The sequence below is a fragment of the Allosphingosinicella sp. genome, assembly GCF_046295735.1.
Lineage (GTDB): Bacteria > Pseudomonadota > Alphaproteobacteria > Sphingomonadales > Sphingomonadaceae > Allosphingosinicella.
Window position 1 is genome coordinate 334,871 of sequence record NZ_JBKBMQ010000001.1, and the last position, 52,948, is coordinate 387,818.

Annotated in this window: 60 protein-coding genes and 1 riboswitch (1 of these 61 only partly in view); of the genes, 36 read left to right on the forward strand and 24 right to left on the reverse strand. The window is 70.2% G+C overall.

Translation table 11 applies throughout. The features are described from left to right. Positions 1–302 (reverse strand): lyase family protein (locus ACK4K7_RS01660; protein WP_431863403.1); only part of this gene is annotated, 302 nt, incomplete at its 3' end. A 16-nt stretch (positions 303–318) separates the two neighbouring features. Between ACK4K7_RS01660 and ACK4K7_RS01665 the strand changes: the two genes are divergently transcribed. Further along, positions 319–876, forward strand: coding sequence for a TlpA family protein disulfide reductase (locus ACK4K7_RS01665; RefSeq protein WP_431863404.1), 558 nt, complete (start codon positions 319–321; stop codon positions 874–876). A gap of 1 nt (position 877) precedes the next feature. Here the strand turns inward: ACK4K7_RS01665 and ACK4K7_RS01670 are convergent, their stop codons facing one another. Then, positions 878–2,695, reverse strand: a complete 1,818-nt coding sequence (locus tag ACK4K7_RS01670; protein ID WP_431863405.1) for an ABCB family ABC transporter ATP-binding protein/permease — start codon at positions 2,693–2,695, stop codon at positions 878–880. A gap of 102 nt (positions 2,696–2,797) precedes the next feature. Between ACK4K7_RS01670 and ACK4K7_RS01675 the strand changes: the two genes are divergently transcribed. The 4 genes from ACK4K7_RS01675 (at position 2,798) to ACK4K7_RS01690 (ending at position 4,263) form a co-directional block, all read left to right on the forward strand. After that, entirely contained in the window at positions 2,798–3,094 is a 297-nt protein-coding gene (locus tag ACK4K7_RS01675) for a hypothetical protein (RefSeq protein ID WP_431863406.1), read from the forward strand. A gap of 87 nt (positions 3,095–3,181) precedes the next feature. Further along, complete coding sequence (locus tag ACK4K7_RS01680) at positions 3,182–3,409, forward strand: hypothetical protein (RefSeq protein ID WP_431863407.1); 228 nt, start codon at positions 3,182–3,184, stop codon at positions 3,407–3,409. Positions 3,410–3,482: 73 nt separating this feature from the next. Further along, entirely contained in the window at positions 3,483–3,929 is a 447-nt protein-coding gene (locus ACK4K7_RS01685) for a hypothetical protein (RefSeq protein ID WP_431863408.1), read from the forward strand. Beyond that, entirely contained in the window at positions 3,922–4,263 is a 342-nt protein-coding gene (locus ACK4K7_RS01690; RefSeq protein ID WP_431863409.1) for an Mpo1-like protein, read from the forward strand. The genes ACK4K7_RS01685 and ACK4K7_RS01690 overlap by 8 nt, the downstream gene beginning before the upstream one ends. Positions 4,264–4,278: 15 nt before the next feature. Here the strand turns inward: ACK4K7_RS01690 and ACK4K7_RS01695 are convergent, their stop codons facing one another. The 3 genes from ACK4K7_RS01695 to pdxH are packed head-to-tail and all read right to left on the reverse strand — an operon-like array spanning position 4,279 to position 6,601. Next, positions 4,279–5,064 carry a PhzF family phenazine biosynthesis protein gene (locus ACK4K7_RS01695; RefSeq protein ID WP_431863410.1) on the reverse strand — a complete coding sequence of 262 codons (786 nt, stop codon included), beginning with the start codon at positions 5,062–5,064 and terminating at the stop codon, positions 4,279–4,281. Then, positions 5,061–6,029, reverse strand: a complete 969-nt coding sequence (locus tag ACK4K7_RS01700; RefSeq protein ID WP_431863411.1) for a cation diffusion facilitator family transporter — start codon at positions 6,027–6,029, stop codon at positions 5,061–5,063. The genes ACK4K7_RS01695 and ACK4K7_RS01700 overlap by 4 nt, the downstream gene beginning before the upstream one ends. After that, on the reverse strand, positions 6,026–6,601 hold the full coding sequence (gene pdxH, locus ACK4K7_RS01705; protein ID WP_431863412.1) for a pyridoxamine 5'-phosphate oxidase: 576 nt from the start codon (positions 6,599–6,601) through the stop codon (positions 6,026–6,028). Before pdxH ends, ACK4K7_RS01700 begins: the two co-directional genes overlap by 4 nt. Before the next feature lie 142 nt (positions 6,602–6,743). Here pdxH and ACK4K7_RS01710 point away from each other — a divergent pair, with 142 nt between their 5' ends. The 3 genes from ACK4K7_RS01710 to fabI are packed head-to-tail and all read left to right on the forward strand — an operon-like array spanning position 6,744 to position 9,568. After that, positions 6,744–7,709: a DnaJ C-terminal domain-containing protein gene (locus ACK4K7_RS01710; protein ID WP_431863413.1), complete on the forward strand. Its 966-nt coding sequence runs from the start codon at positions 6,744–6,746 to the stop codon at positions 7,707–7,709. Positions 7,710–7,715: 6 nt separating this feature from the next. Next, positions 7,716–8,768 carry a YihY/virulence factor BrkB family protein gene (locus ACK4K7_RS01715; RefSeq protein ID WP_431863415.1) on the forward strand — a complete coding sequence of 351 codons (1,053 nt, stop codon included), beginning with the start codon at positions 7,716–7,718 and terminating at the stop codon, positions 8,766–8,768. After that, the gene (gene fabI / locus ACK4K7_RS01720) at positions 8,765–9,568 is read left to right on the forward strand and encodes an enoyl-ACP reductase FabI (RefSeq protein WP_431863416.1); all 804 of its coding nucleotides are present in this window, start codon (positions 8,765–8,767) and stop codon (positions 9,566–9,568) included. The genes ACK4K7_RS01715 and fabI overlap by 4 nt, the downstream gene beginning before the upstream one ends. A 22-nt stretch (positions 9,569–9,590) precedes the next feature. Here fabI and ACK4K7_RS01725 read toward each other — a convergent pair whose 3' ends face one another. From ACK4K7_RS01725 to ACK4K7_RS01755, 7 genes are all read right to left on the reverse strand, one after another. Beyond that, entirely contained in the window at positions 9,591–9,947 is a 357-nt protein-coding gene (locus ACK4K7_RS01725; RefSeq protein WP_431863417.1) for a HesB/IscA family protein, read from the reverse strand. After that, positions 9,944–10,405, reverse strand: a complete 462-nt coding sequence (locus ACK4K7_RS01730) for an SUF system Fe-S cluster assembly protein (RefSeq protein ID WP_431863418.1) — start codon at positions 10,403–10,405, stop codon at positions 9,944–9,946. The genes ACK4K7_RS01725 and ACK4K7_RS01730 overlap by 4 nt, the downstream gene beginning before the upstream one ends. After that, entirely contained in the window at positions 10,402–11,625 is a 1,224-nt protein-coding gene (locus ACK4K7_RS01735) for a cysteine desulfurase (RefSeq protein ID WP_431863624.1), read from the reverse strand. The genes ACK4K7_RS01730 and ACK4K7_RS01735 overlap by 4 nt, the downstream gene beginning before the upstream one ends. Before the next feature lie 94 nt (positions 11,626–11,719). Further along, on the reverse strand, positions 11,720–12,817 hold the full coding sequence (locus ACK4K7_RS01740; RefSeq protein ID WP_431863419.1) for a SufB/SufD family protein: 1,098 nt from the start codon (positions 12,815–12,817) through the stop codon (positions 11,720–11,722). Between the two features lie 151 nt (positions 12,818–12,968). Next, positions 12,969–13,712 (reverse strand): Fe-S cluster assembly ATPase SufC, encoded by a 744-nt coding sequence (gene sufC, locus ACK4K7_RS01745; protein WP_431863420.1) that lies wholly within the window; start codon positions 13,710–13,712, stop codon positions 12,969–12,971. Positions 13,713–14,025: 313 nt separating this feature from the next. Beyond that, positions 14,026–15,510 carry a Fe-S cluster assembly protein SufB gene (gene sufB / locus ACK4K7_RS01750; protein ID WP_431863625.1) on the reverse strand — a complete coding sequence of 495 codons (1,485 nt, stop codon included), beginning with the start codon at positions 15,508–15,510 and terminating at the stop codon, positions 14,026–14,028. A 10-nt stretch (positions 15,511–15,520) separates the two neighbouring features. Further along, complete coding sequence (locus ACK4K7_RS01755) at positions 15,521–15,928, reverse strand: RrF2 family transcriptional regulator (protein WP_431863626.1); 408 nt, start codon at positions 15,926–15,928, stop codon at positions 15,521–15,523. Between the two features lie 96 nt (positions 15,929–16,024). Here ACK4K7_RS01755 and ACK4K7_RS01760 point away from each other — a divergent pair, with 96 nt between their 5' ends. Then, entirely contained in the window at positions 16,025–16,480 is a 456-nt protein-coding gene (locus tag ACK4K7_RS01760) for a hypothetical protein (RefSeq protein ID WP_431863421.1), read from the forward strand. 30 nt (positions 16,481–16,510) lie between these two features. Here ACK4K7_RS01760 and ACK4K7_RS01765 read toward each other — a convergent pair whose 3' ends face one another. Then, on the reverse strand, positions 16,511–18,337 hold the full coding sequence (locus ACK4K7_RS01765; protein ID WP_431863422.1) for a DUF885 domain-containing protein: 1,827 nt from the start codon (positions 18,335–18,337) through the stop codon (positions 16,511–16,513). 186 nt (positions 18,338–18,523) lie between these two features. Here ACK4K7_RS01765 and ACK4K7_RS01770 point away from each other — a divergent pair, with 186 nt between their 5' ends. Genes ACK4K7_RS01770 through ACK4K7_RS01780 form a run of 3 tightly spaced genes read left to right on the forward strand, consistent with a single transcriptional unit; the run spans position 18,524 to position 21,105 of the window. Next, complete coding sequence (locus ACK4K7_RS01770) at positions 18,524–18,901, forward strand: BlaI/MecI/CopY family transcriptional regulator (protein WP_431863423.1); 378 nt, start codon at positions 18,524–18,526, stop codon at positions 18,899–18,901. Beyond that, entirely contained in the window at positions 18,898–20,607 is a 1,710-nt protein-coding gene (locus tag ACK4K7_RS01775; protein ID WP_431863424.1) for a M56 family metallopeptidase, read from the forward strand. The genes ACK4K7_RS01770 and ACK4K7_RS01775 overlap by 4 nt, the downstream gene beginning before the upstream one ends. A gap of 60 nt (positions 20,608–20,667) precedes the next feature. Then, a complete protein-coding gene (locus ACK4K7_RS01780) occupies positions 20,668–21,105 on the forward strand; it encodes a hypothetical protein (protein ID WP_431863425.1) in 438 nt (145 codons plus the stop codon). A gap of 34 nt (positions 21,106–21,139) precedes the next feature. Here the strand turns inward: ACK4K7_RS01780 and ACK4K7_RS01785 are convergent, their stop codons facing one another. Continuing rightward, positions 21,140–21,814 (reverse strand): HAD family hydrolase, encoded by a 675-nt coding sequence (locus ACK4K7_RS01785; RefSeq protein WP_431863426.1) that lies wholly within the window; start codon positions 21,812–21,814, stop codon positions 21,140–21,142. Next, positions 21,811–22,470: a YggS family pyridoxal phosphate-dependent enzyme gene (locus tag ACK4K7_RS01790; protein WP_431863428.1), complete on the reverse strand. Its 660-nt coding sequence runs from the start codon at positions 22,468–22,470 to the stop codon at positions 21,811–21,813. The genes ACK4K7_RS01785 and ACK4K7_RS01790 overlap by 4 nt, the downstream gene beginning before the upstream one ends. Before the next feature lie 22 nt (positions 22,471–22,492). Between ACK4K7_RS01790 and ACK4K7_RS01795 the strand changes: the two genes are divergently transcribed. Continuing rightward, positions 22,493–23,002 carry a thiamine phosphate synthase gene (locus ACK4K7_RS01795; RefSeq protein ID WP_431863429.1) on the forward strand — a complete coding sequence of 170 codons (510 nt, stop codon included), beginning with the start codon at positions 22,493–22,495 and terminating at the stop codon, positions 23,000–23,002. A 16-nt stretch (positions 23,003–23,018) separates the two neighbouring features. Here the strand turns inward: ACK4K7_RS01795 and ACK4K7_RS01800 are convergent, their stop codons facing one another. Beyond that, positions 23,019–23,738, reverse strand: coding sequence for a hypothetical protein (locus tag ACK4K7_RS01800; protein ID WP_431863430.1), 720 nt, complete (start codon positions 23,736–23,738; stop codon positions 23,019–23,021). A 234-nt stretch (positions 23,739–23,972) separates the two neighbouring features. Between ACK4K7_RS01800 and ACK4K7_RS01805 the strand changes: the two genes are divergently transcribed. The 7 genes from ACK4K7_RS01805 (at position 23,973) to ACK4K7_RS01835 (ending at position 30,478) form a co-directional block, all read left to right on the forward strand. Then, positions 23,973–24,434, forward strand: a complete 462-nt coding sequence (locus ACK4K7_RS01805) for a DUF3576 domain-containing protein (protein ID WP_431863431.1) — start codon at positions 23,973–23,975, stop codon at positions 24,432–24,434. 26 nt (positions 24,435–24,460) lie between these two features. Beyond that, positions 24,461–26,956 (forward strand): leucine--tRNA ligase, encoded by a 2,496-nt coding sequence (gene leuS / locus ACK4K7_RS01810; protein ID WP_431863432.1) that lies wholly within the window; start codon positions 24,461–24,463, stop codon positions 26,954–26,956. Beyond that, positions 26,953–27,480 (forward strand): LPS assembly lipoprotein LptE, encoded by a 528-nt coding sequence (lptE, locus tag ACK4K7_RS01815; RefSeq protein ID WP_431863433.1) that lies wholly within the window; start codon positions 26,953–26,955, stop codon positions 27,478–27,480. The genes leuS and lptE overlap by 4 nt, the downstream gene beginning before the upstream one ends. After that, positions 27,477–28,499: a DNA polymerase III subunit delta gene (gene holA / locus ACK4K7_RS01820; RefSeq protein WP_431863434.1), complete on the forward strand. Its 1,023-nt coding sequence runs from the start codon at positions 27,477–27,479 to the stop codon at positions 28,497–28,499. Before lptE ends, holA begins: the two co-directional genes overlap by 4 nt. 87 nt (positions 28,500–28,586) lie before the next feature. Then, positions 28,587–28,883 carry a YggT family protein gene (locus tag ACK4K7_RS01825; protein WP_431863435.1) on the forward strand — a complete coding sequence of 99 codons (297 nt, stop codon included), beginning with the start codon at positions 28,587–28,589 and terminating at the stop codon, positions 28,881–28,883. Between the two features lie 11 nt (positions 28,884–28,894). After that, positions 28,895–29,767 (forward strand): bifunctional methylenetetrahydrofolate dehydrogenase/methenyltetrahydrofolate cyclohydrolase FolD, encoded by an 873-nt coding sequence (folD, locus tag ACK4K7_RS01830; RefSeq protein ID WP_431863436.1) that lies wholly within the window; start codon positions 28,895–28,897, stop codon positions 29,765–29,767. An 87-nt stretch (positions 29,768–29,854) separates the two neighbouring features. Continuing rightward, the gene (locus tag ACK4K7_RS01835; RefSeq protein WP_431863437.1) at positions 29,855–30,478 is read left to right on the forward strand and encodes a MarC family protein; all 624 of its coding nucleotides are present in this window, start codon (positions 29,855–29,857) and stop codon (positions 30,476–30,478) included. 10 nt (positions 30,479–30,488) lie between these two features. Here the strand turns inward: ACK4K7_RS01835 and ACK4K7_RS01840 are convergent, their stop codons facing one another. Beyond that, entirely contained in the window at positions 30,489–32,261 is a 1,773-nt protein-coding gene (locus ACK4K7_RS01840; RefSeq protein WP_431863438.1) for an AcrB/AcrD/AcrF family protein, read from the reverse strand. A 94-nt stretch (positions 32,262–32,355) separates the two neighbouring features. Here ACK4K7_RS01840 and ACK4K7_RS01845 point away from each other — a divergent pair, with 94 nt between their 5' ends. From ACK4K7_RS01845 to ACK4K7_RS01855, 3 genes are read left to right on the forward strand one after another with little or no spacing between them, the layout of a single operon-like run. Further along, positions 32,356–32,760, forward strand: coding sequence for a GtrA family protein (locus ACK4K7_RS01845; protein WP_431863439.1), 405 nt, complete (start codon positions 32,356–32,358; stop codon positions 32,758–32,760). Further along, the gene (locus ACK4K7_RS01850) at positions 32,760–33,755 is read left to right on the forward strand and encodes a glycosyltransferase family 2 protein (protein WP_431863440.1); all 996 of its coding nucleotides are present in this window, start codon (positions 32,760–32,762) and stop codon (positions 33,753–33,755) included. The genes ACK4K7_RS01845 and ACK4K7_RS01850 overlap by 1 nt, the downstream gene beginning before the upstream one ends. Continuing rightward, positions 33,755–34,483, forward strand: coding sequence for a class I SAM-dependent methyltransferase (locus ACK4K7_RS01855; RefSeq protein WP_431863442.1), 729 nt, complete (start codon positions 33,755–33,757; stop codon positions 34,481–34,483). Before ACK4K7_RS01850 ends, ACK4K7_RS01855 begins: the two co-directional genes overlap by 1 nt. Positions 34,484–34,489: 6 nt before the next feature. Here the strand turns inward: ACK4K7_RS01855 and ACK4K7_RS01860 are convergent, their stop codons facing one another. The 4 genes from ACK4K7_RS01860 to ACK4K7_RS01875 form a co-directional block, all read right to left on the reverse strand. Next, positions 34,490–34,891 (reverse strand): hypothetical protein, encoded by a 402-nt coding sequence (locus ACK4K7_RS01860; protein WP_431863443.1) that lies wholly within the window; start codon positions 34,889–34,891, stop codon positions 34,490–34,492. A 38-nt stretch (positions 34,892–34,929) separates the two neighbouring features. Further along, positions 34,930–35,658, reverse strand: a complete 729-nt coding sequence (gene gloB, locus ACK4K7_RS01865) for a hydroxyacylglutathione hydrolase (protein WP_431863444.1) — start codon at positions 35,656–35,658, stop codon at positions 34,930–34,932. Next, positions 35,658–36,074, reverse strand: coding sequence for a VOC family protein (locus ACK4K7_RS01870; protein ID WP_431863445.1), 417 nt, complete (start codon positions 36,072–36,074; stop codon positions 35,658–35,660). Before ACK4K7_RS01870 ends, gloB begins: the two co-directional genes overlap by 1 nt. Before the next feature lie 214 nt (positions 36,075–36,288). Then, a complete protein-coding gene (locus ACK4K7_RS01875; protein WP_431863627.1) occupies positions 36,289–38,355 on the reverse strand; it encodes a S9 family peptidase in 2,067 nt (688 codons plus the stop codon). 522 nt (positions 38,356–38,877) lie between these two features. On the opposite strand from ACK4K7_RS01875, the gene ACK4K7_RS01880 reads away from it, so the two are divergent. Both ACK4K7_RS01880 and ACK4K7_RS01885 read left to right on the forward strand, forming a co-directional pair. Beyond that, the gene (locus tag ACK4K7_RS01880) at positions 38,878–40,680 is read left to right on the forward strand and encodes an aminopeptidase P family protein (RefSeq protein WP_431863446.1); all 1,803 of its coding nucleotides are present in this window, start codon (positions 38,878–38,880) and stop codon (positions 40,678–40,680) included. Continuing rightward, positions 40,677–41,111 (forward strand): acyl-CoA thioesterase, encoded by a 435-nt coding sequence (locus ACK4K7_RS01885; protein WP_431863447.1) that lies wholly within the window; start codon positions 40,677–40,679, stop codon positions 41,109–41,111. The genes ACK4K7_RS01880 and ACK4K7_RS01885 overlap by 4 nt, the downstream gene beginning before the upstream one ends. Here the strand turns inward: ACK4K7_RS01885 and ACK4K7_RS01890 are convergent. Continuing rightward, on the reverse strand, positions 41,081–41,929 hold the full coding sequence (locus ACK4K7_RS01890) for an LD-carboxypeptidase (protein WP_431863628.1): 849 nt from the start codon (positions 41,927–41,929) through the stop codon (positions 41,081–41,083). The two genes, ACK4K7_RS01885 and ACK4K7_RS01890, sit on opposite strands and share 31 nt — an antisense overlap. 52 nt (positions 41,930–41,981) lie before the next feature. On the opposite strand from ACK4K7_RS01890, the gene ACK4K7_RS01895 reads away from it, so the two are divergent. The 7 genes from ACK4K7_RS01895 to ACK4K7_RS01925 all read left to right on the forward strand — a co-directional run bounded on the left by ACK4K7_RS01895 (position 41,982) and on the right by ACK4K7_RS01925 (position 47,010). Beyond that, positions 41,982–43,391 carry a UDP-N-acetylmuramate--L-alanine ligase gene (locus ACK4K7_RS01895; RefSeq protein WP_431863448.1) on the forward strand — a complete coding sequence of 470 codons (1,410 nt, stop codon included), beginning with the start codon at positions 41,982–41,984 and terminating at the stop codon, positions 43,389–43,391. Positions 43,392–43,540: 149 nt separating this feature from the next. Further along, on the forward strand, positions 43,541–44,110 hold the full coding sequence (locus ACK4K7_RS01900; protein ID WP_431863629.1) for a NifU family protein: 570 nt from the start codon (positions 43,541–43,543) through the stop codon (positions 44,108–44,110). A 6-nt stretch (positions 44,111–44,116) separates the two neighbouring features. Next, a complete protein-coding gene (gene tsaB, locus ACK4K7_RS01905; RefSeq protein WP_431863449.1) occupies positions 44,117–44,722 on the forward strand; it encodes a tRNA (adenosine(37)-N6)-threonylcarbamoyltransferase complex dimerization subunit type 1 TsaB in 606 nt (201 codons plus the stop codon). Next, positions 44,719–45,201 carry a GNAT family N-acetyltransferase gene (locus ACK4K7_RS01910; protein ID WP_431863450.1) on the forward strand — a complete coding sequence of 161 codons (483 nt, stop codon included), beginning with the start codon at positions 44,719–44,721 and terminating at the stop codon, positions 45,199–45,201. The genes tsaB and ACK4K7_RS01910 overlap by 4 nt, the downstream gene beginning before the upstream one ends. A 97-nt stretch (positions 45,202–45,298) precedes the next feature. Beyond that, positions 45,299–45,727: a MucR family transcriptional regulator gene (locus tag ACK4K7_RS01915; protein ID WP_431863451.1), complete on the forward strand. Its 429-nt coding sequence runs from the start codon at positions 45,299–45,301 to the stop codon at positions 45,725–45,727. Between the two features lie 108 nt (positions 45,728–45,835). After that, positions 45,836–46,258: a Fur family transcriptional regulator gene (locus tag ACK4K7_RS01920; RefSeq protein WP_431863452.1), complete on the forward strand. Its 423-nt coding sequence runs from the start codon at positions 45,836–45,838 to the stop codon at positions 46,256–46,258. Positions 46,259–46,275: 17 nt separating this feature from the next. Continuing rightward, entirely contained in the window at positions 46,276–47,010 is a 735-nt protein-coding gene (locus tag ACK4K7_RS01925) for a lysophospholipid acyltransferase family protein (protein WP_431863453.1), read from the forward strand. Here ACK4K7_RS01925 and ACK4K7_RS01930 read toward each other — a convergent pair. Both ACK4K7_RS01930 and pyk read right to left on the reverse strand, forming a co-directional pair. Beyond that, positions 46,998–47,720: an SIMPL domain-containing protein gene (locus tag ACK4K7_RS01930; protein WP_431863454.1), complete on the reverse strand. Its 723-nt coding sequence runs from the start codon at positions 47,718–47,720 to the stop codon at positions 46,998–47,000. The genes ACK4K7_RS01925 and ACK4K7_RS01930 overlap by 13 nt on opposite strands. 132 nt (positions 47,721–47,852) lie before the next feature. Continuing rightward, positions 47,853–49,316, reverse strand: a complete 1,464-nt coding sequence (gene pyk, locus ACK4K7_RS01935) for a pyruvate kinase (RefSeq protein ID WP_431863455.1) — start codon at positions 49,314–49,316, stop codon at positions 47,853–47,855. A gap of 177 nt (positions 49,317–49,493) precedes the next feature. On the opposite strand from pyk, the gene ACK4K7_RS01940 reads away from it, so the two are divergent. The 4 genes from ACK4K7_RS01940 to ACK4K7_RS01955 form a co-directional block, all read left to right on the forward strand. Next, positions 49,494–49,760, forward strand: a complete 267-nt coding sequence (locus ACK4K7_RS01940) for a DUF2312 domain-containing protein (RefSeq protein WP_431863456.1) — start codon at positions 49,494–49,496, stop codon at positions 49,758–49,760. A gap of 125 nt (positions 49,761–49,885) precedes the next feature. Then, positions 49,886–49,992: riboswitch (SAM-I-IV-variant riboswitch) on the forward strand. Between the two features lie 38 nt (positions 49,993–50,030). After that, positions 50,031–51,023 carry a hypothetical protein gene (locus ACK4K7_RS01945; protein WP_431863457.1) on the forward strand — a complete coding sequence of 331 codons (993 nt, stop codon included), beginning with the start codon at positions 50,031–50,033 and terminating at the stop codon, positions 51,021–51,023. After that, positions 51,020–51,970, forward strand: a complete 951-nt coding sequence (gene metX / locus ACK4K7_RS01950; protein WP_431863458.1) for a homoserine O-succinyltransferase MetX — start codon at positions 51,020–51,022, stop codon at positions 51,968–51,970. The genes ACK4K7_RS01945 and metX overlap by 4 nt, the downstream gene beginning before the upstream one ends. Further along, on the forward strand, positions 51,967–52,948 hold the 5' portion of the coding sequence (locus ACK4K7_RS01955; RefSeq protein ID WP_431863459.1) for a trans-sulfuration enzyme family protein. 179 nt of this gene lie beyond the right edge of the window; only the first 982 of its 1,161 coding nucleotides appear in the window; its start codon is at positions 51,967–51,969; the stop codon falls past the right edge of the window. Before metX ends, ACK4K7_RS01955 begins: the two co-directional genes overlap by 4 nt.

Below are 52,948 nucleotides of genomic sequence, written 5' to 3' on the forward strand. Positions count from 1 at the left end.
GGGGGGCGTCCTCCCCCCGGCCCGATCAGCTCCGCCAGGCGATGCTCGACATGCATGTGGATGTCCTCGAGCGCGATGTCCTCGGGCACGCCGCCCTCGCGATATTCGTCCGCGATCCGGTCGAGCCCTTCCTCGATCGCATCGGCATCGGCCTGATCCAGGATGTCGCGCGCGGCGAGCATGGCGACATGAGCGCGGCTCGCCTCGATGTCCTGACGCCAAAGTCGCTTGTCGAAGGAGATGGAGGCATTTATCTCGCGCATCAGCGCCGAGGGGCCCTCGGCGAACCGCCCGCCCCACATGCTGTTGGAGTTGCCGTTGCGGCTTGTAATCGCCTGTCTCCTCGCCTCGCTGGCGCTTGCCGGCTGCGATAGGCAAAAGGCCGGTGAGCCGCAAGCTGGCGCGCCGGGCGCCGCCACGCCTGCGCCACAGGGCAAGGGGCTCGACCGCTCGCGCGCCGGCACGGCGGCGCCCGACGCGACCTTCCAGGATCCGGACGGCGCGCCGGCGAGCCTCGCCGATTTCCGCGGCAAGCCGGTGCTGGTCAATCTGTGGGCCACCTGGTGCGCGCCCTGCGTCGTCGAGATGCCGGAGCTCGATGCGCTCGCCCGGCGCGAAGGGGAGCGGCTACAGGTGCTGACGCTCAGCCAGGATCTCGAAGGCCGCGAGAAGGTGAGCGAATTCTTCGCGGCGCGCGATTTCAAGGCGATCGAGCCCTATCTCGACCAGGACATGGCGTTCATGACGTCGCTCGGCGTCTCGATCCTGCCCACCACCATCCTCTACGATTCGCAAGGGCGCGAGGTGTGGCGGATGACGGGGATCGAGGAATGGACCGGCGACACCGCGCGCGCGCTGATCGCCGAGGCACGCTGAGCTATTCCGCCGCCTCGGCCGCTTCGGCCTCGCGCTCGCTCTGCTGGCGGGTCCACATTTCGGCATAGAGGCCGCCGCGGCGCAGCAGGTCGGCATGGGTGCCCTGTTCCGCCACCCGGCCGGCGTCCAGCACCACGATGCGGTCGGCGTCCACCACCGTCGACAGGCGGTGCGCGATGACGATGGCGGTGCGCCGCCGGGTCACGCTGGACAGGGTCTCCTGGATCGCCGCCTCGGTGCGGCTGTCGAGCGCGCTGGTCGCTTCGTCGAGGATCAGGATCGGCGGGTTCTTGAGCAGGGTGCGGGCGATCGCCACCCGTTGCTTCTCGCCGCCCGAAAGCTTCAGGCCCCGCTCCCCGACCGGCGTGTCGTAGCCGAGCGGCAGCCCGGCGACGAAGTCGTGGATCGCCGCTCCGCGCGCCGCCGCCTCGATCTCCGCCTGGCCGGCGCCTTCGCGGCCATAGCCGATATTGTAGCCGATCGTGTCGTTGAACAGCACCGTGTCCTGCGGGACGATGCCCAGCGCCGCGCGCAGGCTCTCCTGCGTCACCGCGGCGATGTCCTGCCCGTCGATGGTGATGCGGCCCGCGGTCGGCTCGTAGAAGCGGAACAGCAGGCGCGACAGGGTGCTCTTGCCCGCGCCCGACGCGCCGACCACGGCCACGACCTTGCCGGGCGGCACGTCGATGTCGATGCCGTGCAGGATCGGCCGCTCCGGATCATAGGCGAAGCGGACCTGCTCGAAGCGGACGTGGCCGGCGGTGACGGCGAGCGCGGGCGCGCCGGGCGCGTCCCTCACCTCGGCCGGCGTGTCCACCACCGCGAACATCTGTTCCATGTCGATCAGGCCCTGGCGGACCGTGCGGTAGACGGTGCCGAGCATGTCGAGCGGCCGGAAGAGCTGGGCGAGCAGGGCGTTCACCAGCACGACGTCGCCGGTGGTGAACATGCCCCGGCTCCAGCCCCAGACGGTGTAGCCCATCGCCCCGGCCATCATCACGTTGGTGATCACCGCCTGGCCGATGTTCAGCCAGGCGAGCGAGGTTTCGTTGCGGATCGCCGCTTCCTGATAGCTGCGCATCGCCGCGCCGTAGCGGCGGGCCTCGCGCTCCTCGGCTCCGAAATATTTCACCGTCTCGTAATTGAGGAGCGAATCCACCGCGCGGCCGATCGCCTGGTTGTCGACCTCGTTCATCTCGCGGCGCAGGCGGGCGCGCCACTCGGTGACCATGCGGGTCCACCAGATGTAGAGCACCACCATCGCCACCGTCGCGGCGACGAGACCGGCGCCGAACTTGACGCCGAAGATGATGCAAACGGCGGCGAGCTCGATCACCGTCGGCGCGAGATTGAACAGCAGGAAATAGAGCATCATGTCGATGCTCTTGGTGCCGCGCTCCACGATCTTGGTGAGCGAACCGGTCCGCCGCTCCAGATGGTAGCGCAGCGACAGCCGGTGGATGTGGCGGAAGGCATGTTCGGCGAGCCGCCGCGCCGCGTCCTGGCCGACCCGTTCGAACAGGGCGTTGCGCAGATTGTCGAACAGGACGCCGGCGAAGCGGGCGAGCGCATAGGCGCCGACGAGGGCGATCACCAGCCCCGCCGCGGCTTCCATGCCGGGCGCCATGCGGTCGATCGCCGCCTTGTAGGCGAACGGCATGGTGAGCGTCGCCGCCTTGGCGATGAGGACGAGCAGAAGGGCGCAGATCACCCGCGCGCGAAGGCCGGTCTCGCCGCTGGGCCACAGATAGGGGAGGAAGCGCCGCAGCGCCGCCCAGCCCTGCGGCTCCGGAACATCACTGATGGGATCGGGGGACATCGACCCATAGATAGTGTGCCATTCCGCACCACCCAAATTCTGCCGCCGAAACGATGGGAACGGCCGCAGCTTCAAGGGGTTATGTGGATAGAAGGAGCGGATATGGGACCGGCACTCTACGTCATCGCGATACTCGGCTGCGGCGAGGGCACCGCCACGTGCGAACAATTGCGCGTGGCCGACCAGCGCTATGAGAGCCGTGCCGAATGCGTCGCGCAGACCGAGGCCCAGCTGCTCCGCTTCGGCGACGAGGCGCCTTATCCGGTGATCGTCGCGGAATGCCGGGCCGCCGACGCCCCGCCCCGGCTGCTGACGGCCGACGAGGTCGATCTGCCGGAGCCGGAGGCGCAACACCCTTTTCGCCCGGCCGCGGTGACGCGGATCGCCAGCCGCGACTGAACCGCCCGCGTTGAGCGGCGGGCGGCGGAACGGCCCGCGCCCGGGGCCGTTCGATCCGATGACACCACAAACCCGAGGAGAACCGCGATGTCGGTCAGCCAGCACCGCCACTACGACCCGCAGATGACCCAGAATCAGAAGAACCAGATGTCGGACGATCCGCGCGACGGCGCGCGCGGGTCCGACACGCTCGGCGGCGACGCGCCGGGCGGCTCGCCCGAACAGGACGCGCAGGACCAGGCGAAGATCGAGGAGTTCGGACGGCGCGGGGCGGGCAACCCCTCGGCCTCGTCCGACGGCGGCGGCGAGGACTAGGGCCTCGGCCGCGCGGGCCTTAACCGCGGCGCGAAACATGTTATGATCCGCGCTCCCAACAGGGGCGCGGATCATGCTGAAGACGATCGGCGGCATCATTGCCGGCCTGCTTGTGGGTTTTGCCGTCATCATGGCGGTCGAGACCCTGTCGCAATCCCTCTTTCCCCGCCCGGCGGCGGTCGACCCGCGCGACCGGGACGCGGTGTCGGCATTGATCCGGGATCTTCCGGCCGGCGCGCTCGGCCTGGTCGCCTTCGCCTGGTTCGCGGGCGCTCTGGCGGGAGGGCTGGTCGCCGGGCGCATCGTGCGGCGGCGCTGGGCGGCTTGGACGATCGCCGCGCTGGTGGCGCTTGCGGCCGTCGCCAACATCATGCTGTTCGAACATCCCGACTGGATGCAGGTGATGGCGCTGATCGCCCCAGCGCTGGGCGGCCTGATCGCCGGCCATTTCAGCCCGCGCGCCGTGCCGGCCGCCGCCGCCGCCGGGGAGACGACGCGGGAGCCGACCGACGATGCGTGACTATCGCACCTTCCAGGAATTCTGGCCCTTCTATCTTCGCGAGCACAGCCGCCCGAAGACCCGCGCCTTCCATTATGCCGGAACGACGCTCGTCGTGCTGATCGCCGTCGCGGCGGTCGCGACCGGCAATTGGTGGCTGCTGCTGGCGATGCCGGTCGCCGGCTATGCCTTCGCCTGGGCCAGCCACGCCGCGATCGAGCGCAACCGGCCGGCCACCTTCACCTATCCCGCCTGGTCGCTGCGCGCCGATTTCAAGATGTGGTGGTACTGGCTCACCGGCCGGATCGGCCGCGAACTGGACGCGGCGGGCGTGAAGCAGGAAGCCCAAAAATAGGGACAGTCCCTGTTTTCAGAGGCGCATCGTGCCTTCGATGACGGTGACGCAGCTGCCGCCGAGCAAGGCGCGGTCGCCGGCCAGGCGGCAGGCGACGCGGCCGCCGCGGCGGCTCGCCTGAAAGGCGCCGAAGCGGTCGCGGCCGAGCCGTTCGCACCAGAAGGGGGTGAGCGCGGCATGGGCGGACCCCGTCACCGGATCCTCGTCCACGCCCCAGGCGGGCACGAACACCCGGCTCGCGACGTCCGTCTCGTCGCCCGGCGCGGTCGCGATCACCATCAGCTCGACCGCGGCCAGGCGGCGCATGTCGGGCGCGAGCGCGCGCACCGCGGCCTCGTCCGGCAGCAGCACGATCGCCGTCGCCTGCGATCCCTCCTCCGACAGGAAGACGTCCGCCGCCGGCGTTCCCAGCAGGTCGAGCAAGGCGTCGTTCCGGCCGGGCCGCGTCCGGATCACCGGCAGGTCGAGCGTCAGCGCGTCGCCGTCGCGCCGGACCTTGAGGATGCCGGCCTTGCGGGTGCGAAAGCGCACCTCGTCGCCCTCGATCAGCAGATGGCCGCTGGCGAGGGTCGCATGGCCGCACATCGCGACCTCGACGGTCGGCGTGAACCAGCGCAGCTCGTAATCGGCGTCGCCCGCGGTCGGCACGGTGAAGGCGGTCTCGCTCAGATTGTTCTCGAGCGCGATCGCCTGCATCATCTCGTCCGGCAGCCAGCTTTCGAGCGGGATCACGGCGGCGGGATTGCCCTCGAACGGCCGGCCGGCGAAGGCGTCGATCTGATAGAAACGAAGCTGGGTCATCGGGGCTTCCTGTAGGGCGCGGCGAGATCGGTCTCGACGAGCTGGTCGCCCGGGCGGTCAACCTGCCCCTCGGGATCGAGGTGGATGAAGATTTCGACGCCGGGAAACTCCTCCGCCAGTGCCGCCTCGATCTCGTCCATGACGTCATGGCCTTGCGCCACCGTCATCGCGGCCGGAACCCAGATGTGGAACTGGGCGAACTCGCGCGCGCCGCTGGTGCGGGTGCGCAGATCGTGGAGGTTGCGGACGCTGGGATGGCGCGACACGATCTCGACGAAGCGGTCGCGCCGTTCCTCGGGCCATTCCTTGTCCATCAGCTGGTCGACGGCGTGCACCGCGGCCTTCCAGGCGCCCCAGCCGATCCACAAGGCGATCGCGATTCCGAACAGGGCGTCGGCGCCGGTGAGGCCGGCATATTGATCGAGGGCCAGCGCGACGATCACCGACAGGTTGAGGAGGAGGTCGTTCTGATAGTTGAGGAGGTTGGACCGGATCGCGACCGAGCGGGTGCGGCGGATGACGCTGCGCTGGTAGAGGATGACGGCGAAGGTGGCGACGATCGAGACGATCGAGACGGCGATGCCATATTCGGCGTTGGCGGGTCCCGCGCCGGCGACCAGCCGCTCGCCGGCCCGCCACAGGATGAACACCGCCGAAAAGGTGATGAGCCCGACCTGGAACAGGGCGACCAGCGCCTCCGCCTTGCCGTGGCCGAAGCGGTGGTCGTGGTCCGCCGGCAGCGCCGCCAGCCGCACGCCGAGCAGGATGACGAAGGCCGCGATGACGTCGAGCGCGGTGTCGGTGAGCGAGCCCAGCATCGCCATCGACCCGGTCTCGAGCGCGGCCCAGGCCTTGAGGACCAGCAGGAACAGCGCCATCGCCACGCTGGCGAGCGCCGCCCGCCGGGTCAGCCGCGAATAGAGACCGGCGGCGTCCGACTGCTGCTGGTCGCGGGCATAGGTCATGGATAGAGCAGGATCTCGTCCCAGCCGTCGCCGGCGCGGGTGAACAGCCGCCGTTCGTGCAGGCGGAAGGCGCGGTCGTTCCAGAATTCGATCCGCTCCGGCCGCACGCGGTAGCCGGTCCAGTGCGGCGGCCGCGGCACGTCGCCCCCTTCGAACCGCGCCTTCATCTCCTGGTAGCGCGCCTCGAACGTCGCGCGGCTGTCGAGCGGCGCCGACTGGTCCGACGCCCAGGCGCCGAGCTGGGAATCGCGGGCGCGGGTGGCGAAATAGGCGTCCGCCTCCGCCGCGCTCACCCCTTCCACCGCGCCTTCCACCCGCACCTGCCGGCGCAGCGACTTCCAGTGGAAGAGGAGCGCGGCCTGCGGGTTGGCCGCGAGATCCGCGCCCTTCCGGCTGCGGCCGTTGGTGTAGAAGACGAAGCCGCGGTCGTCATGGCCCTTCAGCAGCACCATCCGCACCGCCGGACGGCCGTCGGCGTCGGCGGTGGCGAGCGCCATCGCGGTCGGGTCGTTCGGCTCGGACAGGCGCGCCTCAGCGAGCCATTCCTCGAACAGGGCATGCGGATCGGTCATGGCCGCCGTTTAAAGGAGGGGGCGGGGGAAGGCCATATCCCCCGGGGCGCGGGCGACGGGGTTGCGGCGGACGCGCCGCCCACCCACATGTGACCCGATTGCAACAGTAGACTTTTCGGCACGGGTGGAGAACGAAGTTCGCATGGCGGATCTGTATTCAGAACTGGGTGTGCAGCGCGGCGCGGACGAGGCCGAGATCAAGAAGGCCTATCGCAAGCTCGCCAAGGAGCTGCATCCGGACCGGAACAAGGACAATCCCAAAGCCTCGGAACGCTTCTCCAAGGTGACCCAGGCCTATGACATCCTGACCGACAAGGACAAGCGCGCCCGCTACGACCGGGGCGAGATCGACGATCAGGGCAATCCGCGGGCGCCGTTCGGCTTCGGAACCGGCGGGCCGCGGCCGGGCGGCGGCGCCTATCGCCGCACCGGGCCGGGACCCGGGTCGGAATTCGACTTCGGCGGCGACACGGCCGACCTTTCCGACCTGTTCGACGGCCTGTTCGGCGGCGGGCGGCGAAGCGGCGCCGGCGGCGGCGGAGGCCCGTTCGGCGGCTTCGGGCGGCGGACGGCCCCGCCGCCGCGCGGACAGGACGTCGCCTATCGCCTGCCGGTCGCGTTCGAGGACGCGGCGACGCTCAAGCAGCAGCGGGTGGCGCTGTCGACCGGCAAGACGGTCGACATCAAGCTGCCCAAGGGCGTCGAGGAAGGCACCAAGATCCGGCTGGCCGGCCAGGGCATGGCCGGGCCGGGCGGCACCGGCGACGCCATCGTCACCATCGCGATCCAGCCGCACCGTTTCTTCAAGCGCGACGGCGACGACGTCCGGCTCGACCTACCCGTCTCGCTCGACGAGGCGGTGCTGGGGGCGAAGATCAAGGTGCCGACCGTCGACGGGCCGGTGATGGTGATGGTGCCCAAGAGCGCGAGCTCCGGCAAAGTGCTGCGCCTCAAGGGCCGCGGCTTCACCCGCAAGGACGGATCGCGCGGGGACCAATTGTGCACGCTGATGATCCAGCTGCCGGCCGACGACGCGGAACTCGCCCGCTTCGTCGAAGGCTGGAGCGGCAGGAGCAGAGGAAACCCAAGGGCGTCGCTGGGCGTCTAGAAGGTCGTGCACGACGTTTCGCCCGAATCCCCCGAAGCAAGGCGGAAGAGACTCGCCAAGGCGAAGGCGCGCTTCGGCAAGGTGAAGAGCCGGGTCGAACCCGGAACCAAGCCGTTCGAGGTCGCCAAGCGTGTCGTCGTCGGCGTCTATACCGACGGCTTCATCCATGCCGGCAATCTCGCCTATCTGGCGCTGCTGTCGCTGTTCCCCTTCGTCATCGTGGCGGCCGCCGTCACCCGGCTGTTCGGCCAGACCGAGCAGGGGCTGGCCACCGTCCAGGCGATCCTGCAGACGATGCCGCCCAACATCGCCGACGTCCTGGAAACGCCGATCCGCGACGTGCTGGAGGCGCGGACCGGCGGGCTGCTGTGGCTCGGCGCGCTGGTGGGGCTATGGACCACCGGCAGCTTCATCGAAACCATCCGCGACATCATCCGCCGGGCCTATGGCGTCACCTATAGCCGGCCCTTCTGGGAATATCGGCTGGGCTCAATCGGGCTCATCATCTCCGCCGTGCTGCTGGCGATGCTGGCGTTCAGCCTCACCGTGATGATGTCGGGCATCCAGCAGTTCGTGGTGCGCATGATCCCCGGCGCGGACGATCTGGTCGGGCTGCTGACGCTGCTCCGGGTGGCGCCGGCGCTTGCCTTGTTCGCCTCGCTCTACCTCCTCTTCTACTGGCTCACCCCCAAGCGCTACCGCGGCAAGGCCTGCCCGAAATGGCCGGGGGCCGCCTTCGTCACCGGCTGGTGGGTGAGCACCACCGCTCTGCTCCCGGTCGTGCTCGCGAACCTCGGCAGCTACGACCTCACTTATGGCAGCCTGGCCGGGGTCATCATCGCCTTGTTTTTCTTCTTCATCATTGGACTCGGTCTCGTTATCGGCGCAGAATTGAACGCGGCGCTGGCGGAGACCCCGGACCCGAGCCACGAGGACGTCGTGGCCGCGGTCAAGGAGGAGGCCGCCGAGCAGGCGGGGGAAGTCGCGGAGCGCAAGGCGGAGGCGGAAACCGAAGCCGCGGAAGCCGCTCGCGAGGAGGCCGAACAGGAGGAAAGATGACCGGCTTGATGGAAGGCAAGAGGGGGCTCATCATGGGCCTGGCGAACGACAAGTCGCTCGCCTGGGGCATCGCCAAGGCGCTGTCCGCCCATGGCGCGGAGCTCGCTTTCTCCTACCAGGGCGAGGCGATGGAGAAGCGGGTGCGCCCGCTCGCCGGGCAACTCGGCTCCGATCTGCTGATCGATTGCGACGTGTCCGACATGGCCAATCTCGACCGCGCCTTCGAGGCGCTGAAGGCGCGCTGGGAGACGCTCGACTTCCTCGTCCACGCGATCGGCTTTTCCGACAAGAACGAGCTGCGCGGCAAGTTCGTCGACACCAGCCTCGACAATTTCCTGCTCACCATGAACATCTCCGCCTACAGCTTCGTCGCGGTGACGCGGCGGGCGCGGGAGATGATGCCGGAGGGCGGCGCGGTGCTGACCCTGTCCTATTACGGCGCGGAGAAGGTGATCCCGCATTACAACGTGATGGGCGTCGCCAAGGCGGCGCTGGAGACCAGCGTCAAATATCTCGCCATGGACCTGGGGCCGGAGAAGATCCGGGTGAACGCCATCTCCGCCGGGCCGATCAAGACGCTGGCGGCGAGCGGGATCGGCGACTTCCGCTACATCCTCAAGTGGAACGAATATAATTCGCCGATGCGCCGCAACGTGACGATCGACGATGTCGGCGGCGCGGCGCTCTATCTGCTGTCCGACCTCGCGAGCGGGGTCACCGGCGAGATCCACCATGTCGACGCCGGCTACAACGTCATCGGCATGAAGGCGGAGGACGCGCCCGACATCAGCGTCGCCTGACCGGGAGGCGCCGGCGGCGCGTTCAGACGGTGAAGCTTTCGCCGCAGCCGCACATCCCCTTCGCGTTGGGATTTTCGAAGGTGAAGCCGGCGGTGAAATCGTCTTCCTTCCAATCCATCCGGCTGCCGATCAGGTAGAGGATCGAGGCGCCGTCCACGTAGAAGGTGCCGCCCGGCGTCTCGATCTTCTCGTCGAACGCCTTCTCCTCGGTCACATAGTCCACAGAATAAGCAAGACCCGAGCAGCCGCGGCGCGGCGTCGACAGCCTGACTCCGATCGCCCCTTCCGGCGCGCGCGCCATCAGGTCCGCGATCCGCTGCTCGGCCGCGGGGGTGAGGGTGAGGGCGGCGGGCCTGGTGCGGGTCGTTCCCTCGGTCATAGCATTCCCAGCTCCAGCTTGGCCTCGTCGCTCATCTTCTGGGGGTCCCAGGGCGGGTCCCAGACGAGCTCGACCTCGGCATGGCCGACGCCCGGCACCGATCCCACACGAAGTTCCACCTCGCCCGGCATCGATTCCGCTACGGGGCAGTGCGGCGTCGTCAGCGTCATCTTCACCATCGCATGGTTTTCGGGCGTGATCTCGACATCGTAGATGAGGCCGAGATCGTAGATGTTGACCGGGATCTCCGGGTCGTAAATCTCCTTCAGCGCCTCGATCACGGCCTCGTAGAGGTCGCCGCCCGGCTCGACCGGGGCGGGCTCGGCGGGACGCGGCTGTTCGGCCAGGAAGCCGGCGAGATAGTCGCGCTTGCGCTCGAACCTGTCGGCGACGCGCGCCTTGGGGGGCTTGGCGACCGCCTCCACTTCCTCGACCTCGATCCTGCGTTCCTCGTTCATCCGAAGATCCTCGATACCCTTTCCAGGCCGCGCGCCAGCGCCTCGACGTCGCGGCGGCCGTTATACACGCCGAAGCTGGCCCGGGCGGTGGCGTCGATCCCGAGATGCGCCATCAGCGGCTGCGCGCAATGATGGCCGGCGCGGATCGCCACCTTTCCCTCGTCCAATATGGTGCCGATGTCGTGGGGATGCACCCCTTCCATCGTGAAGCTGACGATGCCGGCGGCGTCTTCCGGGCCGTGGAGGCGGACGCTGTTGACGCTGCGCAGCGCGTCGCGCGTCTCCCGGACCAGGGCCGCCTCGTGCGCGGCGATCGCGTCCAGCCCGATCGCCTCGACATAGTCGATGGCGGCATGAAGGCCGAGCACGCCGACGATGTGCGGCGTCCCCGCCTCGAACCGGCCGGGCGGCGGGGCGTAGCTGGTGCCATCGAAGCTCACCTTGTCGATCATCGCGCCCCCGCCCTGCCAGGGCGGCATCGCGGCGAGCAGTTCGGAGCGGCCCCACAGCACGCCGATGCCGGTCGGCCCGTAGAGCTTGTGGGCGGAAAAGACGTAGAAGTCGCAGCCGAGCGCGGCGACGTCGACCGGCATGCGCGGCACCGCCTGGCAGCCGTCGAGCAGCAGCAGCGCGCCGACGCCATGGGCGAGATCGGCCGCGCGGCGGGCGTCGAGCACGGAGCCGAGCACGTTCGAGACATGGGCGAGCGCGACGATCCGGTGCCGCTCCGTCAGCATGCCGGCCATGGCGTCGAGATCGATGCGGCCGTCCCCGGTAAGCGGGGCGACGTCGATCTCGGCGCCGGTCCGCTCGGCGATCATCTGCCAGGGGACGATGTTCGAATGATGTTCGAGCATCGACAGCATGATGCGGTCGCCGGGCCGCAGAAAATAGGGACTGTCCCCATTTCCGAAGGCGCCGTGGGCGACGAGGTTGATGCCTTCGGTCGCGCCGCGGACGAACACCACTTCGTCGGCCGAGGGGGCGCCGATGAAGGCGGCGGCGCGCGCGCGGCCCGCCTCATAGGCGCGGGTCATGTCGGCCGAGCGCTGGTAGACGCCGCGATGGACGGTCGCATAGGTCTCGCCATAGCCGCGCGCGATCGCGTCGATCACCGGCCGCGGCTTCTGGGCGGTGGCGGCCGTGTCGAGATAGGCCCAGCCCTCCGGGATCGCCGGAAAGTCCGACAGCCGGTCGAGCGGGCGGGTGGACACGGGCATGTCCATCAGCGGCGCGCCCCGCCCCGAGTACGTGTCCGGAAGAAAGGCGCGGCCTTTGACAGGCTCAGGCGGAACGGCGTGGGGGCGCGGGCCGTCATGCCTTGCCTCCGAACCAGGCCGCCACGTCCGCGGCGAAGGCTTCGCGCACCCGTTCCTCGCCGATCCGTTCGATCGCGTCGGCGACGAACACGCGGGTGAGCAGCGCCTCCGCCTCCGCCGGCGGCACGCCGCGGCTCTGGAGGTAGAAGAGAGCGGCGCGGTCGAGTTCGCCGACGGTGGCGCCATGGGCGCATTTGACGTCGTCGGCGAAGATTTCGAGCTCGGGCTTGGCGTTGATCGTGGCGGTGCGCGACAGGAGCAGGCCCTTCAGCGACTGTTCGCCGTCGGTCTTCTGCGCGCCGCGCGCCACCTCCACCCGCGCCGCGACCGAGCAGACCGCGCGCTCGTCGGCGACGGAGCGCCAGATCTGGCGGCTGACCCCGTTCGGCTGTTCGTGGCGGAGGACGAGATTGGCGTCGTGGCGCTGGCGACCGCCGGCGAGCAGGGCGCCGCCCACTTCCGCGTAGGCGGCCTCGCCCGCGAGCAGCACTTCGCCGTCGAGCCGGCTGTCGGTGCCGCCGGCGGCGAGCGTCGCGGCGACGAGGCTCGCGCCCTCGCCCACCGCCGCGCGGTCGGTGAGGCTGACGAAACCGGCGCGGCCGAGCAGCCGGCGGTTCAGCATCAGCCGCGCGCCCTTGAAGAGGGTGATGTGGGTGAAGCGGTTGGTCCAGCCCTCGCCGACATAGGTTTCGACCACCGAGGCCTGGGCGTCGACGTCGAGCTCGATCCGGGCGGCGAGATGGTCGGCCGCGCCGGTCGAGACGTGGACGATCTGGATCAGGCCGGCGGGCGCATGGTGGCGGCCGAGTCGCAGCGACCAGCCCGTGTCGCCGGCATGGCGGGCGAGCTGGTGGTCGGCGACGCCCGAACCCGTTTGTCCGACCGAAACCGGCCCCAAAAAGCTCGATTCCGGCACCAATTCGCCGTCCAGGAACAGCAAGCGGGGTCCGTTCTCCTCACAGGGCAGCCACGGAAGTTCTCGAAGTTCCCCGGGAATCGCGCCTTGCGGCGTCCCCGACGCGAGTTCGGGCAGGGCCGACAGGTCGCTCCAGCGCCAGCCTTCGGTGCGGGGGGAGGGGAGATCGAGGATCACAGCAAATCCTCCCCGGAACGGGGAGGGGGACCGGCCGGCGCAGCCGGACGGTGGAGGGGGCCCGGCGTCGGCGCAGCGGAGAGGCGGGCCCCCTCCACCATGCTCCGCATGGTCCCCCTCCCCGTCCCGGGGAGGATAAGATTCACCCCCCTCATGCCGCGACGGCTCCATAGCCTTCGCGCTCGAGCTCGTGGGCGAGTTCGGCGCCGCCGGAGCGGACGATGCGGCCGCCGGCGAGAACATGGACGAAGTCCGGCTGCACGATGTCGAGCAGGCGCTGATAATGGGTGATAAGCAGCACCGCCTTGTCGGGCTTGCGCATGATCCGGTTGATGCCGTCGCCGACGATGCGGAGCGCGTCGATATCGAGGCCGCTGTCGGTCTCGTCCAGGATGGCGAGGCGGGGGTCGATGATCCCCATCTGCACCATCTCGTTGCGCTTCTTCTCGCCGCCGGAAAAGCCGACGTTCACCGGCCGCTTCATCATGTCCATCGACATGTCGAGCGCGCCGGCCTGCTCGCGCGACAGGCGCAGGAAATCGCCCGCCGACAGCTCGGCCTCGCCGCGCGCGCGGCGCTGGGCGTTGACCGCGGTGCGCAGGAACTGGACGTTGGACACGCCGGGGATCTCGACCGGATATTGGAAGCCAAGGAACAGGCCGGCGGCGGCGCGCTCGTGCGGCCCGAGGGCGAGGAGGTCCGAGCCGTCGAGCGTGGCGGAGCCCTGAGTCACCTCGTAGCCCGGCCGTCCGGCGAGCACGTAGGACAAGGTCGACTTGCCCGAGCCGTTCGGCCCCATGATGGCGTGGATCTCGCCCGCGCCGATGGCGAGATCGATCCCCTTGAGGATCGCCTTGCCATCGACGGCGGCGTGGAGGTTTTCGATGTTCAGCATTGGTTGTCCGTCGTTCCAGCGGCTGCGCGTACCGTCATTCCGGCGAAAGCCGGAATCTCGTCGCGTGTGAAAGAAGAAGAAGGGAGATCCCGGCCTTCGCCGGGATGACGGAGAGGGGTCATCCGACACTCCCTTCCAGCGAAATCCCCAGAAAGCTTCTGCGCTTCTAGCCCTCTCCCCAGGGGGGAGAGGGTTGGGTGAGGGGGTTCGGCGGTCTGAACTCGCTTCGAAGGCCGGACGCTCGCTAACGCTCGCTCCCCCTCACCCCAGCCCTCTCCCCGCCGGGGAGAGGGAGCTTTCCGACGGCCCCTCATCATCCGACGCTCCCTTCGAGGCTGATGCCCAGCAGCTTCTGCGCTTCGACGGCGAATTCCATCGGGAGCTGCTGCAGCACTTCCTTGGCGAAGCCGTTGACGATCAGCGCCACCGCATCCTCCTGGTCGAGGCCGCGGCTCATCGCGTAGAAGAGCTGGTCGTCCGAGATCTTGGACGTGGTCGCCTCGTGCTCGATCGTGGCGGTGGGGTTGCGCACCTCGATGTAGGGCACGGTGTGGGCGCCGCATCTGTCGCCGAGCAGCAGCGAGTCGCACTGGGTGAAGTTGCGGACATTGTCGGCATTTGCCAGCACCCGTACCAGGCCGCGATAGGTGTTGTTGCTGCGGCCGGCGCTGATGCCCTTGGAAACGATCGTCGAGCGGCTGCCCTTGCCGATATGGACCATCTTAGTGCCGGTATCGGCCTGCTGCAGATTGTTGGTGAGCGCGACCGAATAGAATTCGCCGACGCTGTCCTCGCCCTGGAGGATGCAGCTCGGATATTTCCAGGTGATGGCGGAGCCGGTCTCGACCTGCGTCCAGCTGATCTTCGAGCGGGCGCCGCGGCAGGCGCCGCGCTTGGTGACGAAATTGTAGATGCCGCCCTTGCCCTCGGCGTCGCCGGGATACCAGTTCTGGACGGTCGAATATTTGATCTCGGCATCGTCCAATGCCACCAGCTCGACCACCGCGGCGTGGAGCTGGTTCTCGTCGCGCATCGGCGCGGTGCAGCCTTCGAGATAGGAGACGTACGACCCCTTGTCGGCGACGATCAGGGTGCGCTCGAACTGGCCGGTATTGGCGGCGTTGATGCGGAAATAGGTGCTCAGCTCCATCGGGCAGCGCACGCCTTCGGGGATGTAGACGAAGGTGCCGTCGGAGAAGACCGCGCTGTTGAGGCAGGCGTAGAAATTGTCGCGCTGCGGCACCACGGAGCCCAGATATTTGCGCACCAGCTCGGGATGCTCGCGGATCGCCTCGGAGATGGAGAGGAAGATGACGCCCGCCTTCTTCAGCTCCTCGCGGAAGGTGGTCGCAACGCTGACGGAGTCGAACACCGCGTCGACCGCGACCTTGCGCGCGCCCTCGACGCCGGCGAGCACCTTCTGCTCCTCGATCGGGATGCCGAGCTTCTCGTAGGTGCGGCGGATTTCGGGATCGAGCTCGTCGAGCGACTTCAAGGTCGGCTTCTGCTTCGGCTCGGCGTAATAATAAGCGTCCTGGAAATCGATGGCGGGGATGTCGAGCTTCGCCCAAGTGACCTCCTCCATGCCGAGCCAGGCGCGATAGGCCTTGAGGCGCCATTCCAGCATCCATTCCGGCTCGCCCTTCTTGGCCGAGATGTAGCGGACGGTGTCCTCGTCGAGGCCCTTGGGCGCGAATTCCTGCTCAATGTCGGAGGTGAAGCCCCATTCGTAATTGGAGACGCGCTCCACCGCCTCGTGCGCTTCGGCGTTCTTCACGGCCTCGTTCTTGTCCCTCACGTCACTCACGTCACTTCACCTCTGCAAGGCTGTCGAGGGTCACCCCCGCCAGCGCGCCGCGCACGGCGCCGTTCACCACCGACATGTGCGGCCGGATCGCGCAGCTGCCCTCGAGCGCGCAATCGTGGCGCTTCTCGTCGACGCAGCTCGTCATCGCGATCGGCCCTTCCACGGCTTCGACGATGTCGGCAAGGCTGATCCCGTCCGCCGGCCGCGCCAGCCGGAAACCGCCGCCCGCGCCGCGCGCCGACACCAGCAGGCCGGCGGCGGCGAGCCGGCCCATCAGTTTCTGCGCGGTCGCGACCGGCACCCCGGTCTCCGCCGCCAAGGCCGCCGCCGACAGCCGCGCCTCCGCCCCGTGGCGGGCGGCCGCGGCCATCATCACGACGGCATAATCGGCGAGGGAGGTGAGGCGCATGTTCAATCGGACCGTTTCGTTCCGATTTGCATCTGGTCGCGCGCGGCCCGGAAATCAAGCCTGTCGCGGCGGGCGGGAGCCGCTATAGGGCGGCCGATGCGCTATTTCCTCGACACCGAATTCAACGGCTTCGGCGGCGAGCTTCTGAGCCTGGCGCTGGTGCCCGAACATGGCGACCAGGAATTCTACGCGGTGCTCGCGGCCGAGGCGCCGCTCCATCCCTGGGTGGCGCGCAACGTCATGCCCTATCTGGCGACGGTGCCGCCCTGCATCGAGGCGGCGCCGATGACGCGCGGCGAGGCGGCGATGGCGCTCGCCCGCTATCTGGCGCCGGACCGCGCGCCGGTGATCGTCGCCGACTGGCCGGAGGACATCGCCTATTTCTGCAACCTCCTCGTCACCTCGCCGGGCGAGATGGTGGCGGTGGGCAGCCTCGGCTTCGAATTTCTGTCCAGCCCCGGCTTCAGCACCGCCCGCAACAGCGCCGTCCCGCACAACGCCCTCCACGACGCCCGCGCGCTGCGCGACTTCGTGCTGGGGTGGGAGGATTAACGGCGCGCCTGTTCGGGGAGGAGCCGAGCCTCAACCGCCCTGGCGGGCGATCCACTGGTCGACATTGGCTTCGAGCACGTCGAGCGGGACCGGGCCGGACAGCAGCACCGCGTCGTGGAAGCCGCGAATGTCGAAGCGGTCGCCGAGCCGGGTGCGGGCGCGTTCGCGCAGCTCCATGATCTTGAGCTTGCCGATCGTATAGGCGTTGGCCTGGCCCGGGAAGACGACGTAGCGGCGGATCGCCCGTTCGATGTCGCCTTCGGGATTGGGCGTGTTCTGGCGCAGATAGTCCATCGCCTGATCGGCCGACCAGCGCTTGTGGTGGATGCCGGTGTCGGTCACCAGCCGGGCCGCGCGCCACAGCTCCATGCCGAGCCGGCCGAAATCGGAATAGGGATCCTGGTAGAAGCCCATGTCCTTGCCGAGCTCCTCCGAATAGAGGCCCCAGCCTTCCGAATAAGCGGTGACGCCGCCGAACTGGCGGAAGGGCGGCACGTCGCCGAGCTCGGTCTGGACGGCGAGCTGGAGGTGATGGCCGGGCACGCCTTCGTGATAGGCGAGCGCCTCGAGCTCGGTGCGGCTCATGTCGCGCAGATTGTAGAGGTTGACGTAATAGACGCCCGGGCGCGAGCCGTCCGGGGCGGGGCGCTGGTAGAAGGCCTTGCCGGCGGTGCGCTCCCGGAACGGCTCCACCGGCCGCACTTCGAGCGGCGCGCGGGGCAGCGTGTTGAAGAAGCGCGGCAGCACCGGCGTCACGCGGTCGAACACCTGCTGCACCTCGGCGAGATAGTCCTCGCGGCTGGCGTGGAAGAAGCGGTCGTCGGTGCGGACGTGCTGGAAGAAGTCCTGCAGCGTGCCGGTGAAGCCGACCCGGGCCATGATCTGGCGCATCTCGCCATGGATGCGCGCGACCTCGCGAAGGCCGAGATCGTGGACCTGGTCGGGGGTCATGTCGGTGGTGGTGTGGAAGCGCAGCCGCTCGGCATAGAAGTCCGCGCCGCCGGGATGGCGCCACACGCCGTCTTCCGTGGGAGCGACCGCCTGCTGGCGCTCCATCAGCGCGATCAGGCGCTGATATGCGGGGCGGACGCCGGTCATCAGCGCCTGGCGGCCGGCGGCGATCAGCCGGTCCTTGTCGGCCTGCGGAATGTCGGCGGCGCCGATCTTGCGCTTGAGATCGGCATAGAGCGGCGCGTCCGGCCCTTCGCCGAACGGCGCGCCGGCGATGACGTTGCGCGAGGCGTCGATCACCAGCGGATAGACCCAGCGCGGCGGCAGGATGCCGGCCTGGGCGCGGCTCTCGGCCTCCGCCATCGCCTGGTCCAGCGCGGTGCCCATGCCCTGCAGCCGGCTGACATAGGCCTCGGCGGTGGCGAGATCGGTGACGCGATGGATGTTGATCAGGAAGGCGGGCAGCTGCGACTGGGCGCCGTTCATCTGATCGAAGATGTAGCCGTGGCGGCGATACTGGAACGCGTCGGCGCTGCGCCGCGCCTGGTTCAGGAACAGATCGTAGGACAGGCGGTCGGCGGCCGAGAGTCGGTCGCGCTCGAAGCGTTGCTGAAGGTCCGCCGCCGCCTGCTGCTGCAGCGCCTGGCTGCGCTGCGCGTCGGCGTCGGTGAAGTCGCCCCAGCGGCCGTAATCGGCGTCGATGATGCCGCGATAGGCCTTGCCGAGCGGCGACAGCGCGAGTTGGGCGCGGTCATACTCCTCGAAGAAGGCGGCGAGCCGCGGATCGTTCGCCTCGGCGGGCGTGGCGGCGGCGGCGGCCGGCGCGGCGGCGCGCGGCGCCTCCGCCATCGGCGCGGCGCAGGCCGCGAGCGCGGCGGTCGAGGCGAGCAGAAGCATACGGGTCATTCGAGGCATCCTTGTCTTGTCTTCGAACGGGGCTGGCAGTGTCCTAGGGGCTGGGGGCCGGAGCCGCAACGTTTGCGGGGTGGGTGCGTCTTGTCCCCCTCCCTGCGTGCAGGGAGGGGAGAAGGAGGTGACGCTTGCGCTTTCGCTACAAATGTAGTTAGCTGCAAATGTAGCGGAGGCGAATCGATGCTCGACAAATTGCCCCCACGCGAGCGGCAGATCGTGGATCTTCTTTATGTGAACGGCGAATCGACCGTCGCCGAGCTGTGCGAGGGCCTGCCCGACCAGCTCAGCGGATCGGCGGTGCGCGCGATGCTGAGCCGGCTCGAGGCCAAGGGCTATGTCCGGCGGCGCCATGGCGGGCGCGGCTTCGTCTATGCGCCGGCCGTGCCGGAATCCAAGGCCAAGCAATCGGCGCTGGCGCAGCTCGTCCGCGTCTTCTTCAACGGATCGCCGGTGGGCGCCGCCTCCGCCTTGCTCGGCATGTCGGAGAAGCTCGACGACCAGGATCTCGACGAGCTCGAACGGATGATCTCCGAGGCCAGGAAAGGACGCCGCAAATGAGCTGGGAGCTGCTCGCCGCCTTGGCGCTGAAGTCCGTCCTGGTGGCGGGTCTGGCGCTCCTTCTCCTCCATCTGCTGCGGCGCCGGTCGGCGGCGGAGCGGTCCTGGATCGCCCATGCCGGGCTCGCCGCGACCCTGCTGCTGCCGCTGCTGGCGCTGGCGGGGCCGCGCTGGGAAGTGGCGGCCCCGGCGCCCGTCGCCGCTTATGCCGCCGCGCCGCTCGCGGACATGGCGGCGCCGGCCGCGCCCGGGACGGGCATCGGTCCCGCCCCGACCTTCGACCTTTCGGCGGCTCCGCCCCCGGCGGCGGCCGGCATCGCCCGCCCCTCGCTTCCGTTCCTCGCCTGGGCGGTGCCGGCCTTGCTGCTGCTGCTCGTCACCCTGGTCGCCGTCGTCCGCCTCCACGTGCTGCGGGCGCGGGCGCAGGTGCTGGTGGAGCAGGACTGGCTGACCGCGCTCGCCCGCGCCCAGCGGCGGATGGGCTTCAAGCACGGCACCGCCTTGCTGGTCAGCGACGAATTGTCCTCGCCGGTCAGCTGGGGGATCCTGCGGCCGATCATCCTGCTGAACGAGGCCGCGGTCGGGTCGCGCGGCCAGGCGGAAGCGATCATCGCGCACGAACTCGCCCATGTCGCGCGGCTCGACTGGGCGAAGCTGCTGCTCGCCCGCGCCGCGGTCGCCTTGTTCTGGTTCAATCCGCTCGTCTGGCTGCTCGCCCGCCAGTGCCACCAGTTGCGCGAGGAGGCGGCGGACGACGCCGTCCTGTCGAGCGACGTGTGCGACACCGATTATGCCGCCTTGCTGGTCGGCGCGGCGCGGCACGAAAGCAACGGCCTGCTGCTCGCCGCCAACGGCGTGGCGCCCGGCCGCGGTTCGCTGAAGCGGCGGGTGGCGCGGGTGCTCGACAGCGGGCTCAACCGCCGTCCCGCCCGCATCGCCTGGTCGTCGGCCTGCGCGGCCGGCGCGGTGCTGGTCGCCGCGCCGCTGGCGGCCCTGACCCCGGTCGCGGCGTTGCCGGAAGCGGCCGTCGCGCCCGTGGCGGCGGCGATGCCCGCGAGCGCGCCGACGGCTTCGCCATCCGTGTCCGCGACGGCGCCGGTGCCCGCGCAGGCGCCCGCGCCGGCCGCCGAGGCGGCGCTCCCCGTGCCCGCTTCAGCGGTGGCGGCCGAGGCGTCCCCCGCGCCCGCGCCGCGGGGGGCGAGCGGCGCCTATCTGGAGCTGCCGCGCTTTTCCGGCCTCGATCTCGTCGGCGGCGGCCATGTCGTCATCCGCCACGGGGCCGCGCAGAGCGTCCGGCTGATCGGCGCGGACGCGTCGGCGGCGAACATCGCGGTGAACGGGGGGCGGCTCGCCATCTCCCCCTGCACGGCGCCGTGCGGCGCGCAGGGCCTGCGGGTCGAGATCGTCACCCCCGCGCTCGACGCCGTCGCCGTGAAGGGCGGCGGGATGATCGTCGCCGAAAGCGGCTTTCCGGCGCAGGGCGCGCTGGCGGTCGCCATCGAAGGCGGCGGCACCGTCGACCTGCGCGGCCTGAGGGCGCGGCGGGTGGCGGCGGCGGTGCTCGGCGGCGGCGTCATCATGACCCGGGCCGAGGACGCGCTGATGGCGAGCATCAACGGCGGCGGCGAGATCAGCTATTGGGGCGATCCGCAGGTGATGAGCTCGGTCCAGGGCGGCGGCGCGGTGTCGCGCGGCGGCGGCAACTGAGCCCGCGTCCCCGCGAAGTCTGACCGCGACAAAGCGGTTCGCCCTGGTCTACAGGGACGCATGACCAAATCCGCCACCGACGTGATGCAGGACATCCTGTTCGCCGCCGTGATCGATTCGATCGTGGCGCTGAAGGCCGCGTCCAAAGGCCTGCCGAACACCTTGCTGCGCGATCTCAACGCGATTCACGCCAACACGACGCTGGCCGATCTTCCGCCCGAGCTGCAGGCGGCGATCGCGGCGAGCGTCCGGGGCGCCTTCACCCGGCTCTTGAAGGAAGGCTATTCGGTGTCGCCCGGCCGCGAGGCGCCGCAGCGCCACGGCACGCCCCCGCGCCGGCCCGGCGACGAGGACCGCCCGCGCCGCGGACCGGCCCCGCCCCGCCGCGACGGCCCCGGCGGACGCCGCGACGGACCAGGCGGCGGCGGACGCCCGCCCCGCCCCGGCGGCCGCCCAGGCGGCAGGAGCGGCGGCGGCGGAGCCAAAGGCCGCGGCTGAAGCCCCGCCGACCCCGGAAAAGTAGGGACAGTCCCTAATTTTGTGAGGTGAAGAGCAGGCGGGCGACTTCGTCGAAGCTTTCCGCGACGTGGTGGACGCCGAGGGCCGCGAGGCGGTCGCCGTGGCCGTCCAGGCAGTGGTTGCCGGCGACGAGGCCGATCACGCGGGCGCCCGAGGCGACCGCGCCCTTCGCGCCCACCGGCGAATCCTCGACGATCACGATCCGGTCGATCGGAACGCCGATCGCGGCGGCGGCGTGGAGATAGAGGTCGGGCGCGGGCTTGCCGCGGGCGACATGTTCGCTGCCGCTGTAGATGTGCGGCTCGAACCGGTCGCGCAGGCCGAGATGGTCGAGATGGCGGCGAATCCACCGGGTGGAGCTCGACGAGGCGATGGCGCGGGGCAGGTGGGGCGGCAGGCTCGCGACGAAGGCGACCGCGCCCGCCACCGCTTGCAGCCCTTCCTCCAGCACCCGCCGGTCCTCCGCCTCCCGCTCGGCATGGAAATCGTCCGGCAAGGCGCGGCCGATCCAGCGCTCGATCGCGCCGTGGAAGTCGTCGCCCGACAGGCCCATGAAATTCGCCATCGATTCCTCGGGCGTGGTCGGGTGGCCGCGCGCGGTCAGATAGTCGGCGATCTGCTTGTTGCCGACATATTCGCTCTCGATCAGCACTCCGTCGAAATCGAGGATCAGTCCCTCGAACCTCATCCGCGCTCCCCAAACAAGGCGGTGCCGACGCGCACGTGGGTCGCGCCGATCGTCACTGCGGTCTCATAGTCGCCCGACATGCCCATGCTGAGGCCGTCCAAGCCGTGGCGGCGGGCAAGCCGGGCGAGCAAGGCGAAATAAGGGGCGGGCTCCACATCGGCGGGGGGCAGGCACATCAGGCCGGCGACCGGCAGGCCGGCGCCGCGCGCAACCTCGACCAGGTCCGGAAGATCGGCGACGGCGCAGCCGCCTTTCTGCGGCTCGTCGCCGATATTGACCTGGAGGAAGCAGTCCGGGCGCCGGCCGGCTTTGTCCATCGCTTTGGCGAGGGCGGCGACCAGCGAAGGACGGTCGACCGAATGGACGGCGTCGAACAAGGCGACCGCGTCCTCGGCCTTGTTGGATTGCAGCCGCCCGACGAGGTGCAGGCGGAGCCCCGGATGTTCCGCCTTCAGCGCCGGCCACTTTTCCTCCGCCTCCTGCACCCGATTCTCGCCGAAGTCGCGCTGCCCGGCGGCGATCAGCGGGCGGATGGCGTCGGCGCCATGGGTCTTGGAGACGGCGATCAGCGTCGCGGCGTCGCGGCGGCCGGCGAGCGCGGCGGCCTTGGCGATGCGGCTGGTTACCTCCGCGAGGCGGGCGGGTGCGTCGGTCATGGCGGCTGCTATAGGAAGGCGCATGCGTCGCCGCCACCCTCTCCCGCGAACCTGGCTGATGACCGACGAGCGGCAAGGCGACGGGCTGTGGGCCGCGCTGGAACGGCTGCCGCGCGGCGGCGGGATCGTGTTCCGCCATTACGGCCTGGAGCCCGGCGAGCGGCGCGCTTTGTTCGCGCGGGTGCGGGCGGTGGCGCGGCGGCGGGGGCTGACGCTGGTCGTCGCCGGCCCGCCGCTGCCCGGCGCCGACGGCCGCCACAACCGGCGCGGGCGCGGCCTCGTCACCGCTTCGGCGCACGATCTCGGGGAGTTGCGCGCCGCCGGGCGGATGGGGGCGCGGCTCGTCTTCCTGTCGCCGGTCTATCCCACCCGCTCGCATCCGGGCGCGCCCGCGCTCGGCCCACGCCGATTCGCGCGGCTCGCCCGCCGGACGAAGCTGCCGGTGATCGCGCTGGGCGGGATGGACGCGGCGAAGGCGCGGCGGCTCGGCGGTGCCTATGGCTGGGCGGCGATCGATGCGTGGAGCGGGTGACGTCCGCCGGACCGCGTCAGAAGCGGAAGGCGGTCCCGATATAGACGGCCTGGCTGTCGCGGCGCTCGTCGGCGATCGGCTCGAGCCGGTCGCGCGCGATCCGGTAGCGCACGCCGCCGGTCACGTCGATGTTGCGGGTGATCGAATAGGAACCCGCCACGTCGAGCGAATAAGCGGTGTCGTCGGCGACGATCCGCTGCGCGCCTTCGACATGTTCGGCCTGGACGGCGACGCGGCCGCTGATCCGCCGGGTGGCGGCATAGCCGATGCCGAGCCGCGCGCTTTCGCGCCGGCCGGGGAGAACGCCGCCTTCGGTCTCCGACACGTCGCCGGTGACGGAGAAGCGCCGCCAGCCCACGGCGACGCCGAGATTGTAGCTGGTCGGCGTGATCGCGGTGACCGGAGTCGCGGACGGCGTGGCTTCGGCGGTGCGGGTCGCCTCGACCAGCGGCGTATCGGCGCGGGCGCGCACGGCGACGCGCACCGGCTGCGAACGCTCGGCCGCCGCGGCGGACGGGGTGAAGCGGAAGCTGCCGGACTGGACGCCGCGGCGCTGCAGTTCGGCGGCGAGACGCGCATCGGCGACGGCGGGGGTGAAGGAGCCGGCGCTGAGCGAAAGGCCCGGGCGCGCCTTGGCCTTGGCCGCGGACGTGGTCGCGTCGGCGGGGGCGAGCACCAGCGCGAGCGCGACGAGCGACGCTCCGGCTGCGGCGGCGATACCCCCTGACTTCCTCACGACTCTCTGTCTCCCTTGCCGCCCATAGGTAGAGCGACTCTCAAGGCTTGCCTAGCGGAGCCGGACCTGAGCGGGGCGAATCGCCTGGACATGTTGCGCCTTTTCCACAGCATGGGTTGACGGCGGATGAAGACGCGACCCGCCGCGCCGCCGGCCGAGGAGAGATTCCTTGCCGAGTGCGCGGTGCCTTCTATAACGGCGGGCCAGCTTCATGGTTGCCGAGGAATGTACCCGATGCTTCGCCTTTTCCCCCTCGCCCTCGCGGTGGCCGCGGCCACGTCGCTGAGCGCGTGCCAGTTCATCCGCGACGACATCAACAAGACGCTGGGCCGCGGTGAGGGGCCGCCCAGCGCGGCGGCCGCGACCGCGCTCACCCAGGCCGGGGTCAACCCGTTCCTGTGGCGGGCCGCGCTCGACACGCTCGCCTTCGCGCCGATCGAGCAGGCCGAGCCCGGCAACCGCGCGATCCAGACCGGATGGTACGCGCCGCAAGGCAACCAGAATGAACGGATGCGCGTCACCGCCCAGATCCTCCACACCGAGCTGCGCGCCGACGGCCTGCGCGTCCTCGCCCAGCGGCAGGTGAACCAGAACGGTCAGTGGGTCGAGGCGCCGGTCGCCGCCGCCACCGTGCAGCGGCTGGAGGAGATCATCCTCACCCGCGCCCGCGACCTGTCGCGCGCCGCGCGCGTCTGACCTCCGGCCAGGGCAGTTCATCAGCGATGGCATCGCGCTTCAATCCGCTCAAGGCCGATGCGCACTGGCAGAAGACCTGGGAAGAGGCGGGGACGTTCCACGCCTCCGAGGAGGACGATCGCCCGCGCGCCTATGTGCTCGAGATGTTCCCCTACCCGTCGGGGCGCATCCATATGGGGCACGTCCGCAACTATACGATGGGGGACGTGCTCGCCCGCTACCGGCGGATGAAGGGCTTCAACGTCCTCCACCCGATGGGCTGGGACGCGTTCGGCATGCCGGCCGAGAATGCGGCGATGGAGAAGAAGGTCCATCCCGGCGAATGGACCTGGTCCAACATCGCGGCGATGCGGGCCCAGCTGAAGCGGCTCGGCTTCGCGCTCGACTGGAGCCGCGAGCTCGCGACCTGCGACCCGACTTATTACGGGCAGGAACAGGCGCTGTTCCTCGATCTCTACGAAGCCGGGCTCGTCTACCGCAAGCAGAGCGAGGTCAACTGGGACCCGGTCGACATGACCGTGCTCGCCAACGAGCAGGTGATCGACGGCCGCGGCTGGCGCTCGGGCGCATTGGTCGAACGGCGCAAGCTCAGTCAGTGGTTCCTCAAGATCACCGACTTCGCCGACGAATTGCTCGACGGGCTCGGCACGCTCGACCAATGGCCCGAAAAGGTCCGGGTCATGCAGGAAAACTGGATCGGCAAGAGCCGGGGGATGCGCTTCTCCTTCCGCCTCGTCGAGCCTGCGGGCGGCCAGGAGAGCTTCGACGTTTTCACCACGCGGCCGGACACCATCTTCGGCGCGAGCTTCGCCGCATTGTCTCCCGATCATCCGATCGCGCTGGCGCTGGCGAAGAAGGACGATGCGGTCGCCGACTTCATCGCCGAGTGCAAGCAGGGCGGCACCACCGCGGCCGAGCTGGAGACGGCGGAGAAGAAGGGGCTCGATACCGGCCTGCGCGTCGTCCACCCGCTCGATCCCGATTGGGAGCTGCCGGTGTGGATCGCCAATTTCGTGCTGATGGATTACGGCACCGGCGCCATCTTCGGCGTGCCGGCGCACGACCAGCGCGACTTCGAGTTCGCGACCAAATACGGCCTGCCGATCCGCCGGGTCGTCGCCGCTTCGGCCGACGAGGCGGACAAGCCGGTCGCGGGCGAGGCGGAGAGCGGCGGCGGCGTGATCGTCAATTCCCGCTTCCTCGACGGCATGGACGTGGAGGCCGCCAAGGCCGAGGTGATCCGCCGCGCCGAGGCGGAAGGCTGGGGCGAGGGCACCACCGTCTGGCGGCTGCGCGACTGGGGCGTCTCGCGCCAGCGTTACTGGGGGACGCCGATCCCGATCGTCCATTGCGACGCCTGCGGGGCGGTGCCGGTGCCGAAGGACCAGCTTCCGGTCGTGCTGCCGGAGGATGTGAGCTTCGACGTGCCGGGCAATCCGCTCGACCGCCATCCGAGCTGGAAGCATGTCGATTGCCCGTCCTGCGGCAACCCCGCGCGGCGCGAGACCGACACGCTCGACACCTTCGTCGATTCCTCCTGGTATTTCATCCGCTTCGCCTCGCAGCCCGCCGACGCGCCTTTCGACAAGGCGGCGGCGGAGAAATGGCTGCCGGTCGATCAATATATCGGCGGGGTGGAGCATGCGATCCTCCACCTCCTCTACGCCCGCTTCTGGACGCGGGCGCTGAAGCGGATCGGGCGGCTCGACGTCGCGGAGCCGTTCCGGGGGCTGTTCACCCAGGGCATGGTGACCCACGCCACCTTCCAGGACGCGGACGGGCGCTGGCTCACCCCGGAGGAAGCAGCGGCGCATCCCGGCCCGGTCACCACCGGCCGCATCGAGAAGATGTCGAAATCGAAGAAGAACACCGTCGATCCCGGGCCGATCGTCGATCAGTACGGCGCGGACGCGGTGCGCTGGTTCATGCTGTCCGACAGCCCGCCCGAACGCGACCTCGAATGGTCGGAAGGCGGCATCCAGGGCGCCTGGCGCTTCGTCCAGCGGCTGTGGCGGATGACCGAGGACGCCGCCGCCGACGCCGCGGGCGAGGACCGCGCGCTGGCCCGCAAGCTTCACCAGACCATCGCGGCGGTCAGCGACAATGTCGAAAGCCTCGCCTTCAACAAGGCGGTCGCCAATGTCTACGAGCTCGCCAACGCGATCGAGAAAGCGGCGCCGTCCGCCACCCGGGCGGAGGCGGTGCGCACGCTCGTCCGGCTGGTCGCGCCGATGGTGCCGCATGTCGCCGAAGAGGCGTGGCGCGCTTTCGGGGCGGAGGGACTCGTCGCCGACGCCGCTTGGCCGGACGCCGATCCGGCGCTGCTGGTCGAGGACGAAGTGACGATCGCGGTGCAGGTGAACGGCAAGCTGCGCGACACGCTGACCGCCGCCAAGGGCGCGCCGCGCGAGGAACTGGAGCGGATGGCGCTCGCCTCCGACAAAGTGGCGCGCCTCCTGGACGGCCATCCCCCGCGCAAGGTGATCGTGGTGCCGGACCGGCTGGTGAACGTGGTGGCATGAGGAGGCCGGGCGCTCCTTCCCGATGGGGGCCGGTTGCGCTGCTCCTCATCGCGGCCCTCGCTCTGTCCGGCTGCACGCTCCGTCCGCTTTATGCCGGGGGCGGGGCGGGGCATGTGGCGCGGGCGCTGGAGGCGGTGGAGATCGCGCCGATGCCGGGCCGCGCGGGGTGGCTGGTCCGCACCGCGCTGGAGGACCGGCTCGGCAACGGCAATGGCGGCGCCCCGCGCTACCGGCTGGAGGTCGAGCTCGACGACCGGATCGAAGGCTATGGCATCCGCATCGACAATGCGGTGACGCGCGAGCGGCGCACCCTGCGCGCCCGCTACCGGCTGGTCGACGCCGCCGTCGGCACCGTGCTGCTCGACGCCACCGCCGGGTCGGACGCCGGGATCGACGTGGTCGGATCCGAATATGCGACCGTCGCCGCCGAGCAGACCGCGCTCGAGCGGCTGGCGCGCGACATCGCCGACCAGATCGTCTCCCGGGTCGCGCTCTACCATGCGCGCACCGGGCCGGCGCGGTGAAGGCCAATCGCGGCCAGATCGACCGCGCGCTGAAGGCGCCGGCGGAGACGCGTTTCTTCCTGTTCCACGGCCCGGACGAAGCCGGCAGCCGGGCGCTCGCCCGCGCGATCGGCGCCGCTTTGGGGCCGGAGGCGGAGCGGATCGACCTCAGCGGCGCCGATCTCAAGAACGATCCCGCGCGCCTGGCCGACGAGGCCGCTTCCATCTCGCTGTTCGGCGGCGCGCGCTACATCCTGGTCGATCCGGCCGGGGACGAATCGACGGCGGCGGTGGAAGCGCTGATAGAGGCGCCGAGCGCGGGCAATCCGGTGGCGCTGGTCGCCGGCGCGCTGAAGCCCGCCTCGCGGCTGCTGAAGCTGGCGCTGGCCGCCCCGTCCGCGCTCGCCTTCGCGAGCTACGCCCCCGAAGGGCGGGACGCCGACCGGCTGGTGATCGAGATGGCGCGCGGCCACGGGCTGCTGCTGCGCCCCGACCTCGCCCGGCGCATCGCGGAGGGCTGCGGCGGCAACCGGGCGGTGATCGAGCTCGAGCTCGCCAAATATGCGCTCTATGTCGATGCCCAGCCCGGCGCCGCGAAGGAGATCGACCATGACGTCGTCGACGCCGTCGGCGCCACCGCGGAGGAAGGCGATCTCAGCCGGCTGGTCGAAAGCGTCGGCAGCGGCGACCCGGCCGCGCTGGAGGCGGAGCTGACGCGGCTGCGCAGCGAGGGGATCGAGGGCATCCCGCTGATCCGCGCCGTGCTGCGCCGGATGTTCCTGCTCGCCCGGCTGCGCGCCGAGGTGGAAGCGGGGAGCAATCCCGCCGCCGTCATGGCGTCGGCCGGCAAGGCGATCTTCTGGAAGGAGAAGGACGCGGTGGCGGCGCAGCTCGGCCGCTGGCGCGCGCCGACGATCGCGCGCGGCATCAGCCGGCTGCTGGACGCCGAGCGGCAGGTGAAGGCCTCCGGCGGCCTCGGCGCCGTCGCGGTGGACGAGGAGCTGTTCGCCATCTGCCGCCAGGCGCAGCGGCTGCGCTGATCCGCGCCGCGCCCGCGGGCCGCCCGCGGTTGCCCCTGCCCGGAGCGGTCGCTACATGGCGGAAGCGCGACCACGTCCGGAGAGACCATGACCATCCTCCTTCTCATCCTCGACAGGCTGCTCTGGCTCGCCAGCTGGATCATCATCATCCAGGCGATCCTCAGCTGGCTGGTCGCCTTCAACGTGATCAACACCCACAGCGATTTCGTGCGCAACCTGCTCTACGCGCTCGACCGGCTGACCGAGCCGCTCTACCGGCCGATCCGCAAGATCCTGCCCGATTTCGGCGGCATCGACTTCTCGCCGCTGGTCCTGCTGATCATCATCTGGATCATCCGCGATCCGATCATCCCGAGCATCGCCCAGAGCATCGCCGGCTACTGACGGAGGAGCCGATGGGCGCCGACATCATCGACGGCAAGGCCTTCGCCGAACGGCTGCGCGCGCGGGTGGCGGAGGCGGTGCCCGCCTTCGCGGCGGCCGCCGGTCGCCCGCCGGGCCTGGCGGTGGTGCTGGTCGGCGAGGATCCGGCCAGCCAGGTCTATGTCCGCTCCAAGGGCAAGGCGACCCGCGCCGCCGGGATGGAAAGCTTCGAGCACCGCCTGCCCGACACGGTGAGCGAGGCGGAGCTGATCGCGCTGGTCGAGGCGCTGAACCGCGACCCGCGGGTGGACGGCATCCTCGTCCAGCTGCCGCTTCCCGCCGCCATCGACGACAAGGCGGTGATCGCCGCGATCGATCCCGCCAAGGATGTCGACGGCTTCCACGTCGCCAATGCCGGCCGGCTGGCGGTGGGTGAAGAGGCGCTGGTGCCCTGCACCCCGCTCGGCTGCCTGATGCTGCTGAAGGACCGGCTCGGCGACCTGTCCGGGCTGGAGGCGGTGGTGATCGGCCGGTCGAACATTGTCGGCAAGCCGATGGCCCAGCTCCTGCTCGGCGAGAACGCCACCGTCACCATCGCCCACAGCCGCACCCGCGACCTTCCCGCCGTGGTCCGCCGCGCCGACATCGTGGTCGCCGCGGTCGGCCGGCCGGAAATGGTGAAGGGCGACTGGCTGAGGCCGGGCGCGGTGGTGATCGACGTCGGCATCAACCGGGTGGACGGCAAGCTGGTCGGCGACGTGGATTTCGCCGGCGCGTGCGAGACCGCCTCCGCGATCACTCCGGTGCCGGGCGGGGTGGGGCCGATGACGATCGCGGTGCTGCTCCGCAACACGCTGGTGGCGGGGGCCACGCGGCTGGGCCTTCCCGCACCCGAGGGGGTTTGAAGCGAAGGCCGCCCCTTTCTTCCCCCCATAACAAGCCGCAAAGCCCCCACGCTCGACATCCACCCCGCTTCCTCCTAGGCGCGCGGGATGACCGAATTGTTCGTCTCCGCCTTCGTCACCTTCTTCGTCGTGATCGATCCGCCGGGCTGCGCGCCGATCTTCGCCAGCCTGACCTCGGGCGCGGCGGCGGCGCAGCGGCGGGCGATGGCGGTGCGATCGGTGCTGATCGCGGCGGCGATCCTGCTATTCTTCGGCCTGTTCGGCGAGGATCTGCTGCGTACGCTCGGCATCAGCCTCGACGCCTTCCGGATCGCCGGCGGCATCATGCTGTTCCTCATCGCGCTGGAGATGGTGTTCGAACGGCGCCAGGCGCGGCGCTCCAACCGCGCGCAGGAAGTGAGCGCCGATCCGGAGGTGGAGGACGTCTCCGTCTTCCCGATGGCGATCCCGATGATCGCGGGGCCGGGATCGATCGCGTCGATCATGCTGCTGATGGCGCGCGGCGAGGGGATGGCGCAGTCCTTGGTCGTGCTCGCCGCCCTGGGCGCGATCCTGCTCCTCACGATGGTGGCGCTGCTCCTCGCCGGGCCGATCATGCGCGTGCTCGGCCACCGGATGGAGGCGATGATCACCCGCCTGCTCGGCGTCATCCTCGCCGCGCTCGCCGCGCAGTTCGTGATCGACGGGATCGAAGCCACCCTGGGCAGCTGATCCGGCCGGCTCAGCGGCGGATGCGCCACATCCGGAAGGGCGAGTCCGGCGGCAGCTGCACCGGATCGAGCCAGTCCGGCACCTCCCCGTCCGACAGGCGGCGGTAGAAGCCGTCGCGCGCCTCGGCCCGGTAGATGGTCGATTCCGACATGCCCGGGCAGATCAGCACGTAATCGGCGGCATATTTGTCGGCGGTGCGGCGGAAATTCCCGGCATCGCCGCGCCAGGCGCGCATCACGTCGATGATGGCTTCATGGTTGCGGTGATAGGGGCCGGCGATGGCGCTGTGCGGCGTCACGGTGATCAGCCGCGGACCCATGTCGACGAAGGTGAAGACGGTGCCGGGCGGCTGCTGCGCGATCGGGCGCAGCGCGGGAAGCGTCGGGCAGCGGCGATTGGCGAGGTTTACCCGCTCGCGAAACTCGGTCGGCTGTTCGGGGAAGAGCCGGGTCAGATAATGGGTGCCGAGGCCGGAGACGAGCACGAAGGCCGCCACCGTCCCGCCGGCGCGCAGCAGCAGGAAGCGGCGGCCCTGGAACCATCCGATCAGCAGCCAGGCGAGGCCGGTGACGCCGGGCACCGCCAGCAGCTGCGCCGCCGGAGCCGCGCGGATCTGCCACAGCAGCAGCGCGGCCGCCAGCAGGCCGAGCAGACCCGCGGCCGCCCAGCGCACCATCAGCTCCGGATCGCGCCGGCTGCGCCAGATCATCGCCGCATAGCCCACCAGGCCGATCAACGGCAGCGAGGCGGTGACCACTCCGACCCGCCAGGGGTGGCGGTAGATGGGCAGCGCCTCGCGCACCTTGCTGAGCCACAGCCGGTCGAGCTCGGCCGGCACCTGCTCCAGCCGTCCCAGGCAGTCCGGCCAGAGGAGCGCGAAGGCGGCGGCGAGCAGCGCGCCGCCGGCCGCCGCGGCGGCGAGGCGCCAAGGCAGCCGGGCGGGGCTCGCCCAGGCGAGCGCCACCGCGATCGCGCCGGCGGCGGTCATCGCCGACAGCCATACCGGCGACAGCGCGTCGCAGACCGGCCCCCGATTGGCCCAGGATGCGAACAGCAGAAAGCCGAGCGCGCAGCCCCCGGCCAGCGCCGCGCCATAAGTGGCGAGGCGCGGCGCTTCGGCCGGATCGCGGATCCACATCAGCACCGTCGCCGCGCCCGCGACCGCCAGATAGGGCAGCATCTCCATGCCGATCACCAGCGACAAAGCGGTGGCGATGCCGAGCGTCGCGCCGCCGCGCGCCCGCTTCGGATCGACCAAAGCGGCGAGCGCGAGCGCCAGGAAGGCGAGCTGCCAGCCATGATGGTCGATCCTGAGCGGCGCGAACATCGACCGGGCCGAATGGGCGCAGACGAACAGGCCGACGGCGAGCGCGAAGGCGCGCGGCGACACCAGCCGGCGGCCGGCGAGCGCGACCGCGTAGAAAGCGAGCAGCAGCGGCAGCAGCGGCGCGATCGCCACGGCGGCGCGCTCAGCATGGGCGCCGCCGATCATCGGCTGGAGCAAAAGCTTGATGCCGGCGATCGGCAGGTCGACGAGCCGGGACCAATGGATGTCCGCCCCCGTCGGCGGCGCCATCCGGTACTGGCGCAGGTCGAACCAGTGCTGGCCATCCAACCAGGCGCGGACCTGCATCATCCGCATATTGTCGTCGGTGTCGCCGAGCGAGAACCAGCGGATGCCGTTCCACCCGTTCCAGATCAGGAGGGCGGCGGTCGCGAGCCAGAACAGGGCCACCCAGATGCGCCACTGCGCGCTGAAGCGGTCGATCGCCCCGCCCTCCATCCGCCGCTCCCCCTTTATCGCTTTCCAACCCCTTGTCAGCGCATTAGTCGCTGGTCCGGAAAGGGCAAGCCGGACCGGGAGCATGTTGGGAGCGATGAAGGCGGAGACGGAGGTCGCGGTGCTGTTCGGGCAGCTCTGGCGCTTCGCCATGACCGGCGGCTTCGTCACCGGTCTGGGCGCCGGCGCCTATTGGCTGCTCGCCACCTTCTTTCCGGTGGCGCCGCTGGTCGCCAATCTGATCGGCTATCTGGTCGCGGTCGCCACCGGCTATGTGCTGCACAGCCGCTGGAGCTTCCGCGGCCACGGCCGGCGCGACAATGTCGCCCGCACCACCGGCCGCTTCTTCATCGTCAGCCTGGCGAGCCTGGCGCTGAACAGCCTGTGGGTGTGGCTGTTCACCGGCCTGCTCGCCGGGCCGACCTGGTGGCCTTTGCTGCCGATGCTGCTGGTGACCCCGCTCGTCACCTTCACGCTCAACCGGAAATGGGTGTTCGCCTGATGGATCATCGGCGCGCCGTCCTGACGCCCGCCGATCCGGCGATCGAACTCACCCTGATCGCGCCGGTGAAGGACGAGGAAGCGGCGATCGGCCCCTTCCTGGACCGGGTGCTGCCGGTGCTGGACGGCCTGTATCCGGACCGGCCGGGCGCGTTCGAAATCCTGTTCGTCGACGACGGCAGCGAGGATGCGACGCTCCCCGCCATCATGGCCGCGCGGCGCCGGGACGCGCGGGTGCGCGCCATCTCCTTCTCCCGCAATTTCGGCAAGGAGGCGGCCTTGTCGGCCGGGCTCGACCATGCCCGCGGCGCCGCCGTCATCCCGATCGACGTCGACCTGCAGGACCCGCCCGAAGTGATCGGCGACATGCTCGCCAAATGGCGGGAGGGCTATGAGGTCGTCTACGGCGTGCGCACCAACCGCGAGACGGACAGCCTGCCCAAACGCCTCACCGCGGACCTCTATTATCGCGCGCACAATTATCTGTCGGACGACAAGATCCCCGAACATGCCGGCGATTTCCGGCTGCTCGACCGCACGGTGGTGGAAGTGATCCGGGCGATGCCGGAACGCAATCGCTTCATGAAGGGCCTGTTCGCCTGGGGCGGCTTCCGCCAGGCGGCGGTCGAATATCGCCGCGTCCAGCGCGAGGTCGGCCACACCAAGTTCCGTTACTGGAAATTGTGGACGCTGGCGCTGGACGGGATCACCTCCGCCTCGACGATGCCACTGCGCGTCTGGTCCTATATCGGCGTGTCGATCGCGGTCCTGTCGCTGCTCTACGCGGTGGCGGTGGTGATCCGCACCGTCTTCTTCGGAAGCGACGTGCCCGGCTATCCCTCGTTGATGGTCGCGATCCTGTTCCTGGGCGGGCTGCAGCTCATCTCGCTCGGCGTGCTCGGGGAATATGTCGGCCGCATCCTGGTCGAAACCAAGCGGCGTCCGCTTTACGTGGTGCGCCGCAAGATCGGCTTCGGCGAAGGGGAGGAAGGCTGATGGAACGCGCCGTCTACGACCGCATGGCGGAGCACGACCAGGTCCATTGGTGGTACGTCGCCCGCCGCCGGATCCTGGCCGACCTGATCGCGCGCGAGGTGAAGCTGCCGCCGGACGCGCGTCTGCTGGAGATCGGCTGCGGCACCGGCCACAATTTCGAGATGCTGCGCCGCTTCGGCCGGCTGGACGCGATCGAGGTGGACGGCAAGGCGCGGGCCTTCGCGTCGAGCCGGCTCGGCCACGCCGTGGAATCGGCGCCGCTGCCGGGCCTGCCGGGCATCCCGGACCGGACCTATCATCTGGTGGCGCTGCTCGACGTGCTCGAACATATCGACGAGGACGTGGCGTCGCTGAAGAGCATCGCGGACAAGCTCGCGCCCGGCGGCCGCATCCTCCTCACCGTGCCGGCCAATGAGTGGATGTGGAGCGCGCACGATGTCGTCCACCATCACAAGCGGCGTTATTCGAAAGCCTCGCTCCGGCGGACCGTCGAGGCGGCGGGGCTGAAGGCGGAGCTGCTGACGCCGTTCAACAGCCTCCTCTTCCCGCTCGCCGCGGCGCTCAGGATCGTGGGCAAGGCGCGCGGCAAGACCGACAGCGACGACAAGATGCCGGGCGCCGCGCTGAACGGCGCCTTCACCCGCATCTTCGGGCTGGAGCGGCACCTCGTCGGGCGGGTGCCGCTCCCGTTCGGCGTGTCGCTGGTCGCGATCCTCGCCCGCGACTGAGCGCCGTCAGTTGCGCCGGTAGGTCGTGAACTCGCCGAGCGCGCAGGAGCCATATTCCATGCCGGTCTGCGGATCGAATACGCTCACGATGTCGCCCGCGCAGAGCTGGGTGCCCGTGGTGCGGGTGCGGATCGCGCGGCTCGGGCCGATCAGCGGGCAGCCGTCGCGCGGCTGGTTGACGTAGACCGTCCCCGCCACGCCGTCGAAGATGATGGTGCGCTCGTCCACCGAACGGTTGCCGCGCAGATCGGCGGCGCGGACGCAATTCTGCGGGGGTCCGGCGGCGGTGCGGCCCTGCAGCGCCTCGGCGAGCCGGTTCTGCGCCTCCGGCGTCGGTTCGGCGGGCGCGTACATGGCGCAGCCGGCGGTCAGCGCGGCCGCGGCGGCGGCGGTCAGCAAATGCTTCATAATATCCTCCTCGCGGGGACAACGCACGGCGCGGCGCATCAGCCCCGGAACTCGTCCTTCCCTTTCCGGAGACGAGCAAAGGCTTCGGCCGATGAAGCGCGGATGAACGGATTGGTCGCGCGTTCGGCGGCGATGGTGGTGGGGACGGTCGGCTCCCCGGCGGCGCGCGCGGCCTCCACCTCCACCATGCGTGCGCGCAGGTCTTGATTGTCCGGATCAACGGTCAGCGCGAAGCGGCCGTTGGACAACGTATATTCGTGGGCGGGATAGACGACCGTCTCCGGCGGCAGCGCCGCCAGCCGCTGGAGATTGGCGTACATCTGCTCCGCCGAACCTTCGAACAGCCGGCCGCAGCCCATCGCGAACAAGGTGTCGCCGACGAACGCCGTCGCTTGCGACGGCAGGTGATAGGCGATGTGGCCCGCCGTGTGCGCCGGCACTTCCATCACCACCGCCTCGATGCCGCCGAGCCGGACGACGTCGCCTTCCGCCACCTGCCGGTCGAGCGTCGGGATCCGCGCCGCCTCCGCCGCCGGGCCGGTCACCGTGCAGCCGGTCGCGTCCTTGATCGCCTGGTTGCCGCCGGTGTGGTCGGGGTGCCAGTGGGTGTTCCAGATCTGGCCGATCCGCCAGCCGCGCTGCTCCGCCTCCGCCAGCACCGGCTCCGCGACGGCGGGGTCCACCACCATCGTCTCGCCGCTGTCCGGCTCGTGGACCAGCCAGACATAATTGTCGCTGAGCACGGGGATGCGGACGACTTCGATCATCACCAATGGCCCGTGTTCGGCATCGACGCCCAGGGCTCCCGCGGCGGCAGGCGGTCGCCGGCCTGGAGCAGCTCGATCGAGATGTTGTCGGGCGTGCGCACGAACGCCATCCAGCCGTCGCGCGGCGGGCGGTTGATGGTAATTCCGGCGTCCATCAGCCGCTGGCAGGTCTCGTAGACATTCTCCACCCGGTAGGCGAGGTGGCCGAAATTGCGGCCCTCGCCATAGCCTTGCTCGTCCCAATTGTGGGTGAGCTCGACCTGAGCGTCCTCGTCGCCCGGCGCGGCCAGGAAGATGAGCGTGAACCGCCCCGCCTCATTGTCCATCCGGCGCAGCTCCTTCAGGCCGAGCAGCTCGAAGAAGCGGACGGTGGCGTCCGGATCGGACACGCGGATCATGGTGTGGAGATATTTCATGCCTGCTCCTCAACGCCGCCCCCGCTCTTGTCCTATAGGCGCTCGGACCTTCGCTTGCCACCAGGCCCCAACTCCTCCCTTGAAGGCGGTGGTTGAGGAGTAGCGGCGGTTCCGAAAACTACCGCGCCCGTTCCGACGCCCAAGCTCCTCCACCACCCGCAGGCGCGGGCGGTCCCTCTCCCCTGATGCTGCGCCCGGGGAGGAACTTTGGACGTCAGTCGCTGCCCATCTGGGTCAGCACGAACGCATAGGCTTCGGCGACTTCGCGCAGGCGGGACCAGCGGCCGGACTGGCCGCCATGGCCGGCGCCCATGTTCATCTTCATCAGCAAAAGATTGTCGTCCGTCTTCACGGTGCGCAGCCGCGCGACCCATTTGGCGGGTTCCCAATAGGTGACGCGCGGGTCGTTGAGGCCGCCCGTCACCAGCATCGGCGGATAGGCCTGGGCGCGGACATTCTCGTAGGGGCTGTAGCTCAATATGTAGCGGAACGCCTCCGGATCGGTGATCGGATTGCCCCATTCCGGCCATTCGCCGGGCGTGAGCGGCAGGCTGTCGTCGAGCATTGTGTTGAGGATGTCGACGAACGGCACGTCGGCGACCACCGCCCCCCACAGCTCCGGCGCCTCGTTCGCGACCACGCCCATCAGGCTGCCGCCGGCCGAACCGCCCTGGATGGCGATGTTGCCGGGCCGGGTATAGCCGGCCGCGACCAGGCCGCGCGCGGCGTCGATGAAGTCGTTGAACGTGTTGGTGCGGCTGGCGAGCTTGCCGTCCAGGAACCACTGATAGCCGAGATCGTCGCCGCCGCGGATATGGGCGATGGCGAAGGCATAGCCGCGGTCGATCAGGCTGAAGCGGTTGGTGCTGAAGCTCGGCGGGACGGCATAGCCGTAGGCGCCGTAGGCGTAGAGGAACAGACGGCCGTTGCCGTCCTTCGCGAAATCGTCGCGATAGACGATCGACACCGGCACCTGCCTGCCGTCGCGGGTCGGGAGCATCAGCCGCTCGGTCCGGTAGCGTGAAGCGTCGTAGCCGGACGGGATTTCCTGCACCTTCAGCGTCTCGAGCCGGTCGGCGGCGGGGAGATAGTCGTAGACGGTCGGCGGCGTCACCATCGAGGTGTAGCTGAGCCGATAGGCGGCGGGCGCATATTCCGGATTGGAGCCGAGCGAGACGCTGTAGCTTTCCTCGGGAAAGCGGATGCGCCGCTCCGCCCCGTCATAGCCGCGCAGGCGGATTTGATCGAGGCCGTTCACCCGCTCGGTGACGGCGAGATGGTCGCGGAAGGCCGTGATTCCGCGCAGATAGACCTCGTCCGATCCGGCGATCACCGTGCGCCACGCATCCGGCCGCGCCGGATCGGCCTCGGCGATGCGGAAATTCACATGATCGTCGTTGGCGAGGATCCACAGCTTCCCGTGGCTCGCGTCCGCCTGATATTGCCGGTTCGGCTGGCGGCGCGAGATCAACACCGGCGCGGCTAGCGGATCGGCGGCCGGCACGAAGCGCACCTCACTGGTCGCGTTGTCGCCGGTCGCGATGAAGATCAGGCTGCGGTCCTGCGAGCGCGCCACGCCCACGCTGAAGCCGAGCTCCTCCGTCTCCTCGTAGAGCGTGCGCGCCTCGGCCGGATCGGCACCGAGCCGGTGGTAGCGGGCGCGGTAGCTGCGCCAATTCTCGTTGACCTCGGTGAAGACGATGCCGCGGCTGTCGGCCGCCCAGACCGGAGTGCCGATCCCGACCTCCGTCACCGTCTCGATGTCGCGCATCGCCTGAAGGTCGCGGATCCGGAGCTTGAACCGCTCCGACCCATTGTCGTCGATCAGGGTCGCGAGATAGCGCCCGTCCGGGCTGACCGCGAAGGCGCCCAGGCGGAAATATTCCTTGCCCTCTGCTTCGGCCGGCTCGTCGAGCAGCACCACCGCCTCGCCGCCGGCGGCGGGACGGCGGAACCAGCGACGATATTGGGCGCCGGGCTCGAACGCCCACCAATAGAGCCACTCGCCGTCGCGCACCGGGACCGAGCTTTCATCCTCCTTGATGCGGCCGCGCATCTCCTGGAACAGGGTGTCGACCAGCCCGGCATGCGGCGCCATCGCGGCTTCGAAATAGGCGTTCTCGGCGCGCAGATAGTCGAGCACGTCCTCGTCGTCGATCGTCGGGTAGGATGGGTCCTTCAGCCAGTGGAAGGGATCCTCGATCCGGGTGCCGTGCCGTTCGAAGCTGTGCGCGCGCTGGGCGGCGACGGGCGGGGCGGGGAGTTCGGAAGCTCGGGTCATCGGGGCTCTTTGCTGCTGGGCCGCGGCGGGTGCGCCGGCGAGGAGAAGGGCGGCGATCAGGATACGCATGGCACGGTCTAGCGGGTTGCGCCGTCAGATGGCGCGGAAGGGTGCCGGCCCTCTCTAGCGGCCCAGGTCCGGGATGGGGAAGAGCAGATTGAGGGTACGACCCGCGGCGGCAACCCAACAAGGGGTAAAACTTTTGCTCCTGTTTCGCCTTCGCTCCTCCGCCTCCTTCCCCTCTTGCCCCCTCCGGATTTTCCTACAGCCTTGCGGCCGTGCCATGATCGCCGCATGCGCCAGTCCCGATTCGACGACTCCCGGCCGATCCCTTCCGTGCATGCTCGTGCCGCAGATGCGGGCTGGGTGAGGCACGCCCGACCTTCTCGATCCCCGCGGGCGAAGCCGGCGGCGGAGGGGCCGGGATTTCCGCTCCTTGGTCAGTGCGAACATTCGGACCTTTCGAACCGTTCGCGTCGACGCCGGCTTGGCGGCCCCGCCATCCAAATCTAGAGAGACCCCATGTCCACTCATGAAGCGCGCCTCAAGGCGCTCCGCGAACAGCTCCGCGCCGACCGGCTCGACGGCTTCGTCGTGCCGCTGACCGACGAGCATATGAGCGAATATGTCGGCTCCTACGCCCAGCGCCTCGCCTGGCTGACCGGCTTCCAGGGCTCGGCCGGAGCGGCGGTGGTGCTGCCCGAGGACGCGGCGATCTTCACCGACGGGCGCTACACGCTGCAGGTGCGCGACCAGGTCGACGGCGCCTTCTGGTCCTATCAGTCGGTGCCGGAGACCAGCGTCGCCGACTGGCTGAAGGCGCATGCGCCGGACGGCGGGCGGATCGGCTACGATCCGTGGCTCCACACGCGCGACTGGGTCGGCAAGGCGCGCGCGGCGCTGGCCGACCGGGGGGCGGAGCTGGTGGCGGTCGCCCGCAATCCGATCGACGCCGTCTGGGCGGAGCGGCCCGCGCCCTCGCCCGCTCGGCTGGAGCCGCATCCGGACGCGCTCGCCGGCAAGTCCTCCGCCGCCAAGCGCCAGGAGATGGCGGACTGGCTGAAGGCCGAGGGCGCCGAGGCGGCCGTGCTGTCCGCGCTCGATTCGATCGCCTGGACGTTCAACGTGCGCGGCCGCGACGTCGAGCACACGCCCGTCGCCTTGTCCTTCGCGCTGGTCCATGACGACGGCACCGCCGACCTGTTCGTGGAGCCGGAGAAACTGGGCGACGACGTGCGCCAGCATCTCGGCAACGGCGTCCGCGTCCACGACCGCGCCGCCTTCGAAGGCCATCTGCGCGCCCTCGCCGGCCAGACCGTCGCCGCCGATCCGGAGCGGGCGGTCGCCGCGATCTTCGACGCGCTGGACGCGGCCGGGGCGAAGGTGATCGCGCGGCGCGACCCGGCGGTGCTCCCGAAGGCGATCAAGAATGCGGTGGAGATCGCCGGCCACAAGGCGGCGCAGGCCCGCGACGGGGCGGCGCTGGCGCGCTTCCTCCACTGGCTGTCGGTCGAGGCGCCGAAAGGCGGGGTCGACGAGCTGTCCGCCGCGGCGAAGCTCCAGTCGTTCCGCGAGGCGGCGGGAGACCTGCGCGACACCAGCTTCGACACCATTTCCGGCGCCGGGCCGAACGGCGCCATCGTCCATTACCGGGTGACGGAGGCGACCAACCGGCCGCTGGAGATGGACAGCCTCTATCTGGTCGATTCGGGCGGGCAATATCCGGACGGCACGACCGACGTCACCCGCACCGTCGCGATCGGCACGCCGAGCGCGGAGATGCGCGACCGCTTCACCCGCGTGCTGAAGGGCAATATCGCGATCGACACCGCCCTGTTTCCGGCGGGCACGCGCGGCACCCAGCTCGACAGCTTCGCCCGCCAGTATCTGTGGCAGGCCGGGCTCGATTACGCCCACGGCACCGGCCACGGCGTCGGGTCCTTCCTGTCGGTCCATGAAGGGCCGCAGCGCATCTCGCCCGCCGGAAGCAGCCAGGCGGGCGGCGACGAGCCGCTGCGCCCCGGCATGATCCTTTCGAACGAGCCCGGCTATTACAAGACCGGCGCCTGGGGCATCCGCATCGAAAATCTGGTGCTGGTGGTCGAACGCGAGGTCGAAGGGGCGGAAAAGAAGCTGCTCGGCTTCGAGACTTTGACCTTCGCGCCGATCGACCGCGCGCTGATCGAACCGGGCCTGCTCACGCCGGCGGAGCGGGCCTGGCTCGATGCCTATCACGCCCGGGTGCTGGAGATCGTCGGCCCGCTTCTGGACGGCGAGGCCCGCGCCTGGCTCGATGCCGCCTGCGCGCCGCTGGAGGCCGCATGAGCGCCTTCACCTTCCGCATGGAGAAGAGGGTGCGCTGGTCGGAGGTCGATCCGCAGCAGGTCGTCTTCAATCCCAATTACCTCGTCTACGCCGATATCGGCTTCACCGAATATATGCGGGCGATCGGCCTCCCCTTCCCCAATCCGTTGCTGGAGGAGAGCGGCACCGACATCTTCCTGGTGCGGGCCGAGGTCGATTTCCGCGCCTCCGCCCGGTTCGACGACCTGCTCGACATCGGCGTGCGCACCGCGCGGATCGGCCGCTCGAGCTTCACCGTGGCGATCGAGATCCGCCGCGGCGATGAACTGCTGGCCGGGATCGTCAACATCTATGCCAATGCCGACGCCGCCGCGGGCCGCAGCGCGCCGCTGCCGCCGGGGATCATCGACCGGATCCTCGCCTACGAAGCGACGGCGCCGGACAGGGCCTGAGGCGCCGGGCCGAACGGCACCACCCGGTTGCCCGCGTCGTGCCCGATGTCGCAGCGCCCGAGATAGGGGATGCCCGCGCGCGCGCACCAGTGCCGCACCACCTCCTCCTCGCTCTCGCCGAAATCGGGATCGTTCGGCTGGACGTCGCTGCAGCGGCCGAGCCGGATGCCCGCCGCCTGGCGGACCCCGTCGTTGGAGGTGATGTGGAACATCGCCCGGTCGGTCCGGTACATATGCTCCGACACCTCCTCCAGCATCAGCACATGGCCGGCGAGGTCCGGCTGCAGGCCGGTGCCGATCAGATGGCCGAGCACGGTGATGTTGAAGGCGGCGTGCGGCAGGCCCGGCGCGATCGCCGGATCGAGCGCGTCCCTGTCGCCCCTCACGAGCCAGGCGAGAGCGCGCGCCACCGCCGCCTCGCCGCCGTCCCGCGCCACGTCCTGCGGCATCGGGCCGTGGGCGACCCGCGCGAAGCCGGCGCGGTAGAGGCCGGCGAGCAGGAAGCCGGCGTCGCTATAGCCGAGATAGGCCTTGGCCCGCGCGGCCGGGCCGAGCCGCGCCAGCACGCTTTCCGCGATCCGGCAGGCGCCATAGCCGCCGCGCGCGAACCACAAAGCGTCGAAGCCCGGATCGTTGGCGAACTCGACGAAGGCGTCGGCCCGGGCCGCGTCTGTGCCGGCGAAGTGATTGTGCCGCAGGAAGCATTGCGGATGGAAATGAAGCGCGGCGTCCGGCGCCACCCGCGCGGCGAGCGCCTCCACCCGCCGCGCGCTCTCTTCGGGAAAGCGGGAACTCGGCGCCACCACCCCTATCCGCATCCTCACCCCCGAACCGTTTGAAAAGCGCTGCGCCTCCCAATAGAGCGGCGCGGTGAACGAGACAAAATCCTATTTCTTCTGCGGGATCGGCGGCAGCGGCATGCTTCCGCTCGCGACCATCGCCGGCGCGCGCGGCCACCGCATCGCGGGCTCCGACCGGAGCCTGGACCAGGGCCGGCTCGCCCCGAAGTTCGAGGCGCTGGCCGCGCAGGGCGCCGCCTTGTTCCCGCAGGACGGCAGCGGCCTGGCCGGCCCGCCCCAGATCCTCGTCGCCTCCGCCGCGGTCGAGGATCATGTGCCCGACATGGTGCGGGCGCGCGAACTCGGCATGGACCGGCTCAGCCGCGCCGAGCTGCTGGCCGAAATGTTCAACGCCGCGCCGACCGGCATCGCGGTCGGCGGCACCAGCGGCAAATCGACCGTCACCGGCATGATCGGCTGGATCCTCCATTACGCCGGCCGCGACCCGACGGTGATGAACGGGGCGGTGATGAAGAATTTCGCTGGTCCGGGCCGCCCCTTCGCCAGCGCTTTGGTGGGGAGCGGCGACGTTTTCGTCAGCGAGGTCGATGAAAGCGACGGATCGATCGCGCTCTACCGCCCGGCAATCGCCGTGCTCGGCAACGTGACGCTCGACCACAAGTCGCTGGACGAGCTGCGCCGGCTGTTCGGCGATTTCGCCGCCGCCGCCGGAACCGCGATCCTCAACCTCGACGATCCCGAGACCCGCCGCCTCGCCGCCACGCTCGATCCGGCGCGGCTGCGCACCTTCTCCTTCCGCGAGGACGCGGACCTTACCGGCGGGTCGATCGAGGAGGCGCCGTTCGCCATTTCCTTCACGGTCTGCGAAGGCGACGGCGCGCCTGTGCCGGTGCGGCTGGGCGTGCCCGGCCGCCACAATGCGGAAAACGCGCTCGCCGCCATCGCCGCCGCCCGCGCGGCCGGCGTGGGGCTCGAGGAGGCCGCCGACGCGCTCGGAGGCTTCCAGGGGCTGCGGCGCCGGTTCGAGCTGGTGGGCGAGGCGAACGGCGTCGCCGTGATCGACGATTTCGCGCACAATCCGGACAAGATCGCGGCCACCATGCGCACGCTCCGCGCCTTTCCCGGCCGGCTGCTCGCTTTCTTCCAGCCGCACGGCTACGGCCCGCTGCGTTCGATGCGGCGCGAGCTTGCCGCCTGCTTCGCCGAGGGGCTGGGGCCCGACGACCGGCTGATCCTGCCCGATCCGGTCTATCATGGCGGCACCGTCGCGCGCGAGGTCGGATCGGCCGATCTCGCCGCCGACATCAGTGCCGCCGGCCGCGCCGCCGAGCACATCCCGGACCGCGCCGCCTGCGCCTCCCGCCTCGCCGCCCTCGCCCGCCCCGGCGACCGCATCGTCGTGATGGGCGCCCGCGACGACACCCTCACCGACTTCGCCCAGAGCCTCCTCGCAACCGTCGCCGAACAAACTCCTCCCTGAAGGGGTGCAACCGTCTTAGGCGCGTGCTCGCAGGCTGGCGTCGAGGGTGGCGATCATCTTTGGCATGACGGCGACGAGTGCGACCTCGGGCTTTTTCCCGGCGCTTTGTCGACCTTGATCCCCCCGGCCTTTCCGCCCACATGTCGGCCATGTTGATCGAGACCGAAAGCACGCCCAATCCGTCCACCCTGAAATTCCTGCCCGGCCGGGCGGTGATGGAAGGCGGCACGCGCGACTTCGCGACGCCCGAGGATGCGGAAGCCTCGCCGCTCGCCGAGGCGATCTTTTCGATCGGCGACGTCGACGGCGTGTTCTTCGGGCGCGACTTCATCTCGGTGACGGCCGCGCCCGGCGTCGAATGGGCGCACCTCAAGCCGCAGGTGCTCGGCATCCTGCTCGACCATTTCTCCAGCGAGGCGCCGCTGTTCCGCGCCGGCAGCGCCGCCGGCATCGCGGTGCCGCCGGAGGAGATGGAGGAAGATCCCGCCGACGCCGAGATCGTGGCCCAGATCCGCGAGCTGATCGACACGAGGGTGCGCCCCGCGGTGGCGCAGGACGGCGGCGACATCGTCTATCGCGGCTATCGGGAAGGTACCGTCTATCTGGCGCTGCACGGCGCCTGCGCCGGCTGCCCTTCCTCCACGATGACGCTCAAGAACGGCATCGAAGGCCTGCTCAAACATTATGTGCCAGAGGTCGAAACGGTCGAAGCCGTCTGACGGGCGATGATCCTCGTCCTCGACAGCGCCACCGCCGCCTGCTCGGCGGCCCTGATCGGCGCGGACGGCGGCCTGCTGGACGAGCGCCACGAGATCGTGGGCCGCGGCCATGCCGAACGGCTGCTGCCGATGGTGGCGGACCTGCTCGGTGGGCGGGTGCCGGACGCGATCCTGGTCGATTGCGGGCCGGGCAGCTTCACCGGCGTCCGGGTCGGCCTCGCGGCCGCGCAGGGGCTCGCGCTCGGCTGGGGCGTGCCGGTCGCCGGTTATTCCTCGATGGCGGCGGTGGCGGCGGCGCGCGGCGCGCCCGCGCCAATGGTCGTCGCGCTGGAGGGAGGACATGGCGAGCTTTTCGTGCAAAGCTATGGCGGTGAACCGCTCGCTCCCCTGGACGCGCTCCGCTCGCTCGGCCCCGAACAGGCCGCCGCGGCGCTGCCCGAGGGGCCGGCGGTCGGATCGGGCGCCGAGGCGCTGGCCGAGGCGCGGGGCGGCGGCGACTGGCACTTCGCCTTGCCGCGCGCGGCCGACGCCCGCCTGCTGCCGCACGAGCTGCGTGCCCTTCCGGTCCGCCCGATCTACGGCCGGCCGCCCGATGCGAGGCCGATGCCGTGACTGATCCGGGCATCATGCTCCAGCCGGCCGGGATCGAGGATCTCGACGCGGTGATGGAGGTGATGAACGACAGCTTCGATCCCGTCTTCGGCGAGGCCTGGACGGCGCCGCAATGCGCGGGGCTGCTGCCGCTGCCGGGCGTGTGGCTGACGCTGGCGCGGGACGGCGAGCGGCCGGTGGGCTTCGCGCTGGCGCGGATCGTGGCGGGCGAGGCGGAGTTGCTGCTGCTTGCCGTGCGCGACACCGATCAACGTCGCGGAATCGGCCGCAAGCTGTTGGATTGCTTTGTCTCCAGCGCCGCGGTGCGCGGTGCCGAACGTCTTCATCTCGAGGTTCGCGACGGAAATGCCGCAATGAATCTCTACAGTGCGGCCGGATTTACTGTCGTGGGTCGGCGCCGCGCTTATTATAGCGGGCGGGACGGTCAGCTTTACGATGCGCTGACGCTGGCGAGATCGGCGGCGGAGTTGCGGCCCTAGCGGCGTTTTTCGACTTTCTGCTTGTAAAAATCCCCACAATGGACCAATTGCCAGTCCTACAGGGTCCCCTACACGTATTCGAGAAGCGAGCCACCAGATGGACAATGCCGAAAACCTGAACGAAACGCTGATCACGCTGACCGCGGACATCGTCTCCGCGCATGTCAGCAACAACAGCGTCGCCGTTTCGGATCTGCCTTTGCTGATCCAGAACGTTCACAACGCGCTGAACGGTCTCGGCCAGCGGAGCGAAGAACCCGCTCCGAAGCAGGAGCCGGCGGTTTCGATCCGTTCTTCGATCAAGCCCGACTACATCGTCTGCCTTGAAGACGGCAAGAAACTGAAGATGCTGAAGCGTCACCTGATGACGCATTACGGAATGACCCCGGACGAGTATCGGCAGAAGTGGGGCCTGAACGCCGATTACCCGATGGTCGCGCCGAACTATGCGGAACAGCGCCGCTCGCTGGCCAAGAAGATCGGCCTCGGCACCAAGCGCCGCCGCGCCGGCCGCGCCGCCAAATAAGGGGTCGCCATCCGGCGATTGGGGGGCCGCTTCCGCGACCGCGCGGGGCGGCCTTCTTCTTGAACCGGCTTGGAGCCGGCCGCGAAACCCACTAAAGCCCGCAAGATCATGTCACGCAGGATCGATATCGAGGCGCTTTGCGCGGAAAAGGGGCTCCGGATCACCGAGCAGCGCAAGGTGATCGCCCGGGTGCTGTCCGAAGCGGACGACCATCCCGACGTCGAGGCGCTGCACGCCCGCGCCTCCGCCATCGACCCCGGCATCTCGATCGCCACCGTCTACCGCACGGTCCGCCTGTTCGAGGAAGCCGGCATTCTCGAGCGCCACGATTTCGGCGATGGCCGCGCCCGCTACGAGGCCGCCGACGCCACCCATCACGACCATCTGATCGACGTCGAAACCGGCACCGTCATCGAATTCGTCGACGAGGAGCTGGAGGCGCTGCAGCGCAAGATCGCCGAGCGGCTCGGTTTCCGCCTCGTCGATCACCGGATGGAGCTTTACGGCGTCGCACTGGGCCGCAAGGTCTGAGCCGCGTCGGGGGGCGCATGTTCCGCCTTCCTCTCCGCATTCTCGCCATGGTGCTCGGGCTGCTCGTCTGCCTGCCGCTCCATTATGGCTGGAAAGCCGCCGGCCGCGCCTCGCCCTGGCCGCGGCGCTTTCTGTGGTGGACCGGCTTCGCCGCCGGCCTTCGGGTCAGGGTGGAAGGGCGGCCGCTGCGCTCCCATGTCCTGTTCCTCGCCAATCATGTCAGCTGGCTCGACATATTGATCGTCGCGGGCGCGACCGGGGCCGCGTTCATCTCGAAGGCGGAGGTCAGGCGCTGGCCGCTGGTCGGCTGGCTCGCCGGCCTCAACGACACCATCTATGTCGACCGCGCGGCGCGGGGCGGGGTGCGCGGCCAGGCCGACGCGCTTCGCGACGCGCTGGCGGCGGGCCGGGCGGTGGCGCTGTTTCCGGAAGGCACGACCGAGGGGGGGCATGTGACGCTCCCCTTCCGGCCCAGCCTGCTCGCCTCTTTGTTCCCGGCGCTGGACCGCGTCCAGGTGCAGCCGGCGGCGATCGACTTCGGCGCCGCGGTGCACGACATCGCCTGGGTGGGGGACGAAGGCGCGCTCGCCAATGCCGGCCGCATCCTCAGCCGCAAGGGGACCATCCCGGTCACCATCCGCTTCCTCGCCCCGGTCGATCCGCACATCTTCGGCGACCGCAAGGCGCTCGCCCGCCAGGCGCAGGCGGAGATCGAGGAGGCGCTCGGCGGCGCGGCGCCTCAGCCGAGATAGAATTCGATCGTCGTCACCACCCGCACCTTCTGGAACGGGGAATCGCGACCCGATCCTTCATATTGGTCGCCGTCGCGCGCGGTGATCGAGAAATAGCCCTGGGTGGCGGAACGGATGCCGCCGACGCTGGCGCCCGAGTCCTGGGCGAATTGCTGGGCGCCGGCGCGGGCGTCGCGGGTCGCCTCGGCGATCATCTCCGGCTTGATGTCGTTGAGCCTGGTGAAGCTGTAGACCATCTGCGAGCCTTCCTCGATGGCGACGCCGTCGCGGATCAGCTCGAACTGGCGGGCGAAGGCCTCGCGCGCCTTCATCACGTCGGCGGTGCGCAGCTGGATCCGGCGGCGCACGGTGATGTTCTGCTCGCCGCGCTGGCTGTCATAATATTGGCTGACGGTGACGCCGCCGTCGCTCACCTCGTTGGCGGCGAAGCCGGCGCGCTGCAGGAAGGCCTGGATGGTGCGCGCGTCCTGCTCGATCGCGCCCTGGACGCTGCCGAGCTGGCTGCCCTGTTCGGTGTAGATGATGTTCCAGGTGGCGAGGTCCGCAGTGACGTCGCGCTCGGCGAGGCCGCGCACCGTGACCGCCCGATCGGCATGGCGCGCCCGCCGCAGCCCGTCGCCGAGCAGATAGCCGCCCAGGATGATGGCGATGGCGAGCAGGCCCGCCGCGACGAGGATGATGTTGCGATTCTCTAGCCAGCGCACCGCCATGATCTGCCTCCCGAGCGGCCCCGCGCCGCTGCGAGCTTCTATGAGGAAGCTGCGATGAACCGTGCATTTACATCGTTGAGCCGTTTCTCCCAAGAGCAAAAAGATGCCGCTCCCTTTCAGGAGGAGCAGGGTTCAGGCGGGGCGGCGGTAGCGTTCGAGTTCGTCGCCGACCAGGCGGACGATGTGGATGACGTTGGTCGATCCCGGGGTTCCGAACGGCACGCCGGCGGTGATGATGATGCGGTCGCCGGCGCCGGCGAGGCCGTGGCGCAGCGCCATCCGCTTGGCCTTGGCGACCATTTCCTCGAAATCGCTGATGTCGCGGGTGCGCACCGCATGGGCGCCCCACAACAGGCCCATCCGCCGCGCCGTCTTCTGCGACGGGGTGAGGACGAGCAGCGGCACCGTCGGCCGCTCGCGCGCCACCCGGCGGGCGGTGGAGCCCGACGAGGTGAAGACGACGATGCCGGCCGCGGGCACGGTGCGCACGATGTTGCTCGCCGCCTGAGCGATCGCGTCGTTGGTGGTGGCGTCGGGCAGCGTTTCGGTGAAATGGACGCGCGCGGTGTGGGTGGGATCGTTCTCCACGCTGGTCGCGATCCGGTTCATCATCGCCACCGATTCGATCGGCCAGTCGCCGCTCGCGCTTTCCGCCGACAGCATGATCGCGTCGGCCCCGTCATAGACGGCGGTCGCGACGTCGGACACTTCGGCGCGGGTCGGCGAGGGCGATGCGATCATCGATTCCAGCATCTGGGTCGCGACCACGACCGGGCGGCCCATCCGCCGCGCCGCCTCGACGATCCGCTTCTGGAGCGGCGGCACCTCTTCGGGCGGCAGCTCGACGCCGAGATCGCCGCGCGCGACCATCACCGCGTCCGCCAGCTCCAATATGCCTTCCAGCCGCTCCAGCGCCGCCGGCTTCTCGATCTTGGCGAGCAGCGCCGCCTTGCCGGCGATCAGCCGCCGCGCCTCGGCCACGTCCTCGGGCCGCTGGACGAAGGAGAGGGCGACCCAGTCGACATGATGGTCGAGCGCGAAGGCGAGGTCGCGCCGGTCCTTTTCGGTGAGCGCGGCGAGCGGCAGCACCACGTCGGGGACGTTGAGGCCCTTGTTGTTCGAAATGGTGCCGCCGACCTCGACCCAGCTTTCGATCCGGTCCGGAGACGCGGTCACCACCCGGAAGACGAGCTTGCCGTCATCGACGAGCAGCCGGGTGCCCGGCTCGACCGCGGCGAAGATCTCGGGATGCGGCAGCGTCACCCGCGTCGCGTCGCCGAGCGCCTCCTCCCGGTCGAACACGAAGGTCTGGCCGTGCTCCAGCTTCGCCTTGCCCTCGGCGAAGCGGCCGACGCGGAGCTTGGGTCCCTGCAGGTCGGCGAGGATGGTGGTCGGCCGGTCGAGCTCCTTTTCGAGCGCGCGGATCGTTTCGATGCGGCGGAGATGGTCCTCGTGGCTGCCATGGCTCATGTTGATCCGGAAGGCGTCGGCGCCCGCCTCGGCGAGCTTGCGGATCACTTCCGGCGTCTCGCTCGCCGGTCCCAGCGTCGCGAGGATGCGGACCTTGCGGGTGCGAGGCACGAACTGGCTTTGCATCACGATTTTTCCTCGTCGATCGGGTGGCGGAATAGCCACTATCCGGCGCAGTTCAAGCCGCGACGCGCCGAACGGCTTGAGCCGCGAAGCGCGAACTCCTAGACCCGCGCCCATACCGGGATTCGGGCGGGGGGCACTCGCCGGGCCGGGCACAGCAACATCATCTGGAGACCGAGCATGGCCACCGCGCACGAAGCTATTGGAGGGAAAGGGACCGTCGCCGCCGACGAATTGCGGCTGCTGATCGAGCGCGCGGAGCGGCTCGAGGAAGAGAAGAAGGCGATCGCCGACGACATCAAGGACGTGATGGCCGAAGCCAAGGCGCGCGGCTACGACGTGAAGGCGATCCGCACCATCATGAAGATCCGCAAGAAGAAGCGCGAGGAATATCAGGAAGAGGAAGCGATCCTCGAAACCTATATGGCCGCGCTCGGCATGGTCTGAGGCCGGTCGGGGCGTGGGGAGCGGGCGCGCGCGCCGCGCCTCGCGCCCTTCGCCGCTCCGCCCGGCTTGACGGGTCGGCGGGGCGGCCGGTATGAACGTCACCGGTGCCGTCCGTCCGCGGGCGGCGCCTGCATCAAGAGTGGGGTTTCGGCCCCACGCCAACCTGCCCCCCCGGGCAAGGTGGCGGTCCCAACCGGGACGATGCGGCCGGACGGCAACCAAACGGGGTCTCCAGGCAGCGTCGTCCTTCGAACTGACGAAGGTATCGACATGACGCTCACCATCATCACCGAGGATCGAACTTCCCCCTCCGTCCGGCCGGGCGCCGTCCCGCCGCTGCGGATCGCGCTCGCCGGCTACGGCGTCGTCGGCCAGGCGCTGCGGCGCCGCCTCGCCGCCCGGCCCGAATTCGAGATCGCCGCCATCCTGGTGCGCGATCCGGCGCGGGAGCGGGCGGTGCCGCCGCCGGTGACGCCGACGCGCGACGCCGACGCCCTGCTCTCCGTCCGCGCCGACCTGCTGATCGACGTCCTGTCCTGCGCGCGCACCGGCGCGGCCCTGTCCGAGGCCGCGCTCGGCGCCGGGCTCGACGTGGTGAGCGCGAGCAAGCGGGTGATCGCCGCGAATCACCGCCGGCTGTCGTCCGCGGCCCGGGCCCGGGGCGGCCGCCTGCTTTATTCGGCGGCGGTCGGCGGCGGCGCGCCCGTGCTGGAGACCGTGGCCGCGGCCCGCCGGCAGGGGCCGGTCCGCGAGGTCCGCGGCATCCTGAACGGCACCGTGAACTTCATCCTCGATCTCCTGTCCGCCGGCCGGAGCTTCGACGCCGCGCTGGCCGAGGCGCAAGCGGCCGGCTTCGCGGAGGAAGACCCGCACGAGGATCTGAGCGGCGCCGACGCCGCGGCGAAGCTTCGGCTGATCGCGGTCGAAGCCTTCGGCGTCGATCCGGACGAGGCCGAGATCGCCGTCGAGCCGCTGGACCCCGAGCGCGTCGCCCGCATCGCATCGGACGAGCGGCGCTGGGTGCAGCTTGCGCGGATCGGGCGCGAGGGGGGCCGCATAAGCGGCAGCGTGCGGCTGGTACCCGCCGGCCCCGAGGCGCCCGCTCTGCCGGGCGAATTCAACTGGGCGCGGGCCGAGCTTGCCGACGGCGCGGCGCTGAGCTGCGAAGGGCGCGGCGCGGGCGGCGATCCCACCGCCTGTGCGATCCTGGCGGACCTTCAGCTTCTGTGCGCGTCCGCCACGCCGGTCGCGCGGGCCGCATGATGCTGGCCCGCACCTCGCCCGGCTGCCGGGACGTCGACGTGCCGCTGCCGCTGCCGCTCGCCCGCTGGGGCGAAGCCGCGAAGGCGCGGCTCTCCGGCCCCGCCGAGGGGCCGCTGCTGGTCGTGCTCGGCGGCATCTCCGCCAACCGCTTCGTCTGCAGCGGGCCGGACGGGGAGCCCGGCTGGTGGCCGGGGCTGGTCGGCCCCGGCTGCGCCATGGACCCCGCGCGGCACCGCATCCTCGGCCTCGATTTCGCGGCGGACCCCGATGGGCGCCACGCCCCCTCCACCGCCGATCAGGCGGCGGTGCTCGGCGTCGTGCTGGACGCGGTCGGCGCATCGGTCGCCGACGCGGTGATCGGGGCCTCCTATGGCGGAATGGTCGCGCTGGCGCTCGCCGCCGAAGCCCCTGAGCGGGTCCGCCGGCTGGTCGCCGTCTCCGCTCCGGCCGCCCCCCATCCCGCCGCCACCGCGCTGCGCGAGATGCAGCGGCGGGTGGTCGCGCTCGGGCTCGAGTCGGGCGCGGGCCGCGAGGCGCTGGCGATCGCGCGCGGCATCGCCATGCTGAGCTACCGCACGCCCGAGGAGTTCGCACAGCGCTTCGCCGGCGGCCTCGTGGGCGACGACGCGCTCGGCATGTCGGACGCGGGCGCCTATCTGCGCGCGCGCGGCCGCGCCTGGTGCGAAGTGATGCCGCCCGGGCGCTTCCTCAGCCTGTCCGCCTCAATCGACCGGCACCGGGTCGACCCCGACCGCGTCGCCTGCCCGGTCCTGCTGATCGGCGCCGTCAGCGACGGCCTCGTCCCGCCCGCGCAGCTGGAGGCGCTGCACGCCGCGCTCCCCGATTCCAGCCTCCACCTGCTCGACAGCCTCTACGGGCACGACATGTTCCTCAAGGATGCGGACCGCCTCGCGCCGCTCCTCGACCGCTTCCTGGACCTGCCGTGACGCGCCGCCGCCCCGCCACCATCGTCGCCGCCGCGCGTCCCGGCTGGGACCGCGACCGCGGCAGCATCGCGCCGCCGCTCTGGTCGTCCGACACCTATCGCTGGGCCGATGCCGCGACGAAGCCGGACTATGACTATTCGCGCACCGTCAATCCCAATCGCGACATGCTGGTCGAGGTGCTCGCCGAGCTTGAAGGCGCGGCCGGCGGCGTCGCCACCGGATCGGGCCAGTCGGCGGCGTTGCTCGCCTTGCTGCTGCTGCCGGCCGGCGCGCGGGTGGTGGCGCCGCACGATTGCTATGGCGGCACCTACCGCCTGATCCGCGGCTTCGAGGAGCAAGGGCGCCTCAGCGCCTGCTTCGTGGACATGAAGGACGAGGCCGCGTTCGACGCCGCCATGGCCGCGGCGCCGTCGCTGGTATGGATCGAAACACCCAGCAACCCGCTGCTGCGGATCGTCGACATCGCCGGCCTCGCCCGGCGCGCGAAGGCGGCCGGCGCCTTGGTGCTGGCGGACAATACGCTGCCGACGCCGTGCCGCCAGCGGCCGCTGGCGCTCGGCTGCGACCTCGTCCTCCATTCGACCACCAAGGCGCTGAACGGGCACGGCGATCTGTTCGGCGGCGCGCTGCTCGCCGCGGACGCCGGGCTTGTCGAGCGGCTGACATGGTGGGCCAATGCCGGCGGGCTCTCCGGATCGGCGCACGACAGCTGGCAGATCCTGCGCGGCCTCAGGACCCTGCCGCTGCGCCTCGACCGCCAGGAAGCGAGCGCTTCCGCCGTCTCCCGATGGCTGGCGGAGCGGGAGGACGTGATCGCCGTCCATTATCCGGGCCTGCCGGACCATCCCGATCATGATCTCGCCCGCCGTCAGCAGAGCGGGCCGGGCTTCGTGTTGAGCTTCCGGGTCGCGGGCGGGGCGGCGGCGGCGGACCGGTTCGCCGGCGCCTTGCGGCTGATCGCGCTCGCCTCGTCGCTGG

Coding starts and splice junctions, on each gene's coding strand:
- ACK4K7_RS01670 (WP_431863405.1), bottom strand. CDS start 2,695: ATGTCCCCCGATCCCATCAGTGATGTTCCGGAGCCGCAGGGCTGGGCG.
- ACK4K7_RS01675 (WP_431863406.1), top strand. CDS start 2,798: ATGGGACCGGCACTCTACGTCATCGCGATACTCGGCTGCGGCGAGGGC.
- ACK4K7_RS01680 (WP_431863407.1), top strand. CDS start 3,182: ATGTCGGTCAGCCAGCACCGCCACTACGACCCGCAGATGACCCAGAAT.
- ACK4K7_RS01685 (WP_431863408.1), top strand. CDS start 3,483: ATGCTGAAGACGATCGGCGGCATCATTGCCGGCCTGCTTGTGGGTTTT.
- ACK4K7_RS01690 (WP_431863409.1), top strand. CDS start 3,922: ATGCGTGACTATCGCACCTTCCAGGAATTCTGGCCCTTCTATCTTCGC.
- ACK4K7_RS01695 (WP_431863410.1), bottom strand. CDS start 5,064: ATGACCCAGCTTCGTTTCTATCAGATCGACGCCTTCGCCGGCCGGCCG.
- ACK4K7_RS01700 (WP_431863411.1), bottom strand. CDS start 6,029: ATGACCTATGCCCGCGACCAGCAGCAGTCGGACGCCGCCGGTCTCTAT.
- pdxH (WP_431863412.1), bottom strand. CDS start 6,601: ATGACCGATCCGCATGCCCTGTTCGAGGAATGGCTCGCTGAGGCGCGC.
- ACK4K7_RS01710 (WP_431863413.1), top strand. CDS start 6,744: ATGGCGGATCTGTATTCAGAACTGGGTGTGCAGCGCGGCGCGGACGAG.
- fabI (WP_431863416.1), top strand. CDS start 8,765: ATGACCGGCTTGATGGAAGGCAAGAGGGGGCTCATCATGGGCCTGGCG.
- ACK4K7_RS01725 (WP_431863417.1), bottom strand. CDS start 9,947: ATGACCGAGGGAACGACCCGCACCAGGCCCGCCGCCCTCACCCTCACC.
- ACK4K7_RS01730 (WP_431863418.1), bottom strand. CDS start 10,405: ATGAACGAGGAACGCAGGATCGAGGTCGAGGAAGTGGAGGCGGTCGCC.
- ACK4K7_RS01735 (WP_431863624.1), bottom strand. CDS start 11,625: ATGCCCGTGTCCACCCGCCCGCTCGACCGGCTGTCGGACTTTCCGGCG.
- sufC (WP_431863420.1), bottom strand. CDS start 13,712: ATGCTGAACATCGAAAACCTCCACGCCGCCGTCGATGGCAAGGCGATC.
- ACK4K7_RS01755 (WP_431863626.1), bottom strand. CDS start 15,928: ATGCGCCTCACCTCCCTCGCCGATTATGCCGTCGTGATGATGGCCGCG.
- ACK4K7_RS01760 (WP_431863421.1), top strand. CDS start 16,025: ATGCGCTATTTCCTCGACACCGAATTCAACGGCTTCGGCGGCGAGCTT.
- ACK4K7_RS01765 (WP_431863422.1), bottom strand. CDS start 18,337: ATGACCCGTATGCTTCTGCTCGCCTCGACCGCCGCGCTCGCGGCCTGC.
- ACK4K7_RS01770 (WP_431863423.1), top strand. CDS start 18,524: ATGCTCGACAAATTGCCCCCACGCGAGCGGCAGATCGTGGATCTTCTT.
- ACK4K7_RS01775 (WP_431863424.1), top strand. CDS start 18,898: ATGAGCTGGGAGCTGCTCGCCGCCTTGGCGCTGAAGTCCGTCCTGGTG.
- ACK4K7_RS01780 (WP_431863425.1), top strand. CDS start 20,668: ATGACCAAATCCGCCACCGACGTGATGCAGGACATCCTGTTCGCCGCC.
- ACK4K7_RS01785 (WP_431863426.1), bottom strand. CDS start 21,814: ATGAGGTTCGAGGGACTGATCCTCGATTTCGACGGAGTGCTGATCGAG.
- ACK4K7_RS01790 (WP_431863428.1), bottom strand. CDS start 22,470: ATGACCGACGCACCCGCCCGCCTCGCGGAGGTAACCAGCCGCATCGCC.
- ACK4K7_RS01795 (WP_431863429.1), top strand. CDS start 22,493: ATGCGTCGCCGCCACCCTCTCCCGCGAACCTGGCTGATGACCGACGAG.
- ACK4K7_RS01805 (WP_431863431.1), top strand. CDS start 23,973: ATGCTTCGCCTTTTCCCCCTCGCCCTCGCGGTGGCCGCGGCCACGTCG.
- leuS (WP_431863432.1), top strand. CDS start 24,461: ATGGCATCGCGCTTCAATCCGCTCAAGGCCGATGCGCACTGGCAGAAG.
- lptE (WP_431863433.1), top strand. CDS start 26,953: ATGAGGAGGCCGGGCGCTCCTTCCCGATGGGGGCCGGTTGCGCTGCTC.
- ACK4K7_RS01825 (WP_431863435.1), top strand. CDS start 28,587: ATGACCATCCTCCTTCTCATCCTCGACAGGCTGCTCTGGCTCGCCAGC.
- folD (WP_431863436.1), top strand. CDS start 28,895: ATGGGCGCCGACATCATCGACGGCAAGGCCTTCGCCGAACGGCTGCGC.
- ACK4K7_RS01835 (WP_431863437.1), top strand. CDS start 29,855: ATGACCGAATTGTTCGTCTCCGCCTTCGTCACCTTCTTCGTCGTGATC.
- ACK4K7_RS01840 (WP_431863438.1), bottom strand. CDS start 32,261: ATGGAGGGCGGGGCGATCGACCGCTTCAGCGCGCAGTGGCGCATCTGG.
- ACK4K7_RS01845 (WP_431863439.1), top strand. CDS start 32,356: ATGAAGGCGGAGACGGAGGTCGCGGTGCTGTTCGGGCAGCTCTGGCGC.
- ACK4K7_RS01850 (WP_431863440.1), top strand. CDS start 32,760: ATGGATCATCGGCGCGCCGTCCTGACGCCCGCCGATCCGGCGATCGAA.
- ACK4K7_RS01855 (WP_431863442.1), top strand. CDS start 33,755: ATGGAACGCGCCGTCTACGACCGCATGGCGGAGCACGACCAGGTCCAT.
- ACK4K7_RS01860 (WP_431863443.1), bottom strand. CDS start 34,891: ATGAAGCATTTGCTGACCGCCGCCGCCGCGGCCGCGCTGACCGCCGGC.
- gloB (WP_431863444.1), bottom strand. CDS start 35,658: ATGATCGAAGTCGTCCGCATCCCCGTGCTCAGCGACAATTATGTCTGG.
- ACK4K7_RS01870 (WP_431863445.1), bottom strand. CDS start 36,074: ATGAAATATCTCCACACCATGATCCGCGTGTCCGATCCGGACGCCACC.
- ACK4K7_RS01875 (WP_431863627.1), bottom strand. CDS start 38,355: ATGACCCGAGCTTCCGAACTCCCCGCCCCGCCCGTCGCCGCCCAGCGC.
- ACK4K7_RS01880 (WP_431863446.1), top strand. CDS start 38,878: ATGTCCACTCATGAAGCGCGCCTCAAGGCGCTCCGCGAACAGCTCCGC.
- ACK4K7_RS01885 (WP_431863447.1), top strand. CDS start 40,677: ATGAGCGCCTTCACCTTCCGCATGGAGAAGAGGGTGCGCTGGTCGGAG.
- ACK4K7_RS01890 (WP_431863628.1), bottom strand. CDS start 41,929: ATGCGGATAGGGGTGGTGGCGCCGAGTTCCCGCTTTCCCGAAGAGAGC.
- ACK4K7_RS01900 (WP_431863629.1), top strand. CDS start 43,541: ATGTTGATCGAGACCGAAAGCACGCCCAATCCGTCCACCCTGAAATTC.
- tsaB (WP_431863449.1), top strand. CDS start 44,117: ATGATCCTCGTCCTCGACAGCGCCACCGCCGCCTGCTCGGCGGCCCTG.
- ACK4K7_RS01915 (WP_431863451.1), top strand. CDS start 45,299: ATGGACAATGCCGAAAACCTGAACGAAACGCTGATCACGCTGACCGCG.
- ACK4K7_RS01920 (WP_431863452.1), top strand. CDS start 45,836: ATGTCACGCAGGATCGATATCGAGGCGCTTTGCGCGGAAAAGGGGCTC.
- ACK4K7_RS01925 (WP_431863453.1), top strand. CDS start 46,276: ATGTTCCGCCTTCCTCTCCGCATTCTCGCCATGGTGCTCGGGCTGCTC.
- ACK4K7_RS01930 (WP_431863454.1), bottom strand. CDS start 47,720: ATGGCGGTGCGCTGGCTAGAGAATCGCAACATCATCCTCGTCGCGGCG.
- pyk (WP_431863455.1), bottom strand. CDS start 49,316: ATGCAAAGCCAGTTCGTGCCTCGCACCCGCAAGGTCCGCATCCTCGCG.
- ACK4K7_RS01940 (WP_431863456.1), top strand. CDS start 49,494: ATGGCCACCGCGCACGAAGCTATTGGAGGGAAAGGGACCGTCGCCGCC.
- ACK4K7_RS01945 (WP_431863457.1), top strand. CDS start 50,031: ATGACGCTCACCATCATCACCGAGGATCGAACTTCCCCCTCCGTCCGG.
- metX (WP_431863458.1), top strand. CDS start 51,020: ATGATGCTGGCCCGCACCTCGCCCGGCTGCCGGGACGTCGACGTGCCG.